Here is a 57,671-nt window from a genome sequence, read left to right as displayed (position 1 = left end):
TTTTTGTCCAACAAGAATATAGTTGATTCAATATGAATGTTTATGTCTGTTGCATCTTTGCACAGGCTGCCAGCGACCCTTCCCCAGCCCCGCGCCACATCAATATGCATCAACCGGAAACATGGCCATCTGTTGTTATTTCAAAACCCTTCCATCCAGAATATCAATAATGACAAACAGGTCACAAATAACAGGATCCTGACGTCATGAGCCGCGAACGGCCCATGATCAGGCTTCCCGGCACGCTCAGAGTGCCCTGGGGTTAAGAAATTCGCCTTCCGGCGCACCGTCCATAATAACGTTGTCCTGCATCAGAACTTTCCCTTTTGAAAGAGTCATGACCGGCCAGCCTGTCACGCTCCGTCCCTCATAGGGGGTATAGTCAATGGCATGATGCAGCATGCTGTTTGTAATCGTTACGGACCTGCGCGGATCCCACAATACGATATCCGCGTCGAAACCGGGCGCGATCGACCCCTTGCGCGGATACAGCCCATACCGGCGGGCCGGATTGGTCGCAACCAGCGCGACAAACTGGTTGAGGGTGATCTGCCCCTTGTTCACGCCTTCATCATAAATCAGGGGCAGGCGCGTTGCGAGGCCGGGTATGCCATTGGGCACGACCGAGAAAGGCGCATCACGCCCATGCCGCGACTTGCCGCGCGGTCCGTCATAACTGTACCCACAGTGATCGGATGAAATAACGTCAATCACCCCCTGGCGCACGCATTCCCACAACCCCAGTGAATCGGCGGGCGTGCGCGGGGGCGGGCTGCACATGTAGCGTGCGCCCTCAAAGCCTTCGCGGTTCATGTCCTCGCTCTTGAGAACAAAATACTGCGGGCAGGTTTCCGCCATGACCGGCACGCCACGCGCCTTGCCACGTGCGATTTCATGCGCCACCTCCGGGCACGAAACATGAAAGACCTGCAACTTCTGCTGTATCAGTTCAGCAAGGCAGGTCGCGCGATAGGTGGCCTCGCGCTCGACCACGGGCGGGCGCGACAGCGCGTGGAAATAGGGCGCGGTCTCGCCCCGTTCCAGGTACTGCCTGATAAGGAAGGCAATCGCTTCATAATTTTCGCAATGCACCGAAACCAGCGTATTCGCCCGCTTCGCCGCACTCAGGACCTTGAGAATATCGCCATCACCCAGATGAAAATCATCATAGGTCATAAATATCTTCAATCCGGCGGCGCCCAGTTCAACCACGCGGGGAATGCCGGTTTCAAGGGTTTCCTCATCAGCGCGGGTCACGATCTGATGGATGGCATAGTCAATACGCGAGCGGCGCCCCTTCGCCTGATAATATTCGAACTGCTCCACGAGCGGCCTGCCGGGCAACTGGTTGGAAAAACACACGACACTGGTGGTGCCCCCTGCCAGCGCCGAAGCGCTTGCGGTATCGAACGTGTCCTCATGCACCGTGCCGTCGGCTTCGTCCTGTTCGATATGGCAATGACCATCCACCCCGCCCGGCATGACCAGAAGGCCGGCGGCATCAATGACCTGCCTGCCCTCCAGCTTCTGGCCAATGGCGGCAACATGTCGTCCGTTGATGCCGACATCTCCCACAACCGTGTCAGTTGCCGTAACAATCGTGCCGCCCCGGATTACAATGTCGTATGTCATGTCTTGCCTGCCTTGAGTTTATGAACCGATTGATGTGCCGGTCTTGTCGTTCAGCTATCCAGTCGGGCCGCCGGACCCAACGCCTGTATCAGGACCTGCGTCTCCGCCGGGGACAAGGCTTCCGCCGCCACGCGGGTCACCGCCGAGGGCCAGTGCCCCAGCGCCACCATGCAGGCCTTGAGGCGCGCGGTAGCACGGCTGGCAGGCACGTTACCATAAATCAGGTTTGCCAGTGGCTGGATGTCGTCGTGCAGCGTACGGGCCTGCACCAGGTCGCCGCAGTCTACGGCGGCCTTCAGCGCAACGATCGCGCGCGGAATGATGGCGGCGAGGCTGACCAGACTGCCGGTGGAGCCTATGGCAAAACATGGCAGCAGATGTTCATCACCTGAGGCCATGACCTCCACCTGCGGCGCAAGGCGTGCGACAAGCCTGCGGTTGCGGTCATAGGCATTGGTCTCCCAACTGCCTTCCTTGATGCCAACCACCCCTCTTACCTGCAACAGCCGCGCCAGCAGGTCGGGCGCATAGGCGAGCCCCCCTGCCACGGGGGCCAGATACAGCATGATCGGCATATCCGTCGCGGCGGCTATGGCCGCGTGCAGGGCCACGATCACATCGGCATCCTGCGTGCCCGCCCATGAAAAGGCGGGAAAGACCAGCAGCGCATCCGCCCCCGCATCGCGGGCATCCTGCGCCTGCTCCACCGCCTCGTTTACCGTTTCCGCCACGATGCCACTGACAATCAGGCTGGTTGCGCCAATGGTTTCGGCCGCTGTCGCCACCACCTCCCGCTTCTCGACACGGCTGAGGCGAAAATTCTCGCCAGCATGCCCGTTGCACAATACGCCCACGATACCCGGCACCCCGGCGCAATCGGCAAAATGCCGGGCCAGCAACGGGCGATCAATCGCGCCCTCCGCCGTAAACGGGAGCAGGGTGGCAGCATAGACGCCACGAAAAGGATGCGAGCCAACCGGTATCATGAACAAAAGCCCTTATGTGCCGAAGGGAGGGAAAGAAGCAGCCGCGCCGGGTCGAACGCCTTGAGGTCAACGGCCTGCCCATCCATGGCCTGTGCCAGGAGGCGCCCCATGTAAGGCCCGCTGGTGAAACCGGAATGGACACAGCCGATGACAAACGCGTTCTCCCAGCCCGGAATGGGGCCTATGGCGGGCATGGCATCATCGGTTTCCGATTCAAAACCCAGCCATATGCGGGCAATACGCGCCTCCGACAGCCGGGGAATGGTAAAACTGGCCAGCCGGACATTTCCCACCAGGTTGGCGGGAATGACGCTGGTTTCCCCGGTATCGACATGACCCCGCCCCTGCCAGCCGCCGCCCATCACCACCGTGCCGTTCACGAACTGCTTGAGCGACAGCAGGCCATTGGCAATGCTGACGACACTGCCCATGACCGGCGGCAGGCGTTCGGTCACCACCAGCTGGTTGACGAGGCATTTCACCCGCATGCGCAGGCCCAGCCATGCCATCATGCGCTCGAGCCAGGCCCCGCCCGCCAGCACGATGGAACGCGCCCGTGCAATCACCTGCCCTGCCGACACGATTTCATAATGTCCACCGGCGCGCGCGATGCCATCAACCGCGCTGTTCTCCATGATCTCGACACCGGCTTCGCACAATGCAAGACAATAGCCCCGCCCCACGCCATAAGCCGGGATGAAGCCATCAAGCGGGCAGTAGGCAGCAGCCCGCACCGTCGTGTTCAGGCCGGGCTCGACCTCAAGCGCACGCGCGGCTCCCACCACGGAAATGGGGGCACCCATTTCACGCCGCGCCGCCGCACGCTCCTCCAGCAGGGCGCATTCCGCCTCGGTAAAGGCCAGCGAGAGGCCCGGCGTCGCCACCGCGCCCACGTCGCGCCCAAGCCAGCTGCGCGCCTCCAGCCACATTTCACGCCCCTTCAGGGCATGCGGCACAAGGGCGGCGCGCGTCATATTGAGGGTCAGGGTGCCAGCATTGACCCCCGAAGCCTCGCGGAAGATGGCCTTGCGGTCGATCAGCGCCACCCTGCGCCCCTGTCGGGCAAGGAACAGTGCCGCGGTGCTCCCCATGACACCAGCCCCAAGGACCGCGACATCCATTACCGCCGGGCGCGACATCACGGCGCTCATGGCGGCGCCGCCTGCGGCAGCACGATGTCCGCATAGGCGAAGTTTCCGCTCAGCGCCCTTACGGGCACGGGTCGCAGGGGCAGGCGCTGCGTGAAGGCCCCCACCTCGGTCGGTGCCCGCGCCGTGTGCCGGGCCAGAAGCTGGCGGGCCGAATCCTCACACATGCGCCCTTGGCACGGCCCCATGCCGCAGCGTGTCCAGGCCTTGAACTGGTTCATGTCGCCCGCGCCATCGCGTATCGCCTGCCCTCCGGCGGCGATACTGACGCGCTCACAACGGCACATCAGCGTATCCGGGGCATGCATCTCGGCCTCCTTCATGATGGCGGGCCTGGGATTCATGAGGCTGGTCATGGCGCGCGAGACGACCTCCAGGCGGCGCATGGCCCGCAGGAGCGGCCGGGCCAGATGCGCCAGCGTGGCGGCATCGATGCGGCCATGGTCAAAGGCCAGCCCGTGCCCCGTCAGGATACCGCGCAGGCGGGCCATCTGTGCGCCGCGCACGCCAGCGCCATCGCCCGTTACATACAGCCCCGCCACGTCCGTGCGCCCGAACGGGTCGGCATGCGGATGCCAGTAGCCTGCCGCTTCATCAAAGACATGCCGCGCCTTGAGCATGCGCGTAAGGCCCAGGGAAGGCTTGAGCCCGTAACCGCATGCAATGGCATCACACCTGACCGAACGCACCGGAGCCCCCCCGCGGACGGAGCCGATGGTAACATCCAGATCATCCTCCCCCCGCCGGGCCTGCCGGATGACCGCGCCGCCAAGAACGGGAATGCCCGCCCGCGCCAGCCGTGCCATCCACGCCACGCCCGTTTTCAGCCGGGCAGGATCAAGGGCGAGGGTGGCCGCACGCGCCGCCCACTGCGTGCGCGTGGCGGTATCGACAATGGCCACGACTTCGCCACCTGCATCAAGCACCTGATGCGCAACGGAAAACAGAAGCGGCCCCGCGCCCGCCACAAGGGTGCGCCGGCCCGGCAGCACGCCACCGGCACGCATCAGCAGGCTGGCACCGGCCAGGCCCATCACCGCCGGATCCGTCCACCCCGCGAAAGGGAAGAACCGCTCAACCGCACCAGTCGCGGCCACGAGAGATCCCGCCTCGAGCACCTGCACGGCAAAATCATTGCTCAGGTCAAGCCGGTATCCCGGTTGCACCGACCAGATGCCCCAGCCCGAAAGGACCCTCACACCCGAGCGCCGCAGCAGTTCACGCAGCCTGTCACCCTCGCGCCGCTCATGATCGGGCGGCGTAACGGTGCGGGCAAAGGCCGAAGGCTCACGGAAGACCTGCCCACCGGGCGTGGCATTGTCATCCACCAGCGTTACCGCCAGCCCATGCCGTCGCGCCGTAATGGCGGCCATGACGCCCGCCACGCCGCCACCCGCCACGACCACATCGGGCCTGCGGGTCATGAGCCACCCCCAAGCGGCGCAATGGACGTGACACACAGCCCGTCATCCACCACCGCACGGCAGGCATTGCGCGGCACGCCCCCCACCAGCACGAGACATTCCTGGCACGACCCCATGAGGCAGAAAGCCCCGCGCGGGGTGCCATCAACAGCCGAGACACCCAGCGCGACAATACCGCCACGTCTCAGCGCGGCGGCCAGGATCTCGCCCCGATACCCCGTGAAGGGCCTGCTGTTGAACGTAAAGATTACTGTCTGCGTCAAGATTTTCCCATTCTCCGCCTCAAAGCCCCGACCGGCATGGGAAGGTTGTATTCCCATGAGTGAACGGTTGTATACCTTCTGTATATCGTTTTACGATCCCAACATTAACCGTGACAACAAAAAATTGGCGCGCAGGGCAGATGAGGGGGAGAATCCATATCGTGAGAGGCAGATTCATCACGCAGGGCGCAGGCCTCATGGTTATGGCAGCGTGGCTGGCAGCGGCCTGCGCCACCAGCACGCAGGCTGGCGCGCGCGACCTCGGGCGCATCATCGCTTCGGGCACCCTCAACGTCGGGATCAATCCCGGCCTGCCCCCGCTCGGCCAGTACGGGCGCACCAACGCGCTCGAAGGCTTTGACATCGACATTGCCACCCAACTGGCCGGCGCGCTGGGCGTGCGGGCCAATCTGGTGCCGGTCACGTCCGCCGGGCGCATCCCCTACCTCATGGCCAACAAGGTCGACATCATTCTGGGCGGCATGACGCGCAGCCCCGAGCGCGCACGCGTCATTGCCTTCTCCGCCCCGCTCTATACCGAGGCCTTCAGCATCCTCACCCCCGGCACGGGCCACCCTGACAGCCTCGCGGCCCTTGACCGGCCTGACATGCGACTGGTGGAAGCGCGCGGCTCATCGGCCGTGCCCTTCGTCGCAACCCATGCCCCACAGGCGCTGCTGCTTGATGGCTACCCCGATGTCATCCGCGCGCTCGCGCAGGGGCGGGCGGATGCGATGATCGATGTCAGTGAATATGTCACGCATTACCTCGCGGCCTACCCCGCCACCCACTGGCACGTGACCCATCTGGCGGGCGTGCCGGTGGATTATGACTGCGTGGGACTGGCGCAGGATAACGCGCCGCTGCTCGCGCGCCTGAACCAGGCCATCGCAACGATGCACCGCACCCACGCCATGGAAAATACTTACGAGAAGTGGTTCGGCACACCCATGGCGCCCCTGCCTGCCGGGAGCGCACCATGACGGGGCTTCACTACCAGCCTGTATGGCGGCAGTTGCCCTACCTGCTCGGCGGCGCCGCCGAGACGGTCATGCTCACGGTCATGGCGTTTGCAGGCGGCCTGGCGCTGGCAATCGCCATTGCCATCGCCCGGCGCGAGGCCGCCAACCCGCTGCGGAAAGCTGCTGCAGGTTATGTGATATTTTTTACCAATACGCCGCAGCTTTCGCAGATCTTCGCCATCTTCTACTGCCTGCCCCTGCTGGGCCTCACCTTCTCGCCTTTCCTATCGGTGCTTCTGGGCATGACACTCAACGCCGGGGCCTACATGGCTGACATCGTGGGGACAGAGATCGCCTCAACCCCCGTCCTGTACCATGAAGCCGCCGCGACGCTGGGGCTGGGGTGGCGACATACCTACCGCCACATCATCCTGCCGCGCGCACTCACGCGCGCCACGCGGGGGCTGGAAAACCATTTTCTGCTCATGCTGCTGGGCAGTTCCATGGCGTCGATCTTCGGCGTGGAGGAACTGACCGGACGGGCCTACAACATCATTGCCCTCACTTTCCGCTCCATCGAGGTCATTTCGGTCGTGGCGGTCCTGTATGTCGTGCTCTCGCTCGTGGCGGCTGTCGTATTTGCGCGCCTGTGGCGACTGGCCTGAAGGGAGAATGGGAATGTCCTTCAGCCATTACGACGCTACACTCATCCTGCGGGCACTGGCCATGACGATAACCCTGTCTGTCGCAGGGGCGGTAACGGGCACTGCGATCGGCACCGCGCTGGCCCTGCTGCGCTTTTCCACGCATGCCCTGCTGCGCCCCCTGCGGCTGCTGGTCATGCTTTATGTGGGGCTGGTGCGGCGCATTCCCTTCCTTATCGTGCTTTATGGCGTATTTTTTGCAACAGGCATGGCGGGAATCGACATCTCGCCCCCGCTTGTCGCCCTGGCTGCGATCAGCCTGATCGGCGGGGCCTACATTTCGCAGATCGTCTATAATGGGCTGTGCAACGTGGATACCACGCAGATCGAGGCCGCCGAGACCACAAACCTGCGCCGCGGCACCATATTGAGGCATGTGATCCTGCCTGCCGCCCTGCCCGGCATCGTGCCACCGGTGCTGGGGTATCTGGTCCTGTTCGTCAAGGATACGGCGCTGGCATCGCAGATCGGCGTCATCGAACTCAATCAGGCCGGCATCATCCTAACCAATCGGGGCCTGCCCACCTATCGCATCTTCGTGCTGGTACTATGCCTGTATTTCCTCGTCTCCTTTCCCCTCACCACGCTGAGCCGCAAAATGGAGAAGAAACTTGCCGCATCTGCAACTTGAACATGTTGTCGCAAGCCATGGCGGGACAGACATCCTGCGCGGCACAAGCCTGTCGATCGAGCGTGGCGAGATCGTCAGCCTGATCGGCCCCTCCGGCTCGGGCAAAAGCACCACGCTGCGGGCGGCGATCGGGCTGATGCCGGTCTCCTCCGGCCGCATCACCGTAGAAGGCCACGCACTCGACGCGAACGACCCCGAAAGCCTGCGGCGCATACGCGCGGGCATGGCCATGGTCTTTCAGCATTTCGGCCTGTTTGACCACATGAGCGTGCTGGCCAACCTCATGCTTGCACCCGTAAAAGCGCAGGGCCGCAACCGCATGGAAGCCCGCGACGAGGCCCTCTCGCTGCTCAGGACGCTCGACCTTGAGGGAATCGGAGACAGGCGCCCCACCCGCCTTTCAGGCGGACAGAAGCAGCGCGTCGCCATTGCCCGCGCCCTCATGCTCCGCCCACGCACCCTGCTGCTTGATGAACCGACCTCCGCGCTCGACCCGGGCCGACTTGGCATCGTGCTGGACCTGTACCGCCATCTGGCTGCACGGGGCACGACCATCATTCAGGTCTCCCACAACATGGAGGCGGTGGCCGCCGTATCGGACCGAATCGTGCTGATGGAAGCCGGACGCGTTGCGGCCATGGCCTGTGGCCCGCACGCGGCCGATGCCAACGAGGCCGTGACACGCTTCATGCGGCATGACGTCAAGGCGTGATATTGTTTCGACCCTGCAGCGAATAGGGCTTTTCAAAATCCACATGGCAGTGGTATACCAATGGAATATTAATATATTCAGGACACACGACACTATGTCTTTCCGTGGAACCTACACCGTCATGATCACGCCGTTTGATCAGGACCAGCAGATAGACCTCCCCACCCTGCGGCGCTTTGTGGACTGGCAGATCGAAAACGGCATTCGCGGCCTTGTTCCGCTGGGTTCCACCGGCGAGTTCCTGTCCCTGACCGACGAGGAACGCCATCTCGTCGCCCGTACCGTGGTGGAGCAGGCTGCCGGGCGCGTGCCGGTGCTGATCGGCACGGGTGCGGAAAATACGCTCGACGTCATCCGCTACAGCCGCGAGGCGGAAGCCATGGGGGCAGATGGCGTGATGATTATCCCCCCCTTCTATTCCACCCCGACCGATGATGAACTGTTCATGCATTATCGCCGCGTGGCGGAATCGATCAACATCCCGATCATGCTTTACAATAACCCTGCCACCGCGAACGTGGACATGCTGCCTCCCCTCGTGGCGCGCCTGTCGGAAATCGACAACTGCACCATGATCAAGGAATCCACGATGGATGTAACGCGCGTGCGCGACATCATCCGCCTGTGTGGCGACCGGCTGGACGTGTTCGGCGGGATCATGGGGTTTGAAAGCTTCCTCGAAGGGGCCGTGGGCTGGGTGGCCGTGGCCTCCAATGTCGTGCCGCGTGAAATGAGCCAGATCTATGATCTGTGCGAGAACTTCCGCGATGTTGGCAAGGCGCGTGAGATCTATAACCAGTTCGTGCCGATCATCCGCTTTGTTGGTGGAGGCGGCTATGTGGCCGGCAGCAAGGCGCTGCTGCGGCACATGGGCCTTGACGTTGGCGGCCCCCGCCCCCCGCGCCTGCCGCTGCCCCCCGCAGATGAGCGCCTTGCCGCTCGACTGGTGGCCGAACTGTCGCTGTCCTACAGCCCGGCATGACCAGACACGCTGGCAGCCGTTTCCTGCTCTGCGCCTGCGTGGCGGTGATGGGCATGGCCTGGGGTGCGCGTGCGCCCCGGGCCGCTACCCCCTGCGTGCCCATCGCCAACCTGTCCACGCCGGGCACCCTTACAATGGCGACCAATCCGTCCCTGCCTCCGCTGCAATATGTCAGCGTGGATGGCAAACTGCATGGCATGCGCATTGAACTCGGGCATGAGATTGCCAGCAGGCTATGCCTGAAGGCGCATATCATTCCATCATCCTTCGCGGCCCTGATCCTGGGGTTGATGGAACAGCGCTGGGACATGATCGATACGGGCATGTTCTACACCCATGAGCGCAGCCAGATGATGGAACTCATCCCGTACGAGCAGCAGGCCATCAGCATTACCCTGCGCGCCAACATGGACAAACCCGTGCATGCGATCGAGGACCTCGCGGGCATGTCGGTGGGCGTGGAAATGGGCGGCTTTGAAGAGCAGCGCGCGCGCCAGATAGACCGCACGCTGCACGCCAGGGGGCTGGCCGGGCTGCAGATCCATGCCTTTGACAATTTCGCCATTGCCTTTGTGGCACTCCGCGCGGGACAGGTCGATGCCGTGGTTTCGATTGACGTCGTGGCCCATCGCTTTGCTGATGACGCCACGCTGCGCATCGGCCTCATGCATCTTTTCCCCACGCCGGTTGCCCTGGCGGTACGCGACCGGCAACTGGCCCTGCGCATTGCGCAGGTCATGAACGACATGCGCGAAGATGGCAGCCTGAACCGCCTTTTCCAGGCCCACGACGTTATCGCGCTACCGGGGCCCATAACCGTTTATGGTCCAGAAACGGGCGACGCCAATCCCTGACCGCACGGAAAACAGAACATGCAGATTTGGAACTGGCACGGTTTTTTCATCTACCTGACCAACCGGTACATCTTCGAAGGTGCGGTCACCACCCTCTGGCTCACGGCTTTTTCCATATGCGCGGGCTTCGTCCTTGGTGGCGCGCTTGCGCTGATGAAGCGTTCGCGACATCAAATCGTGTCCCTTCCGGCACGGTTCTATGTCTGGTTCTTTCGGGGCACGCCGCTTCTGGTGCAACTGATCGTCATCTATACCGGCCTGCCCAAATTCGGCATCCGGCTCGATGTCGTCACCTGTTCGCTGATCGGGCTGAGCCTGAACGAGGCCGCCTATCTTGCTGAAATCATTCGCGCGGGGCTGAACGCCGTGCCGCCGGGGCAGATTGCCGCCGCACGCGCGCTGGGTTTCGAGGAACGCCAGATCGCCTGGCGCATCACATTCCCGCAGGCCATGCGCATCATCGTGCCGCCACTGGGCAACTCGGTCAACGGACTGCTCAAGACAACATCCGTCACCTCCGTCATCTCGATGGAAGAACTGCTGCGCCGGACCCAGCTTCTGGTGCAGGAGCACTTCATGGTACTGGAACTATTTTCTGTCTCCGCCCTGTATTACCTGGCCATGACCTCGGCATGGGATATGGTGCAGCGCCGTCTTGAGCACTATGTCAACAAACCCTATGCCCGCCCGACCAGCAGCCGCGCCAACGCACCCGCAAATGCGCAGGCCCTGCCCGATATCGGGCAGGATGCGCGGTAACACGCCATGATCCACTTTACCTTTGAAGGCCGCGCCATTACGGCCCGCCCCGGCCAGAGCGTGACTGCGGCCCTGATTGCCGCGGGGCAGATCATCCACAATACGGCGCGCGATGGCTCCCCGCGTGGCCCGCTATGCGGCATTGGCGCCTGCCATGACTGCCTGCTGCACATTGATGGCCGCACCGCCCAGCGCGGCTGCATGACTGCGGCGACGGAGGGAATGGCCATCAGCCGTCAGCCCCTTCTGGCCAATCCGCAGGCATGCAGCCCCCTCGCCACCCCGCCCGATACGATTGAAGAAATCCGCTGCGCCGTGCTGATCGTGGGCGCGGGCCCGGCCGGGCTTGTTGCCGCACGCGACCTTGCCCTTGCGGGGGCCTCCGTTATCGTAACCGACGAGCGGCACCTGCCGGGGGGGCAGTTTTTCAAGCAGCCCGCCACCAGCGGAGTTACAGCCGACCAGCAGGCCCGTCGCGGTGCGCGGGCGATTGCTGCGGCGCGGGAAGCGGGCGCGCGCCTGTTGCACGACACGCTGGTCTGGGGAGCCTTTCGCGAAAGTGAAAACAGCCTTGTGGTCGGGCTGGTGCACAATGGCACGGCTCTTTACGTCAGGCCGCGCGTGCTCCTCGTGGCCACGGGTGCGCAGGAATCACCCCTGCCCGTGCCCGGCTGGAACCTGCCCGGCGTCATGACGACAGGCGCATGCCAGACCCTGCTGCGGGCCTATGGCAGCATGCCGGGCAAGCGGGTGGTGGTAACGGGCAACGGCCCGCTTAACCTGCAGGTCGCGCGTGAACTGCTGCGCGGAGGCAGCCCCCCGGCTGCGCTGGTGGAAGGGGCAGCCCCGCCGTGGCGGAGCCTTGCGGCATCGGGCAGGCTGGGCATGGCTGAACCTGGCCTTGCCCTGAGTGGCCTGCGCCAGATTGCCACGCTGCGCCGCCACCGCGTGCCCATGCTGTGGAACAGCCGCCTGGTGCGGGTGGAAGGCGACCAGCGGGTAAAAGCCGCCGTCGTAGCCGACTCCAGCGGCCGGGAACGCCGTATCGAGGCCGATACCATCTGCATTGGCGATGGTTTTGTGCCTGCCAATGAACTGGCGCGCCTGCTTGGCTGCGCCCACCGTTATGTCGCAACCCCCGTGCCCCATCTGGAAGTGGAACGGGACGATGTGGGCCGCACCAGCCTTGCGGATGTGTTCGTGGTGGGGGAAGCGGGCGGCTTTGGCGGGGCAATGGTGGCGCAGGCGCAGGGCGCGCTGGCCGCCCAGGCCATTCTTGGCCTGCTGGGCTACCCCACGCGCCCCGCGCGCGCGGCCCGGCGCCAGCTACAGGACGCGCGCGCATTCCAGTCGGCCCTGTGGACGCTCTATGCCCTCCATGCCGACCGGCTGCCTGATGCCAGCGTGAGCGATGAGACGATCATCTGCCGCTGCGAGGCACTCAGCCTGGGCATGCTGCGCAAACGTGCGCGTGAGGACGGGATCACCGACATCCCCACCCTGAAGCGTGTGACCCGGGCCGGCATGGGCAGATGCCAGGGCCGGTTCTGTGGCGCAGCCGTCGGGCACCTGCTCGGGCATCTGGCCAGCGAAGCCGACTTCCCCGCCCCGCAGATGCCGCTACGCCCCATACCGCTGGCCGCCCTGGCGCGGGAAAAACATGAATGGCACGGCCACAAACGCTCCGTCCTGCCGCCTGCCGCACCGCCTGCCCGCCAATGCGGCAACACCCGGAGCGCGGATGTGGTGGTGATCGGTGGCGGGGTTGTCGGCGCGGCGACGGCGCTGTTCCTTGCCCGCGCTGGCCGCAAGGTCACGGTGCTTGAACGCGGGCAGCCCGGTGCAGGGGCCTCGGGCGGCAATGCAGGCAGCCTGCATGCCCAGCTCCTGTCATTTGATTACCGCTCAAACGAACAGGGCCTCTCGCCTGCTGCGCGAACCCTGCCGCTACAACGCGCATCCATCGACCTGTGGGGCCGCCTGCAGGAGGAACTTGACCGGGACATCGAGATGAAGGTGACCGGTGGCATCATGCTAGCGGAAACCGAGCACGAACTCGAGCGCCTGCGCGGCAAGGTTGCCATCGAGCGCGCGCAGGGCATTACCTGCGAGATCCTGGATGAAGCCGCCATCCGCGCGCATGAACCGGCCATCGCGCCCGGTTTCCTTGGGGGGGCATGGTGCCCGCAGGAAGGCAAGATCAACCCCCTTGCGGCCACGCAGGCCCTGCTTGTCGCCGCCCGCAGGGCTGGCGCGCAGATCGTGCCCCATGCGGCCGTCAGCGCCATCACGCGCCAGGCCGGTGGCGGCTTTACGCTCAGCAGCCAGGCAGGAACCTGGTCGGCGCCCGTGGTTGTCAACGCCGCCGGTGCCTTTGCCACCCGCGTGGCGGCCATGGTGGGGCTGGACCTGCCGGTGCATGGCGCACCACTACAGATGATCGTGACCGAGCCGGTGGCGCCGCTGGTGCGCTGTCTTGTCGCCCATGCCGGACGGCACCTTACACTCAAACAGGCCGCCAACGGCTCCGTGCTGATTGGCGGCGGCTGGAGCGCCGGGCTTGACCCGGTCCATCACCGCCCACGCCCCCTGCGCGAAAGCCTGGAAGGCAATACATGGATTGCCCAGCATGTCATTCCCGCGCTGCGCGGGGTACATATCGTGCGCAGTTGGGCCGCAATGAATATCGATATAGATGGCGCGCCCATTCTGGGAGCTGATGCCGCCTGTCCCGGTTTTTTCAACGCGGTTACCTCCAACGGCTTCACATTGGGGCCCATCATGGGGCAGATCACCGCCGATCTGATCCTTGGCGCCCCCGTTCACCATGAAATCGACACGTTCTCGGTCGCCCGTTTCCGGAAGAGCCCGCCATGATCGTTTTTGACTCAGTATGCAAGCATTATGGAACATTTCAGGTTCTCAACAACTGCTCCGCCACAATCAACAAAGGCGAGATCGTGGTGATCTGCGGCCCGTCGGGTTCGGGCAAGTCAACGCTGATCAAATGCGTAAACGGCCTGGAAACCTTTGATTCCGGCCAGATCACCGTTGACGGCACCCGGCTGCACGACCCCGCCACCCACCTGCCTGACCTACGCCGCCGCATTGGCATGGTGTTTCAGGGCTTTGAACTGTTCCAGCACCTGACGGTGCTCCAGAACGTGATGATCGCGCAGCGCGTGGTTCTGCACCGCAACAAGGCAGAAGCACACGAACGCGCCATGCTGCTGCTGCAACGCGTAGGGCTGGCCGATCATGCCGCGAAATACCCGGTCGCCCTGTCAGGCGGGCAACAGCAGCGCGTGGCCATTGCCCGCGCGCTTGCGATCGACCCGGTGGCGATCCTGTTCGATGAACCGACCTCCGCCCTCGACCCGGAGATGGTGGCCGAGGTGCTGGCCGTCATGACCGAACTCGCACAGGCAGGCATGACCATGATGTGCGTGACCCATGAAATGGGTTTTGCGCGCCAGGTTGCCAACCGCGTGATCTTCATGGACAGGGGCGAATTCGTTGATGATCTCCCCGCAGCCGACTTTTTTGATGGACGCTGCAGCGATCGCGCAGGCACTTTTCTCAAGCGCATCCTGTCACATTGATGACGTTCGAATAACGGCCTCGGGCGTGCCCGATGACCCTGATGTATTTTCCCGTGTTGCCCGTCATCGCACAGGCGGCACCGGCAGGAGCAGACCATGTCAACTGATATGACACCCCGCGCAGAAGGTGGCGGCACGCCCGCCGCCGCCCTGGCCGCCACGGTGGAAAAGCTGGTGGCACGCGACCATGTGCCGTTGCAGATCCCTTTCCTGCAGGAACTGGTGCGCGTGCCCTCCGACAATCCGCCCGGTGACTGTGCGCCGCATGCAACCGTTGCCGCCCGCCTGCTTGAAGACCTGGGCTTTACGGTTGAGCGCCACCCCGTACCGGCTGAACTGGTCCGCGACCACGGCATGCTCAGCGTTACCAACCTGATCATACGCCACCGTTTTGGCGATGGCACCGGCCCCACCATAGCCCTGAACGCCCATGGCGACGTCGTGCCGCCCGGTGCGGGATGGAAACACCCGCCATACGGCGCTGATATTGTCGATGGCGCGCTGTACGGACGGGGGGCGGCAGTATCAAAGGCGGACTTCGCCACCTATGCCTTTGCACTGCGCGCCCTGATCGAAAGTGGCGCGGCGCTGAACGGACAGGTGGAACTGCACTTCACCTATGATGAGGAAAGCGGTGGCCATCTCGGGCCGGGATGGCTGCTTGAAACCGGCCTGACAAAGCCGGAATACGTCATCAGTGCCGGTTTTACCTACACGGTCATGATTGCCCATAATGGCAGCCTGCAACTGGACGTAACCCTGACCGGCAAGGCCGCCCATTCCGCCTGGCCCCATACCGGCCACGATGCCCTGCATGCCGCAAGCCTGGTCATGAACGCGCTGTATGACTGGCGCGACAGCCTGGCCACGCAGCCTTGCGCCATTGAAGGCATTGATGCGCCAACGCTTGTCATCGGCACGATCAGCGGCGGTGTTGCCGCCAATGTGGTGCCGGAAGATGTCACTTTCCGCCTTGAGCGCCGCATCCTGCCTGATGAAGACCCGGTGGCGGTTGAAACGCGCCTGCGCGAGATCATTGCGCAGGCTGCGGCCCGCTCGCCTCATGTCACCTGCCGTGTCGAGCGCTGCCTGCTGGCCGAACCGCTCAGGCCCGGCCCTGGCCAGGCCCCGCTTGTCGCCGCGATACAGGATGCCACGGCCGAGGTGCTTGGCGAGCGCGTACCCGCCCTGGGCATGCCCCTGTTTACCGATGCACGGCTGTACAGCGCCGCGGGTTGCGCGACCGTACTGTACGGCGCGGGGCCCCGCATATTGCAGGACGCAAACGGCCACCGCGCGAATGAACATGTTCAACTCGAAGACCTGCGCAAGGCGACCTGCGTCGTTGCGCTCGCCCTTTCCAACCTACTGGTGCATGCATGATCCAAGCAACGTCAAATCCTTCTTCTCCCTCCCTTGCACCGGAGGCCAATGAACGGCTGGCTTTCCTGCAGGCGCTGATCCGCCTGGGCAAGGAAGGCGAACAGGCTGTGCAGCAACATGTGGCACAGGAACTCGAGCGCCTTGGCTGTATCGTGCAGCATGTCACCTACCAGCCGCGCGACCTCACGCTGCGCGATGAATTCGCAGCATACCCCAACCTGCACGATGAGGAGCGCACCGCCATCATTGCCCGCCTGCCCGGGACCGGCGGCGGCCGCAGCCTGATGATGTTCGCCCACCCCGACAGCGAACCCAGCACCGATACAACCGGCTGGCGGCACGATCCCTTTGCCGGCAGCGTGGAGGCCGGGCGCGTTTATGGCTGGGGGGTAGCCGATGACCTGGCTGGCGTAGCAACCATGGTTGAAAGCGTGCGCAGCATTGTCAAAAGCGGGGTTACGCTCCACGGTGACGTGATCGTGGCCAGTACGCCCAGCAAGCGCCATGCGCGTGGCATGATCGCGGTCATGCAGAACGGCGGCCTGAGCGATGCCGCCCTTTACCTGCACCCTGCTGAATCCGGTGCGGGCATGCGCGAGATCAAGAGTTTCGCGGGGGGGCAACTGCTCTTCACCATCACGGTGGATGGCGAACAGCCCCCCACAACGGAACCGGGCCATACCGCCTTCGCGCATCTGGCGGTCAACCCGATCGAAAAGGCCATGTCTGTGTGCACGGCGTTGCAGGCGCTTGATGCGGAGCGGGCTGAGAGGGTCCATCACGCGGCCCTCGACACGGCCATCGGCCGGGCCAGCAACCTGCTTGTTTCCACCATTGCCACCAGCCACCAGCAGCGTTTCAATCGGGTGGCCCAGAGCTGCGAGATTGGCTGCGCGCTGTCCTTCCCGCCCGGCGAAACGCTGGAAAGCGTACAGGCTGAAGTGGAAGCCTGCATCAGCCAGGCCGCTGCTGCCGATGCGTTCCTCGCGGCCCATCCCCCCCGGATTGCCTGGATATCAGGCGTAAGCCCGGCGGAAGTGCGCACCGATGACCCGCTGTTTGAAATTGCCAATACCGTCATCCATAACGTGACGGGAGAGCGTGCCTTTGCCAACGTGCTGCACACATCGAGCGATATACGGGTGCCCAATGTCCAGCATGGCATTCCAACCATTGGCCTTGGCCCGCTATGCGGCGACCTGTCGCAGAACGGGAAAACGGATGAATGGGTGGACCTGGCGGACTACCTGCGTTGCATTGATGTAGTGGCCGGCATAATAAGCGGATGGTGCGCGTAAAAAAGTCTTGGTATTCCTGTCAAAGAGCGCAACACGCAAGGTAAAATGGGGGCCAGTCATGAGCACAGCAGTAAAGAAGGGCGAGGAGGAAAAAGCCCCCTCTTCCACCGAGAAATCGGTGACGGCGTGGGGCGAGCCCCGAAACCTGACCGAAGAAACCTACGAGCACATGCTGGATCTGATCCTGAGCCGCAAACTGCCCGGCGGCACGATCATACAGGAACGCAGGATGGCGGAGGATCTGGGCGTATCGCGCACCCCCATGCGCGAAGCCATCGGCCGACTGGAGGGCGAAGGCCTGGTCGTGCGGCATAATGCCCGCCTTCTGGCCGTGCGGCATGTCTCACTTGATGAATACCTCCAGAGCCTTGAGGTCCGCCTGCTGGTCGAACCTTACGCCGCCAACATCGCGGCGGAGCACATCCCCACCGAGAGGCTGGCCGAACTGCGGCGCTCACTGCGGAGCATTGATCCGTCGCACACCTTCTCGCCCGCGCAGCACTGGGTCTTTGATGACAACCTGCATGGCGCGATTGGGGAATATTGCGAGAACGGCCTGATTGCCAAAACCATTCAGGGCATGCGCCGCTTTACCAAGATGTTTGAGCGCCAGAGCCTGGCTGAACGCAATGCGCCGGGCTGGGCCGAACATGAAAGCATTCTTTCAGCGCTCGAGACACGTGACGGGGCGCTGGCCTCAAAAGCCATGACACGGCACCTGCGGACCGCACGCAAAACGGTGCTGGACAGTTTCGTGACCCGCACCCACATGCAGTAAGCACGACGCTGCCCCTGACACCAGAAGCGCTTTGGGGGGCACCACCCCGGTCTCCCTTCATCCACGGCTGCGGAAATAGCGCATGATGCCGGAACCGATGATGATGCTGAACAGGCTGTTCATGATCAGGGGCAGTGCGGATTCCTCGCGGTGCAGCAGGGCCACGGCAATGAATATCGCGGTGCCCTCCTGACGGATCAGATGCTCAAAGACGATGGGCACCGTATCGCGATGCGAGACCCTTCCAAGACGGCAGACCAGCCACCCCCAGAGGGGGTTGACGCAGTTCATGCCCAGCACCGCCCACGCGATCTGCCGGATACCTGCCTGAAGGGCCGCACGCTGGTGATACAGAAGCACGGCATAAAGCACCAGTAATGTTGCGGTGCAGGCCAGTTTGACTGGATTGAGCAGGCGCTTGCACGAGGCAGGCAGATACCCGCCGACCAGCATGCCGCAGGAAACCGGCAGGACGGTAATCAGCACGATATCACCCAGCAACCCGAGCGAAGAAACTGAAACGGGCATGGCCTGGCTGAAAATAATCGTCTGCGCCAGTGTTACGATAAAGGGCACGATGACCACATAAAGCGCGCTCACCCCGATACTCAGGGAAACAGAAAGCGCGACATTGCCCTTGGCAAGATCGGTCAATACATTGGACAGCACGCCCCCTGGCGTCGTGGCCAGAAGAACCAGCCCGAACAGAATGGCCGGCGGAGGATGGTAGAGGCACGCAATGCCGATATCCAGCAACGGCACGATCACGATCAGGCTGACCATACCGATAAGCAGCGAACGATGCCCGTGTATGACACTCAGGAAATCAGCAGGACGAAGACTGCTGCCTATGCAGAACATGATGCACCACAGGGACCAGAACAGGATCGTATCAAGCATGGGCAAAGACTTTACTTCTGGCCGGAAAGTCGCGTGCAATCAGGAAACGGCACGGTAAAACGGACACGATTCAGGCCGCCATGCCGTGCCCGGCCCTCATGGAATGACCGCCGTGGCCTCGATTTCCACCAACGCGGCCGGTTCGACCAGCCTGACCACCTGCACAAGGCTCATTGCAGGGTAATGCCGCCCCATGACCGTTCGATAGACCTGCCCAAGCGGGCGGAGCTGAGCCGTGTAGGTCGCGATGTCGGTCACGTACCATGTCATGCGCACGACATGCTCGGGCAGCGCATCGGCCGCTTTGAGCAAGGCCTCGATATTGCGCAGCGCCTGCTGGCACTGCGTGACAAACCCTTCCTGCATCTCGCCTGCCGGGGTCATGCCAATCTGCCCCCCGATGCTCAGCAGGCGGCCCGTGGCCACAATGGCATTTGCATAACCCCGGGGCGCGGGCCAGCCTTCTGGCTGCACGACCTGATGGAAAACAGAACCTGACATACGGGAATCCATCCTAATATTCAGTCAATGACACTATTTGTACAATAAAGGCAGGGGCCTCGTCCTGCGCATCAAGGGCCTATCCCACCTCGCCACCCGCAACCGGCAGCGCTACGCCATTGACCGCACTCGCGCCGATACTACACAGGAAAGCCACCGCAATTGCCACTTCCTCCGTGGTATTGAGGCATCCGCGCGGGTTGAAGCGGGCGAATTCTGCACGGATATCCTCAGCAGGGCGCCCGCTTTTACCTGCGGCACGGGCAATGCTGGCGCTGACGAGGTCACTATCGGTAAAGCCCGGGCATACCGCGTTGACCGTTATGCCCGAGCGGGCATATTCCAGCGCGAGCGAGCGCGTCAATCCAAGCAGCGCATGCTTGGCCGTGACATAAGGCGCCACATATTCATAGCCCCGCAGGGCAGCGGTGGAGGCGACGTTGACAATACGCCCTTTCCCACGCTCAACCATGCCCGGCAGCACAGACTGGCACAACCGGACCGCCCCGAGCACATTCAGTTGAAACGCATCGACAAAATCACGAACCGCCATTGTGCCAAAACGCCCGCTTGAGGAACCGCCCGCATTATTGACAAGCACATCAACAGGACCTGCCTGGCTGACTGCCTTTTTACAGGCTGTTACGACCGCGTGATCATCCGTGACATCGCACACCACGTAATGATGGGCGTCACCCGCCTGTACGACTTCCTGCAGTGTTGCGGCATCACGTCCCGTAACGGTCACGGTCTCGCCGGTCCGTATCATGTGCCGGGCAACGGCGCGGCCTATGCCACGCGATCCACCGCTAACCAGAACATGCCGTGTACGCATCAAAAGCTTATCCTTATTGTTTCTTATGAAGCACGCCAGCATATATCTTATGCATAAGATATAATGGCGCACAGGCTTGTTGCAACCGCTTTTCCCGCCTGGGGCGTGTCATTCACTCCATGGCATGCCTGCGGGGGCGGGCCTTGACACGCAGGGCCTGCTCATCGGCAAACCGGCGGTTTTCGGTGCGGGTCATTGCATTCAGTCCCGGCCGGGCACCAGGCGGCAACGCCGGCATGGGAGCGCCGTAGCGCGCTGCTGCCCGCAGGATCAGCGCGGGATCAACCAGCATGGGGCGCCCGAAAGCCACCAGATCGGCACGGCCTGCGGCCAGAATGGTATTGGCCTGGTCCACGCTTGAAATATTGCCCACACACATGACCGCAAGCCCGGTCTCGGCGCGGATCTGCTCGGCAAACGGTACCTGGAACATCCGGCCGAATACAGGTCTGGCAGATGGTGTTGTCTGCCCGGTTGAAACATCGATCAGATCGCACCCCGCCTGGCCAAAGGCGCGGGCGATATACACGACCTCCTCCATCGTGATGCCACCTTCCTGCCAGTCGGTCGCGGAAAGACGCACCGCCATGGGACGATCAGCAGGCCAGACGGCCCGCATGGCCCGGAAGACTTCAAGCGGGTAGCGCAGGCGGTTTTCAACATTGCCGCCATAGTCATCCATGCGTGTGTTGGTCAGTGGCGAAAGAAAACTGGCCAGCAGGTAGCCGTGGGCGCAATGCAGTTCGATCATGTCGAACCCGCACCCGACCGCCCGCCGGGTCGCCGCCACGAAATCCGCTTTCACCCGGTCCATATCATCACGCGTCATGGCGCGGGGCACCGTGCTGTGAGGGTGATAGGGCAGCGCCGAGGCCGCGAGGAGTTCCCACCCCCCTTCCGCAAGGGGTTCGTCCATGCCTTCCCACATCACGCGCGTGGCGCCCTTGCGCCCTGCGTGACCAAGTTGCAGGCACACGCGGCTTTCCCCTTCCGCATGCACGAAATCAACGATGCGGCGCCAGGCATGCACCTGCTCATCCGTATACAGGCCCGCACAGCCGGGCGTAATGCGGCCATCGTCACTGACATCGGTCATCTCGGTATAGATCAGGCCAGCCCCCCCTCGGGCCATGGCGCCATAATGCACCAGATGCCACTCGGACGGCACACCCTCCCGTGCTCGGTAGGTGGACATGGGCGAGACGACCACCCGGTTTGCCAGTGTCATGTCACGCAACCGGAAAGGCTGGAAGGCAGGCACTACTCCGGGCCGCACCGCATCGCCCCTGCGGGCGCAGTCGCGCTCGAAATCCTGCTGCACCTGCGCGATGAAAGCGGGCGCGCGCAGGGTCAGGTCATCCCATGTGATGGCTTTCGAGCGTGTCATGAGCGAGAACGCAAAGCGGGTTTCACTCATCGGCCAGTAGCGGTGGAGGTGCTCGAACCATGTCAGCGAAACTTCCGCCGCGTGCTGCAGGCGCTCCACTTCGCCGCGCCGTTGCGTTTCGTACAGCGCGAGAGCCGCGGATATGCTGTCGGTGGACATAATGGCACCATGCAGGGCAATCGCATCCTCCATGGCCAGCTTGGTGCCTGACCCGATGGAAAAATGCGCGGTCGACTTGGCATCACCAAGCAGGACCACATTGTCCTTATGCCACTTCGCGCAGCGGATGGCAGGGAACCTGCGCCATATCGAGCGATTGGCAATAAGCGGATGCCCGGCCAGTTCCTCGCTGAAGACACGCTCCAGATAAGCCACGTAATCCGCCTCTGCCATGGCCTCGAAACCACAGCGGGCAAATGTCTCTTCGTCGATTTCAATGACCCAGGTACTGCGTTCGGTCTCATACTGGTAGCAATGCGCAATAAACAGCCCCTCTTCGCATTCGCGGAAAAAGAAGGTGAACGCATCGAGCGCACGCGTGCTGCCAAGCCAGACAAAACGGTTTGAACGCAGGTCGATCGCAGGGGCAAAATGCGCGGCATCGTGCTGCCGCACGCGGCTGTTGATGCCATCGGCAGCAAGGATCAGGTCGGCATCGGGAAACTGCGCAGGCATGACCGCCGCCCCGAAATGGAGTTCAACCCCCAGCGCTTCCGCCCGGTGATAGAGGACCTGCAACAGCGTGCGGCGTGAACAGCCACAAAAACCATTGCCCGGCACGCGAAAGACATGATTGCGCACCGCGATATCCAGATCATCCCAATAGGAAAACGCAGCGCGAATCATATCGTACGAGATCTGGTCGGCTCCCGCGAACACATCCAGCGTCTGGTCACTGAACACAACGCCAAAGCCGAATGTGTCGGCTGGTGCGTTCTGCTCGAACACGCGCACGCGCGCATCGGGCAAGTCACGCTTGAGCAGAATGGCCGCGTACAGTCCCGCTGGCCCACCGCCTATTGAAACAATGTCCACCCGGACACTCCTTTATTTGATGTTGTGCCCCCCGGCGGGCCTGCGCAGGTCGGGGCTGGTATGATGGATGCCCGCGCGCCCAGGGCAATTCCACTGAACTCTGGCTCAGTATAATTTTTCTAACTCATTGTTTATCGAGCATCTTCACCCGTTCGAATGTGTCCATTCAAACGGGATCTGCTCTAGCGCGGCACGAGGGCGAGCACGCGCAGCGGACTGCCCGAACCGTCCATGAGCTTGAGCGGAGCGGCGATCACCAGCGCACCGGTCGCAGGCAACTGATTGAGGCCCGTCAGGCATTGCAGGCCATACCGGCCCGCGCCATGCAGCAGCGTATGGGCAGGATAGGCCGGCTCGAGCAGATGGGCCTGGCCGCAATCCGTGCCGATGGTTTCGGTACCAAAGCCAAAAATATCCCGCTCCTCGATCAGGAAACGCACGGCCTCGGCCGAAGGACCGGGCGTATGGGCCCCATCCGCGCGCCGGTTCGTGTAATCATCGCGGCTGCGCAGCCCCCAGTCGGTACGCATGAAGACCCAACTGCGCGGCGGAATGCAGCCATGCGCGCTTTCCCACTGTTCGATATGGTGCGGCGTGAGAAGAAAATCGGGATCAGCCGCGGCAGGAGCAACGCAGTCAATAACGCAGACTGGCGCAATAAAATCGCGCGGGGGCATGGTATCAACCGTGTTGTCAGGCACGTCCCTGCCGCTGATCCAGTGGGCTGGCGCATCAAAATGCGTGCCGGTATGTTCGCCTACGGTAAAGTTGCGCCAGTACCAGGCCACGCCTTTTTCATCATAGCGCGAGATGACTTCGCTCGAAAACGCCGCCGTCTGACCAAAAGGCTCGGGCAGCACCAGGGTGGGAAAATCCTCACTCAGCGTATGGGTCAGATCCACGACCGCAACCTCGCCGTCCAGCAGGCCCCGTACCAGTTCCGTTAACAGTGACATCTCAGTTCCCTTCCACCATGGCACCGCGTTCAAAGCGGGCCAGGGCCTGTTCCAATGCCTTGCCCTGCGCATCCTCCAGCGCCGCATCCCTGAGGAAACGGGTCCATGTCGCTGCTTTTGCACCACTGACCCCGTGCCCGAGCAGTTTGCGCACGGCTTTCATCACCTGATCGAATTTCGACAGGCCGCGGGCATGCGTATCGCTATAGCCCTTTACCAGCCGTCGGCAGCGTAATACCTCGACGGCAAAATTCGCATCCAGCCGCCATGCCGCGCGCACGAGGGCAAGCCATTCATCCCGATGGCGCATCTCGCGCCTGTGGCGCAGCGAACCAGGGCGAAGACGGTAGAGTTCAGCCGTGAGGAACAGGAGCATGAACCAGCGCAGGCGGTCCGTGCGCACCCGCCAGCCGGTTTTGACAAAAGGTGCCAGCAGGCGCCTGCCCAGCCCGGTTTTTTCCAAAAACAGGCCGAGGCCATAAGGCAGGATGGCCTGCACTTCCTCCGCACGCGGGTGCATGAATTCGGTAATGGCAAGCGGCTGGCCGCCCCGCGCCCCCATCTCGCCCGCGATACGTGCGAAACGGGTGCGCCGTATCTTGAGGTCCGCCACCTTGATGATGTCATCATAAGCCATGGCGTTGGCGATATGGCGCGCCGCCTCGATGCTCAGCGCCTCGTGCCCCGTAGCGGCAAATTCCTCCACCAGCGCGAGATAGACCTCCGCATACGCCAGGTCCTGAAAATCCGCGACCCGACGCAGCCCCGCATCCACCATGCCGTGCGCCGCGCCAGGCAGGGCCGCCGCACGGCTCAGGAGCGCATCAAAACCCGTATGACCCGTAAGCTGTTGCAGGCCCGGCACAGGAGAGGGCGAAGCAGGGACCGGCTGTTGCGCCACGGGTTGCGTGGCGCGGGCGGCACCCAGATCAAACGCCCTGATGCTGGCCTTTACGCCGATGCCGCCGCGCCGGATGGCATCATGAAAGGCGGAAAGGGGAAATGGCAGGGCAGCACTTGCGGCCAACGCCCCAAACATGACGGCTGAAATGACACTCTTGGCCTGCTGCGCCACGGCCTCCATGTCAAAGGCAATGACAGAGCGGGCGGCGATGGCCGCCGCCTCATGCACGGCGGCCGGATCAATCCGCCCGTCACCGGGGCTGATCCGCTCCTCCACCGCATAGCTGCGGTGGGTTGAAACAATCAGCGTGGTGCGCTCGGGCGTAACCAGCCCACGCAGCATGGCGCGGCCACCTTCCATCAGTTCCGCGCCGATGACGATATCAACCTCGCCCGGCGTGGGCATGAGTGCCAGGATAGGGGTGCGACCGGCAGGATCGGGCGGCACCATCTCGATGTAATAGATGGTGGCGCCGGTTCTTTGCGCCACGCCGGGCACCGAGGTGGACTGCACGACCCAGCCACACTGTTCCGCCAGGGTCACGATCCAACTGACCAGCACCCCGCCACCCTGCCCCCCCATGGCGCAGACGGCTATTGAAATTGGTTTCTTTTCAGGTTTCATCAGTTTCTTCTGGCCCGGAAAGACATGAAAAATATAGCGAAAGGACTGCCTTCAGACCTTCAGCCCAGGACCGGCCGCCGACTTTCGCGCCAGCGTTGCAGCACGCCCACGGCGCGGGTGCGCAGGCGTTGACGCCACCGCTCCCGCCAGCCCGCATTGACCACCGTATCGGCGCGGTAGAAGGAAGGGCACAGCACGGCTGCATCCGCCACCTCGCCGCAATTGCCGCAGGCCACGCAACTCTGGTCGATGCTGGCCACCGGGTCTTCCTTCAGCGGATCGGCTGATGGCCTGACCGAAAGCGACGGGCAGCCGGAAAGGCGGATGCATTCATGATCTCCCGTGCAGATCTCCTCATCCACCCCGAAGCGCTGGTTGACCACACGCTGGCCCGCGCCGAGCGCCTTGCGCCGCAGGGGTTTCTCGCGCCGCTGCCGGTTGAGCATGCATTCCGATGAGGCGACAATCACCTTCGGCCCCGCCTTGCGGGTGGTCAGCGCCTCACGCAGCACGTCGCGCATGCGCGTGACATCATAGGTATGGTCCACCTCACGCACCCATTCCACGCCAACCCCTTCAATGGCGCGGGAGATGGGATGATGGGTCGAGCGCGTGGGGGGAGAGGAACGTGATGAGGGAATATCCTGCCCACCCGTGGCGGCAGAGTAATAATTGTCTACGATAACGATGACATCATCACTTTTGTTGAACACGGCATTGCCGATGCCGCTTGTCAGCCCGTTATGCCAGAACCCGCCATCGCCCATGACCGCAATCGTTCGCTTGCGGGGCTTGCCGCTGCCCAAGCCGTTGAAGGCCGAGGCCGAAGCAGGTGCCAGCCCATAGCCCATCGTGGTCGCGCCAAGATTGAACGGGGGCAGGATGGAAAAGAGGTGGCAGCCGATATCCGATGCGATGTGATGCGGCCCGAGTTCCCCCTCCACGAGTTTCATGGCAGCAAAAATGGGCCGCTCCGGGCAGCCGGTGCAAAACCCGGCGGGGCGCGCTGGCACGGTTCTGGCCAGGGCCGCTATCTTCGGCTCGTCCGTAATCGCCATCTCGTTGGGGGCCCGCGCGGCATTGTCGATCAGGTCGGGCGCCGCGCATGCGATCAGGCCACGCAACCCTTCGGTCAGGGTCTCGACCGTGTATTCCCCGCCTTTGGGCAGCATGTCCTTGCCATGCAGCATGCATCCGGGCACGTGCCTGTGCAGCAGCCTGCCAATCGCCTGTTCAATATAATCCGGCTGACCTTCCTCGATCACCAGCACGCTTTTCTTGTCACGGCAGAACTCCAGCACCTCATCATCGATTACCGGATAGGCGACATTCATGACATACAGGGGCAGGACGCTCTCCCCATAAAGGTCGGCCAGACCAAGGCGCATCAAGGCCCGCAGGGTATTATTGTACAGCCCCCCCAGCACGATCAGCCCGACATCGCCCTCCGTCGCCCCGAGGAATTCATTGAGTCCGGCGGCCTTGACATAGGCCACGGCGGCAGGCCAGCGCTGCTCAAGCTTTTCGTGCTCCTGCCGGTAGGCGGCGGGTGGCAGGACAATACGCGCGGGATCGCGCCGGGGCGCAAGGCTCGCCTCGTTCAGTGTCATGGCGGGACGGCGGTTTTCCCGGGCCACGAAACTGCCATGCATGTGGCAGCTCCTGATCCGGACCTGCAACATCACGGGCGTGTTCGATGCCTCGGAAAGCTGGAAGCCCTTTTCAACCATGTCCACGATACAGGGCAGTGAGGGGCGCGGATCAAGAAGCCACATCTGCGACTTCATGGCAAAGGCATGCGAACGCTCCTGCATGATGGAGGAACCTTCGCCATAATCCTCACCGATGATGATGAGCGCGCCGCCCTTGACACCACCAGATGACAGATTGGCAAGCGCATCGGAGGCGACATTGGTGCCCGCGGTTGATTTCCATGTCACCGCGCCGCGGATGGGGTACATGACCGAAGCCGCAAGCGTGGCCGCCGCGCTCGCCTCGCTTGCACTTGATTCGAAATGCACGTCGAGTTCGGCAAGCAGGTCCTGGGCATCGGCCAGTACATCCATCAGGTGCGAAATGGGCGCGCCCTGATACCCTGCCACATACCCCACGCCCGACTGCAACAGCGCCTTGGTAATGGCAAGGATACCCTCCCCGCGGAAGACTTCCCCCGCACCAATGCGCAGTTGCTTCACCTCATGCGCAAATGATCGCTCCGCCATGCATCGTGCTCCCGTTTTTCATCCGCCACATGACGGCTGTCAGCCTGTCGCGCGCCACCATGGGCGCATCTGCCGCGCAAATCGTTTCTTGTTCTTAATGATACATGAACCGGGCATGGCCAAGGCGACTGCCCTGCCCGCTTCCCCGTCTACTTCGCATGCAATTAACGACATGTTATCCGCCCGTCCGCAAGAGTAAAAACGGAAGAATATTTTTTCCGCTCCGCATCATGCGCCTAATTATTTATAAAAAAGGAAAAAATGATCCAACGTGGGCTACCTTGCGGCCATTCCATCATGAAATGATTCATATGGGATCGACATCACGTGATTATGGTTATAATTTATCCAGGCCAGATTGAAGGGATGAATATCTGCATGACCCGTTTCATCATGATCCGTGAAGAACAGTCCGGGCTGGCCGCGCGCTTTGCGCTGCTTGACCATGAGGCCCCGCGCCACGCGGACATGCTGTGGCAGATCGCCCGACAGGGAGACAGGCATAACGCCATTCATGCCATGTGGACCGGGCCGGAAATTTCCTGCCTTGTTGTAGGAGATGCCCTGCCCGGTGCAACGGCACGCGACCTGCCCCTGGAAAATGCCACCAGCTTCCCCGCAATGGGAGAGATCGCCACCGTCTTCGCCCCGAAAGGCACATGGAAAGGCATGCCCCCGGCCGATTTCTTTGATATCGGCATTTTTTATGGCGCGGGCAGCCGCATGCTCATGCCGATGGGCTGGATACAGGGATCGGTCTGCGCCCATGTCGTGCCCGAAGATCTGGCCGCCCTTCAGGCCGGATGCGCCACGATTCGCAAAAATGGCAGTTGCAGCCTTACATTTGAAGCAATGAGCCAGCCCTGATGCAGCCTTCAGCGCAAAGGCCCCTGTGGCAGGGCAGGCCCCTGCCCGACCTGCCCCCGGCAGCCGGCATGCATGAGGCCGAGACCGTGGTGGTCGGCGGCGGTATCGCCGGGCTTTCCACCGCGCTCCATCTGGCCCGCAGCGGGCAGGATGTCATCGTGCTCAATGCCGGGACAGCCATGGGGCTGGCCACCCGCGCAAGCGCCGGCATCATTGCAGGCCAGCCGGTGCGCAACACGCCCGACAGCCTGATCAAACGCCTTGGCCGCGAAGAAGGCCAGCGCCTGATCGGCGCCATTGCCGCCTCCGCCCGCGAAACGCGCGCGCTGATCCAGGATGAGGAACTGCGCTGTGACCTCATGCCCAATGGCTTCCTTGCGCCCTTTTTTGGCACCGGGCAGCGTGAACGCGCCGTGGTGGAAAGCTGGCGCCCGTGGCGGCAGGATGTTTCGCTGCTCGATAAAGCGCAAACCGCATTTCTTTCAGGGTGCAGCGGCTATGCGGGGGCCGTTCTCGATGCCAGCGGCGGCGCGCTTGACCCCGCCGCCTATGCCGATGAACTGGCGCGACGCATCATCAAGCATGGCGGCCGCATCCATAACGGCACACAGGTCACCGCCGTCACGCGCCAGGAGGGGCAAGGCGCGCTCCGGTGGCAGGTAAGTTTTGCCAGCGGCATGGCCCGGGCCCGGGCCCGCAATGTCATCCTGGCCGCGAATGGCGGCAACCCGATGCTGCACCGCGCCCTGCGCCATTCCGTGCTGCCGCTGCCCGTGCTGGAGGTCGCAACCGCCCCCCTCGCGGCACACCTGCAGCAGCACATCCTGCCACAGCGCCATGCCCTGACCGACCTTGCCACGGATGTTTTTTCCATAAGGTTTGATACGCATGGCCACCTGATTACCGCAGCCCCCGCCCCCGATCACCTTGACTGGTCACAGATCGAGCGCACGATCAATACGCGCCTGGAAAAGGCCATTCCGGGCTGGGAATACACGCCGCTGGCCTCTGCCTGGACCGGCACGGCCTGGCTGCGCAGCGACTGTATTGCGCGCATGCCCATCCTTGATGAAGGCCTGCTGGCCATCCAGGCCTGTAACGGACGGGGGCTCGCCATCAACACGCTTGCCGGGCATGACGCGGCGGCGTGGATCCTGAGCGGGGGGCGCGACCGGCCCCGCCTGCCCACCGGGCGGCCGCCCGCCATTCCCGGCTTTGCACTGGCGCGGCACATTCCCCGCCTCATAATGGGGGCCGCCCGGCTGACGGCCCGGCTGAAACAGATGACCGGGGCAAAAAGCGCCTGAGCGCGCCACTGTCCCTGCCTTCCCCTCCCCCGACCTGATGGAACCGATCATGAGCCGACTGGCCAGACGCATCACCGAATCCTCTCCCAAAAACTATGGCATGTTTGCCAAAGCCCTTGCATGCGGGGGCGATCGTGACCTGATCCATCTGGAACTGGGCCAGCCGGTGCATGACACCCCCACCCACATCAAGGAAGCCGTGGTGGCGGCACTACGGGCGGGGCATGTCCATTACAGTGACCTGCGCGGCAATGCCGAACTGCGCACGGCACTGGCCGACAAACTGCGCACGCAAAACAACATCCCGACCACGCCCGAGCAGATCCTGATCACGAACGGCCTCACGCAGGCTTCCTTCGCGGCGCTGTTCGCAACCATCAATCCGGGCGACGAAGTCATCCTGCTCGAGCCTTTCTACCCCCAGCATATCGGCAAGATCGAACTCGCGGGCGGCGTGGTGGTGCGCGCGCCGCTTGATCGCGCTGCGGGCTATGCCCTCAACCCAACGCTGATCGAACCCCACATTACGCCGCGCACCAGGGCGATCATTGTGGTCAATCCCTGCAACCCGACCGGGCGGGTCTACAGCCATGCGGAACTCTCCGCCCTTTCCATGCTGGCGATCCGCCATGACCTGCTGGTCATTTCCGATGAAGTCTACGAGCACATCATCTTTGATGATGCGCAGCATATCAGCATTGCCTCCCTTCCCGGCATGGCCGGGCGCACGATCACCCTGTCCGCCTTCACCAAGGCGTATGCAATGGATGGATGGCGCCTCGGTTATGCCTGCGCACCAGCGGACCTCATCGCGGGCATGATGACCGTCACGGCCAATGAAGTGACCCATGTGAACACTTTCATCCAGTATGGTGGCCTTGCGGCGGTAACGGGCGATGAGGGGCCACTGCGCTCCATGCTCGCGGAAGACAGGCGCCGCCGCGACAGGGTTGTCGCGGTGCTCAACCAGTGCCCCGGCGTAACATGCGCCCTGCCCCAGGGGGCCATATACGCGTTCCCCGACATTTCAGGCACCGGGCAGACCGCCCAGGCCCTTGCCGATGCCCTGCTTGAACGCGAAGGCGTGGTGGTTGAGGCAGGCAGCTTTTATGGCGCGGCCGGAGAAGGGCACCTGCGCATCTGCTTTGGGGCGGAAAGCGCGGAACGCCTTGAAGTCGCGCTCACGCGCATGCAGCATTTTTTCAACACCCTCCAGCCCTGATGCAATGCGTGGCGTCAGCGTGACGCCATGCCGTTTAACCGATATGCTCGACCGGGCTTCATGAACCGAACACAGGGCAAACCGTGAGCAAACATGTCATACTCGATCCCGCCGCGCATGATTTCAATCTGTTCAACTCGCCTTTTTACCTGATTGCGCATGCGGACTTTCAATATCACGAAGATGTCGAGGCTGTTCTTGTCAAGAACGGGGTCAGTAAAAACATCTATCGCCTGCTGACAGTACTGCGCGAGCGCGAAGAGGCCAGCATTTCATGGCTGGCGCAGCAGGCGTTGATAAAACGCAATACGGTCAGCCGCCTGGTTGAACGCATGGCCCAGATGCACCTTGTAACCACAACGCTTTTACACGAAGACAATCGCGTGACCGTTGTGGCCCTGACTCCCGCAGGCCGCGCCCTGCTGGACCGGCTTACTCCCGTGGTTTCGCGCCAGACCGCACGCGCCATGGCCGGGCTGGGCCAGGAACAGCTTCAGCAATTCGTCCTTACATTGCGGCAGATCATCGATAACCTGAACAAACTCGGCCTTGAATGACATGCCAGCCGCCCTCAGGCCGTTATGGCCAGAGGGCGCGGCCTGCCCTCCGCATCAAGCGCCACCATGACAAAGGTGGCATGGGCAGCCAGAACCTGCGGCGTCGCACCCAGATCACCAGCCCAGACCTCGAGGCGGAAATGCATCGAGGTGCGTCCTGTTTTCAGCAGGTCGGCGTAAATCCTGACATCCTGATGCGCATGGAGTGGATGGAGGAACAGCAGCTCCTTGACGGCAACCGTCGCGACATTGCCACCGGAACGCGTTGCGGCGGCAAGCCCCGCGGCCTGGTCAAGGCAGCCCATGAGCCAGCCGCCAAAGATCGTGCCCGCGCCATTGAGGTCTGCCGGCATGCTAAGGGTGCGCAATGCCAGCGTGCCCTGTGGTATGGCATCTGCGGGGGCGTCGTGCCTGGTCATCGGCGGCTCTTCGCCCGGGTTTTGGCGAGTTGCGCCTCACGGGTGGAGATCGCGACCTTTGCCTTGCTCAGCAGGCCATACAATTGCCGTAGCTCCTCTTCCGTCAGGTCCTGCAAAAAGGTCTGTATCCATTCCTGATGCGCAGGCAATGCCGCGGCACAGAGCTGCTCGCCCCGCGCGGTTATCTGGACAAGCGTGATACGACGGTCAGAAGGATGAGGCAGACGCTCGACAAGCTCTTCCTGCTCCATAAGGTCGATCAGCCCGGTCACATTTCCGGTCGTGACCATCAACCGCTTGGACAGGTCCCCCATGGACAGCATGCCGTTGCTGGCATCAAGCTGGGCCAGGACATCAAAGCGGGGCAGGGTCGTATCGAATTTCCGACGTAACAGCTTGCGGACACATCGTTCGATCAGATGGGTGCATGAAAGCATTCGGAGCCAGACACGCAGTTGCATCCTGCCCACCGGCCTTGTCGTGCCATCGGCATACTCAGCCCACGGGTCAGCAAGTGTTGATTGCTCCGACATTATTCATTCCATGCTTTGCATATGGTCTGCCACGGGGAAATACCTTAGGCCAAAACCATTACAGGATTGAACAACCTTATGGCAATACGAGCTGCGTAACGATATTTAATCAATAAATGAATATATCATCGGTTTATTTATATGAAACCGATGCTCAATCCTTCAGGGGCTGGAGGATCTGGCTCAGTATGGTCGTGGTGGCTGGCTCGCGGTGGAAATCGAGGCAGCTTTCAATCCCTTCCAGATGCCGCGCCATAAGGGCGGAGGCTTCGGCATAATCATGTGCCCCAAGCAACTCCAGCAGATCGTGATGATCGGAAGACAGGCAGCATGTCGTGTTCTGTCGCTCATACATGGTGATGATGAGCGACATGCGCAGGATCAGTTCGCCGGTAATGCTTTTCAGCACTTTGTTACCAAGTTCCTCGATCAGGGTCAGGTGAAACTGGCCGGAAAGATAGATCATGGCAATCGCGTCATGCGCCGCATGTGCCTGGGCTTCCTGCATCATGATCCGGCGCAGTCGCTCCGCCCCCTGCGCGGAAAGCTGGCGGTAGGGACGTGCGAGCAGGCTGACCTCGATCAGCCGGCGGCTGGCCAGCACGTCACGCGCTTCCTGCGGGGAGGGGCGGCTGACAAAGGCCCCGCGCCCCGGTTCCAGCGTGACGATGTGCGAGCGCGACAGCAGCAGCAGCACCCGGCGGATCTTGGCGCGGTTGGAGCGAAATATCTGGGCAAGCTCTTCCTCGGGCAGCTTGCTACCCGGTGCCAGCTTGCGTTCGAGGACCGCCTTGCACAAGGCATCAGCGATGCGCGCTTCTTCCTTGGCAGATGATCCCATGGCCGTGCTTCCCCTCCCCTTTTGCTGAAACGCATTTCTGTTGGGGCAGTCTGGCGTTTCCGTCAAGGGGCTTGATATTGTAAACAATAATGGTTGACGAAATACGTTCCCAAATCATACTGACTGACAGAGGCCACTGCCATGGCCCCCTTGAATCATGATTGGATGCCTGCCCGTGTCGCGCCTGCTGCTTATCAATCCCAATACCGATACCGACATGACGCAACGCATGGTGACCTATGCCGAAGCCCAGTTTGCCGGTGCTGTCGCGATTGAGGCGGTCACGGCCCGGTTCGGGGCGCGCTACCTGACCAACCGCGTTTCCGTAACCATTGCAGGCCATGCGGCGCTCGATGCGCTGGCCTGCGCGCGCGGCCCGTTTGACGCAGTACTCGTGGCCTGTTTTGGCGACCCGGGGCGCGAGGCGCTGGCCAGCCTTTGCCCGGTGCCGGTCACCGGCATGGCGCAGGCTTCCCTCATACGGGCGGCACGGCTGCCGGGGCGCTTCTCCATCGTGACCGGCGGCCCGGAATGGAAGCCCATGCTCGTCAATCTGGTGCAGGCCATGGGGCTGAGCGCGCGGCTGGCATCCATCCGCATCCTGCCCGCGGCGGGCAATGTGCTGGCGCAGGGCGGGGCTGCCGCCTGCCGCGAAATTACGCGTGCGTGCAATGACGCGGTGCAGGAGGATGGTGCTGCCCGCGTGGTGCTCGGCGGTGCGGGGCTGGCAGGCTTTGCCGCGCGGATTGCGCCAGACGTAACCGCCCCGGTCCTGTGTTCCCTGCACGAAAGCCTGCACGAAGTCCTTAACCTGCTGCGGCAGCCCGTGCTGCCGCAACACCCGTGGCAGAGCATGGAAACGGTGGGCCTGTCCGCCGAACTGCGCCGTTATCTGGCCTCTGGCGCGGCCGTACGTGCCTGCCAGGATTGAAATCCATTTTTGTAAACAATATGCGTTGACACATATTTTAAACCGATATTATCCTATAACCGTAATGAGAGATGTTTCTCTCAAGTATCATTCCATGTCGTGATCCTGGCCTGCCGGGCGGGATAAAGAATAAGGACACCGGCAATGTACCTTGACGGAAAAAGCCCGACCGGATCGTATCCCCCCAGGCAAGCCGTGCCGCTGCTCCGTTTTTCTGTTCAGGCACCGGGTCACCGGTTTTTTCTGGTGCTGACAACCGCGCTGGTGCTCGGTGCGCCGCGCGGGGCGGCCCTGGCCCGCACGGTCCCGGCCCACGACGCGCATGCGCACGACGCCCATCGCGCCACCGTGCAGCCACAGGGTGTAAAGGCCACGGGCGGGGCCGAGCAGATCCGGGTGGGGGCCAGTGTTGTCCATTCAGCCGATGGCGTGACCGGGCGCGCCCCCGGTGGCGGCCTGATCCAGAAACAGACCGCGCCCAAGGCCCGCAGCACCGTCACCCCCGACTACATCATGAAGCAGTCACCCGCGCAGAACGCCTATAACGCCGTCAAGCTGCTGCCGGGCATCGTGGTTGCCAATACCGACCCTGCCGGCCACGAAAAATCCGCCCTGAGCATGCGTGGCCTGACGCAGGACCAGATTGCCAATGTATGGGAAGGCATGCCGCTGAGCAGTATCGGTGGCTACAACCTTGACGTGGCATGGGTGACCGATAGCGAGAATATCGGCAGCGTTTCCGTGCAGCCCGGCTCATCCAACCTCGATACGCCCGCCATCAACGGCTCGGGCGGCATGTTCGAGTTCAAGACCCGCGATCCCTCAAAGAAATTCGGCGGGCTGGGCGATGTGGGCGTGGGCAACCGCGACTATACCCGCCAGTTCCTGCGCGTGGATACGGGCGAATGGGGCAAGACGGGCATCCGCTCCTACATCTCGTTCTCCAACCAGCATGACACGTTCTATCACGGCCCCGGCCAGGAAGACTTCAAGCATATCGACTTCAAGATCCTCAAGGAATGGGGCGATGGCAACCGCGTGTCGCTGGTCGGTGGCTTTACACGCGGCATTATCGGCAACGAGCCCTACTGGGACATGACCATGGCCAGCTGGAAGCAGAAGGGGCTGAAGAACGAACTCGCCGGTTCCTACAACCTCAATGATGCCGCTGGCGGCACCGATTACTGGAAGCTGAACTGGCTTCATTCCAAGACCTTCAACATCGCCGCCCCATCGCACTTCAACTTCGGGCGGCTCGGGCTGGATGTTACGCCTTATGTCGCGGCCAACCAGAAGGTTTATGGCTCCGGCTTTGAACTCAACGACCAGGTGTACAATGGCTATGGCGGCAGCCCGCAATCCATTGTCATTCCCGGCCAGCAGGCGGGCCAATCCTCTGCCGTAGCCGAGCAGTACAGCAGCCTCAATGAAATGCGTGGCGGCGTGAACGCCAAGCTGAGCTACAAGGTCGGCAATCACCATATCTATCTGGGCTACTGGTTCGATTATGACAATTCGACCAATCTCGTCGGCTATACCGGAGTAAGCAGCGGGGGCGACCCGGCAACATCATGGGGGCGGGCGCGCAACTCGCTGCGACTGGGCAACGGGCAGGTTTTCTATTCCCAGAACTACAGCGACATTTCCACCGTCAATGGCATCTATGCAGGCGATACGGTCACGTTGCTCAACGGGCGGCTGGTGCTTGATGGCGGCATGCGCGTGACCATGATCCACCGTGACGGCACCGACAACATTCCCGGCCTGCAGCGCAAGGTCAGCGCCAACGAGTTCATGCCGCTACCCACGCTTGGCGGGCATTTTCAGCTCAACAAATACGTGCAGATATTCGGCGGGGTCTCGACCGGCGCCAAGGCACCGCCTGACAGCGCCATGATCACCACCATCAACCCCAATACCGGGCAGATCGCCAATCAGGGCCAGACCCACATCCATGATGAATATAATATTACCGAAGAAGTCGGTATGCGCTACACCGGCAAATACATCATCGGCTCCTTTACCTACTTCCATTACAACCTGTCGCATCATCAGGTTTCCACCTCCATGTTCCTCGGCAACGAGGCCATCGGGCAGGTGATTGACGCGGGCAACCAGACGACCAACGGGTTTGACGCGGAAATCGGCACGCGCCCCATCCATCATTTCCGCCCCTACGCATCCATGCAATACCTGCACTCAACCATCGACAACAATATCCAGGGGCTGGCCACCAAGGGCAAGATGGCCGTTGATACGCCCACATGGGCGGCTTCGCTTGGCCTGGACTGGGATAACGGCATCTTCTTCTGGAATTATGGTCTGAACTACTTCTCCAAACAGTATTCAACCTTCATGAACCAGGAAGCACTGCCGTCGCTGTACACCATGAATGCAACAGTGGGCGCGCGCCTGCCGCGCAACAGTCTGGTGGGTCGCGGGCTGAGCTTTCTCAAAAGCCCGGAAGTCATGCTGTGGGTCAACAACATGATCGATACCCATGCCTATTCCGCCATCAACAGCGTCAGCCTGACCAATACCACCATCGGCAAGATCCAGGGCACGGCGCCCACCTACAATACACTGGGGCGTTTCTCCGCCGTGGTCACCTTCCGGGCCGGTTTCTGAGCGGGCATCATGCAATGGAATACGTAAGCGGGCTTGACCTTCACACGCCCCCGACACCCGGGCATAGTGGCCTGCGGGAGAGCGGTGTATGAACATGCAGGCACGACCGGAAGCGGTTCCATCTTCTCCAGCCACGCAGCCCGGCACGCAGGATGACAGGTTGCGCAATAGCGACCTGCTCCCTGCGGCAAAGCAGGACTGGAACTGGTACGACTACCTGTCTTTCTGGATGTCGGATGTGCATAGCGTTGGCGGCTATGTCACGGCTGGCAACCTCTTTACACTCGGCCTGCCTTCGGGGCTGGTTTTTGCCGCCCTGCTGGCGGGCGTACTGATTGTAAATGCCCTGTGCAACCTTGTAGCGGTGCCCAGCCAGCGCACGGGCACGCCGTTTCCGGTTATATGCCGCATGTCCTTTGGCGTGCTCGGCGCCAATATTCCCGCGCTGATCCGCGGCGTGATCGCCGTATGCTGGTACGGCATACAGACATGGCTGGCATCAAACGCGCTGGTGGTGCTGACCCTGCGCCTTGCTCCCGGCCTGGCACCCTGGGCCGAGGTCAGGCTGCACGGCATGCTGGGGCTTTCCGTTGTGGGGTGGGGCGCATTTGCCCTGTTATGGCTGGTGCAGGCCGCCATTTTCTGGCGGGGTATCGAAACAATCCGCCGGTTTATCGAACTTGCAGGCCCTGCCGTATACGCCATCATGATCGCGCTGGACCTGTATCTGCTCCACCATGTGGGGTGGCATCATTTTTCCTTGCGGATTACCGGGGCTGGCGCCCCGTTGCATGGGCGCGCACTGGTATGGGCCAGCGTGAATGCCGTAGCACTTGTCGTGTCCTATTTTTCCGGCCCCATGCTCAATTTTGGTGATTTTGCCCGCTACGGGCGCAGTGCGGCGGATATCCGGCGCGGCAATTTCTGGGGGCTGCCGTTCAATTTCATCGGGTTTTCGGCCCTGACAATCTGCACCATTGCCCTGACCGCACCCGCTTTTGGCCATGTCATGATCGATCCGGTGGAAACGGTCGCGCATATCGACAGCCTGACAGCGGTCATATTCGGTATGCTGACATTCATCATTGCGACGGCGGGCATCAATATCGTGGCCAATTTCGTCTCGGCCTCGTTTGATTTTTCCAACCTTTCGCCCCGGCATATCAGCCTGCGCGGGGGCGGCATGATTGCGGCGGCTGGCTCCATCGTCATCATGCCATGGAAACTGTATGGCAACCCACAGGTCATGCATCTGACACTGGATGTGCTGGCAACGTTCATCGGCCCGTTATTTGGCATTCTTGTCTGTGACTACTATATCGTGCGCCGCAGCAAGGTTGATGTCGCGGCACTCTATACCACCAGCGTGCAGGGCCGTTACTGGTACCGCAACGGGGTCAACCCGGCGGCTGTACTCGCCCTGCTCGTTGCGGTGGCGGCGGGGAGCGCGAGCGTGTTCGTGCCTGCGTTCTCGGCCCTGTCTGAATTTGCGTGGTTTATCGGGTGCCTGACGGGAGGGGCGTGTTACCTTGCCCTGATGAAATCAGGGCGTGCCAGCACCGCGCCGCCCTGACAGGAGCGCAGCCTGCACATATCTCGCCCCTGACCTGGAGACTGTTTTAAAAAGTTAGCTCAGGAAACATCCAGCAATCATAAGAAAGTTTTTGGTGAAGCTTTTTTAAAGCTTCAAAGAACGCCGCTTTTTTGAAAAAAGGCGGCGCCAAAAAACTTTTATTGTTTTTTATCAATGAGTTGTTTTCAAGCAGTCCCTCAGGCAGCGTCAAAATGTTCATCTGCCGCCATGATCGCACGCATCAGCACGTTTGCTCCCGCCACGATATCATCAGGCGCGGCATATTCCGCCTCGTTGTGGCTCAGCCCGTCACGGCAGGGAATGAAGATCATTGCCGTCGGGCATATCCGGGCCATATAGGCTGCATCATGCCCCGCGCCGGAAATGATGTCGCGATGGCTCAGTCCCGCCTTCCGGGCTGCATCGCGCACCATGCTCACACAGGCGGGGTCAAACGGCACGGAAGGCGAGCCCCAGCTCTCCTCGATTGAGAGTTCAATGGCCGCCTTGCCCGCAATGGCGGCCGCCTGCGCGCGGAAATCGGATTCCATTGCGTCAATCACGGCATCATCGGGGTGGCGCAGGTCCAGCGTCATGCGCACTTCGCCCGGCACCACGTTGCGACTGCCCGGACTTGCATCAATGATGCCGATGGTTGTCTTGGCATCCGGCCCGTGCGCTGCCGCCACCTCCGCCGCCATTACCATCAGGCGGGCCGCCGCGAGCAGGGCGTCGCGGCGCAGTTCCATGGGGGTGGTGCCTGCATGGGCTTCCTGGCCGATCAGGGTCACGTCAAACCACCGCATGCCCTGCACGCCTGTCACGACGCCAATGGTTTTGCCCTCGTTTTCCAGCACCGGTCCCTGTTCGATATGCAACTCGAAATAGGCGGCAAGCGGGTGCGCGCCACAGGGTTCATCGCCTTTATAGCCAATCGCGAGCAGGGCATCACCCAGACGGACCCCGTCACGGTCGGCAAGGCCATAAGCCTTCTCAAGCGTAAAAACGCCGCTAAAAACGCCCGATGCGGTCATGGCCGGGGCGAAACGTGCCCCCTCCTCATTGGTCCAGTTGGCCAGTTCGATTGAATGGCGCGGCACGTATCCCGCCGCCCGGAGGGCACGCAATACGGCCAGCCCCCCCAGCACGCCATAAATGCCATCATAACGGCCACCCGTGGGCTGGGTGTCGAGGTGGCTACCCATCATCAGTGGCGGCAGGGTCGGATCACTCCCCTCCAGGCGCAGGAACTGATTGCCCATTGTGTCGACCGTAAGGGAACAGCCAAGGGCCGCACCCTGGGCCGCCAGCCAGTCACGGACAAGACGGTCCTCGGCCGAAAGGGCCAGCCGGCGAATCCCGCCGCGTGGCGTTGCGCCAAAACGGGACGTGAAGGCAATGTCCTCGTTCAGGCGGGGGCCATCAATCGTGATATTGGCGTTCTTGTGCATCTGGCTCATCTTTTTTCATGCTCCTGTGCCGCTGGCGGCTGCGAAAGTCAGTATCCTGTCGCGCACGGTGTCGCGCCGGGCCAGCCCCGCCCACGCGATTGACTGGTTGCGCGTGATGTATGGGCCGTCGGCTGGATTGCGGCTGGCCCGCCATGACCTGATGCTCAGCGACAAGACCAGCCGCGCGCCCATCATGGCAGGCAGGCACGCCCGTTCCACCCGCGTGAGCGCCATAGTCTGGCAGTAACCGGAAAGGATGGCCATGAACTGCTCCACCTGGCATCGGGACAGGGGGCATGGCCGCCGCTTTCTGGATGCCTATAACAATGTAGTCCCCGCCGGGCACTGCCATCCACGTATTATGGCCGCCATCGTGGCCCAGACGGAACGGCTGAACACGCATACACGCTACCTGCATGATACCATTGTAGATTATGCGGATGCCCTGCTGGTGGTGGATACGATCTTCTCCTCCGATGGAATATTTTCTGATCCCGCCGGTTTCCTGGCCCCTGCGGTTGACGCGATCCACGAGGCAGGCGGATATCCTCAACGACACGGTGGCGCAGCACTGGAAGTTGCGCTGGCGGATGCAGGATAACGAAGGCCAGAACGGGGCTGGCAGGCAGAAGCATTGCCCCGCCCCGCTTCTTCCTGCCATCTGAGCGCTAATTCATACTTTCAAGGTAACTGGAGAACTCACGTATAAGAACATTTTTTTCACTATTTCCCTTGTAAATGATATGATAATTTTCCGTTATATTTTTCTTGCATTTTATTTCAGACAGGCTTCCATTCTCAAGTTCATCCAGAACAAGAACCTTGGGCAGCAGGGCAATCCCGATCCCGCTCATGGCCGCGCCAATAATGGTCATATACTGGTCAAACAGGGTGCCGTTGACTGCTTCGGGGTAAAAGCCCTGGTTTTCAAACCAGCGTTCCCACATATCCGGTCGGGACGTGAAGTGGAGCAGCGGCGCCTCCCCCATATCCTCCACCTGTTTTACCCGGAACCGGGCCAGCAGGGTTGATGCGCATACGGGTATGATGGGCACGGACAGGATTTCACGCACCACCATTTCGTGGTCGTCATCCGTTGGCAGGCGGATGGAGACGTCAATATTATCCTGTCGCATGTCAGAAATGAGGTTGATGTCCACATCGGGGTGCAGGACATGAAAATCCTTCAGGGCTGGCAGCAGCCAGCGTGCGCCGAGTGTTGCATCAATCCCGACATTGATGGAGCGCCCGCTCGGGCAGGCCCGGAACCCCAGCGTTGCCTGCGATATGAGGGCAAGGGCGCTGCGGATCTCGACAGCATATAATTCGCCCGCGCGTGTCAGCCTCACGGTCTGGCGGTCGCGCACGAAAAGGGGGGAGCCCAGCCGTTCCTCGAGCATGCGGATGTGGCGGCTGATGGCGCTCTGGGTCAGGTTCAGTTCACGCGCGGCGGCGGTAAAGCTCAGATGCCGCGCCGATGCCTCGAACGAGCACAGGAAAGTAATGGAAGGCAGGAAACGGCGTATGAAGGTCATGACCCGATCCTTTGTTCATCACGTAGCCACACATTTGCACGGCGGCATGAAGGCTGTTTGCGGATGGCGTAGATGGCCAGGAAAAACAGGACCGTGAGGAAACAGAACACCACGGTCGCGCGCTGGTCCGCCCGGCTGCACACGGCAAGGAACGTGACGGCACTGAACGCAATGACCAGCACCACGCACTGCATGATCATGACCGTATGCGGCACCCCGATGCGCGCCAGCGTGGTCAGGAAGGGGGAATGCCCCGGCATGACATCCTTCCACGGCGTGACAAGCAGGATCAGCAGGAGCGAACACAGGTAAAAGGAACAGATGCGCAGGCCGACACTATAGGTGACGCGGGCAATCGGCTGTTGGGGGCTGGCGGAATCCCCCGCCGCGACCGTGCCGAGTTCCGCGCCCAGCATGGTCATGACCGCCATCACAAACAGCCCGGTCGCAGCAAAGGCCAGAAGCGCGCCCGGACCTGCCTCCGCCATGGCGGAACTGCTCCCCACAAACAGGCCGCCGCCTATGGCGCCGCCCAAAGCGATCATCGAGATATGCCGCAGCTTGAGTTTGGATGATACTGCCACCGGCCCCTGCAATTCAGCATTTCCCTTTACAGGATCATGACCAATGGCAACCAGGCGGAAAACCTAGCGTGTCCTGGGCACCATCATGTTGTCAAACTGCAACATTGCATACCCTGCTCCCCCTGCAAACAACGTTTCATAATGAAGTCATAACATTTCGGAATGACCACGGGCGCAGCAGGGGTGATAGGGGTGGCGCGCAGGAAGCAGGTCTGGTGCAGGCGGGCCAGTCAGTGCACAAGCATTGCCGCAAAATGCACGGCAAGCCCTTCAAGGGATTTTTCCTGTATGGTTTCATACAGTTCGAATGGATCAATCACCTTGCGGCCCAGCGCTGCCTCCAGTTCGGCGCGCGATCCCTGGCTGTCGTAGCCCTGGCTGCTCGCGCTGCCAAGATTGGAGCGAAAGATGCCCGCGGCACTGATGGGCAGAAAGTCCTCATACGTAATCGGAATGGCCTGCACCCATCCTGCCGCCAGCCAGTCGGGCAGTGTCGTGCCGGCGGCCAAGGGCCGGGCGGCTTTCCCTTTCTGGGTCAGGGCATAGCGGAAATAGGCAAGCCGCTGTTGCCGGAGCGCTTGCAGATCATCGGGAAAATCCCGGAACGCATCCCGCAGGCGCGCGTCATGGTCGTGGCCTGCGGGGTGCTCACCCGCGCGTGCCTTGTGCAGGCAGGCATCATACAGGGTGCGGCCTTCAGGCGTCAGCGCCATGCCACGCTGTTCGATCTCGCCAAAGCGCGCCGTATGGGTGCCGCGCTGCATCGCGGCGCCATCAGGAAAGGAAATGACCTCCTCCAGCGCCTTGAAACTGGTCTGCCGGAGCAGGATGGCCTCCATGCGGCGGGGCGGGCCTTCTATGTAGTCTTTCGCATCAATGCCCCGGCGCAGCATTTCGGCCTGTGCTGCATCAATATCGAGCACGCGCGGGGTCAGGTGGTTGATATGCGGCCCCTGAAAGGCCGCGACATCTGCCACAAGCCGGTGGGCCGCATGCATCCTGCGGTAGGTCTCGATATCGACAATGGCCTCACTGTGCCAGCGGAAGATGGCCAGCACCTCGGCTATGAATTCCGGCGCGTCACTTTCAGCCACGCCGCCATTACGCTCGGCATTTTCCAGCAGGGCCAGTCCACGCGCCGATATGATCCGGCGCCCCTCAAGAACCTTTTGCGCCTGTGCGCGCAGGGCAGGGTCTTCAATCAGTTCAAGCCTGAGCAGGGACGTAAAGATACGAAACGGGCACGCGCGCAGTGCCGCCTCATCCACCGGGCGGAATGCGGTCGAATGCACCGGCACGCCAGCGGCGGCAAGGTCGTAATAACCAACCGGATACATGCCCAGCACCGCGAAGATGCGGGCAAGCAGGGCAAGCTCGGCCGCCGTGCCCACGCGCACCGCGCCATGCCGCTCAAGGTCAAGGCGCGCGCGTTCACCCGCATCGGCAAGGGACTGGTCCAGCGCCGGATCGTTGCGCAGGACCGTGGCATTGACATGCGCCACGATATCCAGAAGCGTGCCGTAAAGGGGCACCTCCTGACGGTACATGTCCGACATGCCAGCGGCAAACAGGCCGCGTAGTGAATCTGTCGTTACAAACCGGTTCATTCCCTGCTCCCGTCGCAATATGGGGTCCAGACACCCATGCCCCGCCCTTCACGCTGAAGGGCGGGGCATGGGTCGTGTCAGACGTCGAATTTGACGCCCTGCGCCAGCGGCAGGGTCCTGCCGTAATTGACGGTGTTCGTCTGCCGGCGCATGTAGCCTTTCCATGCATCCGAGCCGGATTCACGCCCGCCGCCGGTTTCCTTCTCGCCGCCAAAGGCCCCGCCGATTTCCGCACCGGAGGGTCCGATATTGACATTGGCGATGCCACAGTCGGAGCCTGCGGCCGACAGGTAGCGTTCCACCTCGCGCACGTCATTGCTGAAAATGGAGGAAGACAGGCCCTGCACCACGCCATTCTGCAGCGCAATCGCCTCTTCCAGCGTGTCGTATTTCAGCACGTACAGGATCGGCGCGAAAGTTTCCTCCAGCACCGGGCCAGCCTGCTGCGGCATTTCAACCAGGGCGGGACGGGCATAGAAGGAAGCCGCGCCATTTACATCGACCCGGCCACCGCCATGCACCGTGCCGCCAGCCTTGCGGGCGGCCTCGAGGCTGCGCTCCATGGCGCTGAAGGCATTGCCATCAATCAGCGGGCCGACCAGTGCGTCGGAGGTCAGCGGGCAGCCAACGCTGATATTCGTGTAAACCTGCTTCAGCCTGGGCACCAGCGTGTCATAGACATCCTTGTGCACGATCAGGCGGCGCAGCGTGGTGCAGCGCTGGCCCGCCGTGCCCATGGCGCCAAAGGCCACCGCGCGCAGCGTCATGTCCAGATCGGCCGAAGGCGTGACGATGGAGGCATTGTTGCCGCCAAGCTCCAGGATGGAGCGACCAAAGCGCTTTGCCACCGCCTCGCCCACGGCACGGCCCATGCGGGTGGAGCCGGTGGCCGAGATAACCGGCACGCGGGCATCATCAACCATCTGGCGGCCCGTCGCGGCATCACCGATCAGCAGGCTGGCCAGCCCTTCGGGCACGCCGCCATACGCCTTGACCGCACGCAGGAACAGCGCATGGGTGGCAAGGGCGGTCAGAGGCGTCTTTTCAGAGGGCTTCCAGATGATGGAATCACCGCAGACCAGCGCAAGGGCCGCATTCCATGCCCAGACCGCCACCGGGAAGTTGAAGGCGGAAATGATGCCAACCGGCCCCATGGGGTGCCACTGTTCCATCAGGCGGTGGTCGGGGCGCTCGGACTGGATGGTCAGGCCATAAAGCTGGCGGGACAGGCCGACCGCGAAATCGCAGATATCGATCATCTCCTGCACTTCGCCCAGCCCTTCGGACAAGACCTTGCCCACCTCGATCGAGACCAGGCGGCCAAGCGGCTCCTTGTATTCACGTAGGATATTGCCAAGGAGGCGCACCAGTTCGCCGCGCTGCGGGGCGGGCACGGTGCGCCATTGGGCAAAGGCGCTGCTGGAAGCTGCGATGACGGCGTCCGTCTGTTCGGGGCTGACCGTGACCACGCTGGCAATGGTCTCGCCCGTAACGGGGCTGCGCACTTTCAGGCTACCGCCAGTCCAGGCGCTTTCAGGCACGCCGACCTGCCCGAGGAGTGTCCGTATCTCGGCGGTGATTGTGGTCATATTGCTTCTTTTCCTTCCCGGAATGAAAACAGGATGCTGTTCTTACAGGCGATCAAAAACGGCATGAACCGCCGTTGAGCCGAAACGATAGATGTTTTCGCGCGCGATGCGCAGGGGGGGCTGCCTGATATTCGTAAGGGGCAGCGGCATGTCGGCATCCGTCAGTTCACCGCAGATGCGCCGCGCCAGTATCTGCCCGAACATGGTGCCGGGTGAAATGCCACGCCCGTTGAAGCCGCTGATGGAGAGCACCTGCTCATCCAGCCGGTGGTAGCGCGGCACGGAATCCACGGTCATGCCGATGCGGCCATACCATTCCGATTCAAACGTGATGTCGCGCAGCATGGGATAGATGCGGGTAAGGGCCCGGTGCGCCCACTGCCGGTGGATGTTGCGCTCGATCATGCCAAGCGACCCGACGCTGCCCACAACCAGCCTGCCCGCCTGGTCCAGCCGGAAAGATGTCAGGACCTCGCGCGTGTCCCACACGCCCTGCTTTTTGGGCAGGATGAGGTTGAGGCATGCGGGCGGCAGCGGGCGGGTTGCGATATTGAAATAAGGCAGATGGATCTGCTCTTCACGAATTTCGGGCCATAGGCTGTCGGTATAGGTATTGGTCGCAACAATGACCCATTGCGCCTTCACGCTGCCCCGGGGCGTGCGCACGAGCCAGCCCCCATCCTCGCGGTACACGCTTGATACGGGGCTTGCGGTATGGATTTCAGCGCCTTCCGCCATGGCGGCGGCGGCCAGTCCGCGCGCATAGGAAAGGGGCTGGATCGTGCCCGCGCGGGCATCAAGCAGGGCGGCCCTGTAAGCGTTGCTTCCCGTCAGCCTGCGGGTCTCGCCTTCACCAAGCAGGGTTACGGGCGCGCCAAGCTGCTGCCATTCCTTCTCGCGCTGCTGCAGGTTGCGCACGCCGGCGTGGTCCGGCGCGCAGTGCAACGTGCCGGTGGGCTCCGCCTCGCACATGATGCCGTATTTCCTGACCAGCGAGAAAACGACTTCCGGCCCCTGCCCGAGCAGGGAAAGCACGCGTTCGCCATAGGTCTGGCCCAGCGTACGCATCACATCGGATGGCATGAGCCACAGCCCGGCATTGACCAGCCCGACATTGCGCCCCGAACCACCATAACCGATTTCCTGGCCTTCCAGCACAACGACTTTCCTGCCCGCACCCGCAAGGTGCAGCGCTGCGGAAAGCCCGGTATATCCGGCGCCGATAATGGCGACATCGGCAGTGGTGTCCTGTGTCAGGCATCCTGTAACCGGCGCATCACAAGCGCTTTGTGCCCAGAGGCCATGGCTACGGGGGTCGTTTGTTACACCCATCTATTGCGTCCTGATTGCCTGTGATCATTCCATCACGAATCATCAATACACAAGGAGCAAGCCTTGTCTGGGCAATTGTTTCCTGATTTCCGCAAAAGGCAAAACGTTATTGCATCATACACTCATGATGAAATGGAATGACCCAATACCCTGTCCGTCCAGAAACTTGCCCGCACGCTCGCGTGCCGGCGTGTCCCTTTATTATTCCGTTATGTCATGCAGCCCGGAAACGACCCGGGAGCGACCACGGCAGAAGAAATCCGCGTCCGCTGCTGCCTGCACAGACCATTCCGGCTTTCTGTGCCGTGTTCCTGTCGGTGCCTGAGTAGCCCGTTGCCAATATCGCGCTGCCCCGCCTCCGGGTGGACTGGTCATTGCGGCATTGCTGTCGGGCTGGGTGGTCAATGCCTGCCTGCTTTCCAACGCCAAGCTGGTGCAGCCCATCGGGCAGAGCAGTTCCGTTTCCGCCTATTTTGACTGGAGCGACCTGCATGAACTGGAATATGCAGGACATGTCGCCTGATATCATCAACCATCTTGGCCTCAACTCCGATGACTTTTACAACGGGCGCTCAAGCGGTTACCTGGCGACATACGATGCAGCCCTGGCCACCCGGAAGAAGGGCGGCGGCTACCCTGCTGGCTACAGCAGGCTGAGCAACCCGACCGATGCCTCCTGTTATGAAGGCGCCACCAATGAAAATGACATCATCGGTTACCTCAAGGCCGATCTGGCACTGACCAACCGCGTGCGCGGGACCACGACGGCATATGGTCATGGTGAATCACAGCAGACAACTTTCACCACACCCTATATCGGCTCCCCCAATGCCTCGCCGCTGAGCGAACTGGTCAAGCAGCCCTCCATCCGTCGGTTTGGCGTGGTCTCGCAGGTCACAAATGATGTTGCGCACAACCATATTGGCGGCGGCGTATGGTATGAGAACAACGATTACCAGTCTCCCATGTATCAGTATGCCGAACCCAATGTCATAAACGGCGTGATACAGGCAGCCCGCTCAACCCGCTGGGGCATTTCAAGTATCCGTCTGCCAAGATCTTCAACCAGAACTGCAACACCAACACCTTTACGGCCTTCGTGCAGGATACCTATCGCCCGATCCGTAACCTGGCCCTGTATTTCGGGTTCAAATCGGTGCTCAATACGACACGGGTTGGCGATGGTTATCTTAACCAGAGTTACTATGGCAATATTGGCAACATCACCGGCGGCGAAAGCCAGACAATCGCCAGGCCCTTCCTGCCGCATATCGGCGTGGACTGGACGTTCCTTCAAAATCATGAACTGTTCATCGATATTTCAGAGAACGTCCATACCTATGCTAAATCGGGCTTCAAGCTTTCAAACTCGCCTTTTGCCGTGACAGAGGATGCCTACAATAATTCGCGCAACAGCATCCGGCCCGAGACGGCATGGACCTACGCCATTGGCTATCGTTACCATGACAAACTGCTGAACGCATCGGTTTACGCCTACCGGACCAACTTCAATAACCGCCTGCAGCAGATTTCATCCGGGCCGGGCGTCAACCCGGTTTCCACCGTGGCCAATGTGGATGGGGTGACCATGAACGGCGTCTATGCGGCCCTGACCGTCACGCCGCTGCGCAACCTCGCAATCACCAACAGTATCAGCTACAACCATGCTGTCTATGACAATAACATGACGGATTCAGACGGCCCGCGCCTTGGTCGGTTCCTGCGTAGGCTGACCCTGTCGTTCAACCTGACCAATACCCGTTATATCGCCACCATGGGCGAGAACGGCAACCCGATGACGGCCCCTTCGGCCTATATTGACCAATCCATGCTGATCGGCACGCCCCGCATGGCGTTCGGCGCCATCAAGGCGGATTTCTGACAGTTCTCTTCCATGCGGCATCATGCCGCCCGTCATGGCCCGGCCTGCCCTTCAGGGACATTGACCGGGTCATGGCGTTTTTCAATTTACAATGAAGCGAGGAATAATAATCCCTCGCTTCGATAATTTTTTCAGGCATGATGCCATTGATGACTTCCTGTCATGCAACATGTTGTCCGGTCGTCAGTCTCCGTTCCGGCATTGCACCATTTTTTATTTATAAATAACCCTTATGTATTCGCAAAATGGATAATGGGTCTTCGTGCAGCTTGTTCTGGCCCTCATCCGCCGTGACCCTGCCCAAAGAGACCGACCTGAACATATATTATATTGCAAATCGTATATGATCGTGAGATGGATATATCATTCTGAAGCCAGCCCCTTCTCCGCTGCGCGCCACAGAGGCACCCTTTCACATACCGGAACAGAAATTCATGTCAGTTCATGACACGTTCGCCCCTGCGTTTTCGTCCCGTTCCCCCTTGCGCCAGGCCATTGTGAAGGCAATCCGCCAACCCGAAGCCTTATGTGTCGAGGCATTGACCCCCGCGGCAACCCTGACTGCCGCGGAAAGCACGCAGACGGAAGCCCTGGCAACACGCCTGACCGAAGGCCTGCGGGCAGAGCGCCATCCCGGCCTTGTGGAGACACTGGTGCAGGAATTCGCCCTTTCCTCAGCCGAAGGCGTGGCGTTGATGTGTCTGGCCGAAGCCTTGCTGCGCATTCCCGACATGGCCACGCGGGATGCGCTGATTGCCGACAAGATCGGTGATGGCAACTGGCTGGCCCATGTGTCGCGTGACCGGCCGCTTTTTGCCAATGCCGCTGCCTGGGGGCTGGCGCTTACGGGTGAAGTCGTGGCCCGGCATGACGAAAAAACCCTCAGAACCGCCCTGCTTGGCCTTGTTGCCCGTGGCACCAGGCCGGTCATCCGCAAGGCGGTTGATGCCGCCATGCGGCTCATGGGCGCGCAGTTCGTGCTTGGCGAGACCATCGGGCAGGCCCGCGAGAACAGTGCCAGGCTGGAAGATGCAGGCTTTTCCTATTCCTATGACATGCTGGGCGAAGCCGCCTTTACCGCACAGGATGCAGACCGCTACCGGCAGGATTATCTTAACGCCATCCATGCCATTGGCCGCAGCGCCCAGGGTGCCAGCGTGTATGAGCGCCCCGGCATTTCCATAAAGCTTTCAGCCCTGCACCCCCGTTATGTCCGTGCCCAGCGCGAGCGGGTCATGACCGAACTGCTGGCCGTGGTGCAGGAACTGACCCTGCTGGCACGCGGTTATGATATCGGGATCAATATCGATGCCGAGGAAAGCGAACGCCTTGACCTGTCGCTCGACCTGCTCGAAGCGCTGTGCCACACGCCCGGCCTCGAAGGCTGGAACGGGATCGGCTTTGTTGTTCAGGCCTACGGCAAACGGTGCCCGTATGTGCTGGACTACATCATCGACCTCGCCCGCCGCAGCAACCGCCGCCTGATGGTCCGGCTTGTAAAAGGGGCTTATTGGGATAGCGAGATCAAGAAAGCACAGATCGACGGGCTACCCGATTTCCCCGTCTATACGCGCAAATGCCATACCGACATCAGCTACGTTGCCTGCGCGCGCAGGCTGCTGGCGGCGCGTGATGTCATCTTCCCGCAATTTGCCACGCATAATGCCCGCACGCTGGCGAGCATCCACACGCTGGCGGGTGAACCCTTTGAAGTAGGTTCCTATGAATTCCAGTGCCTGCATGGCATGGGCGAGCCGCTTTACAAGCAGGTTGTTGGCCCGACCAGACTAAACCGCCCGACCCGTATCTATGCCCCGGTTGGCACGCATGAAACCCTGCTGGCCTATCTGGTGCGCCGCCTGCTGGAAAATGGGGCGAATTCCTCCTTCGTGAACCAGATCGGCGATGAAACGATTCCGGTCTCGAAACTGGTGCAGGACCCGCTGGCCGTGGCCCATGGCTTTACACCCTATGGTGCGCCCCACCCTGAAATACGCAGGCCCTGCGACCTGTTTGGCACGGAACGCCGCAATTCCGCCGGTCTGGATCTGGCCGATGACCGGGTCCTGTCAGACCTTGCGGCCGGATTGCAGGCCGCCCCGAACAACTGGAAAGCCGCCCCCCTTGTTGTTGGCGTGCAGGCTGACGGCACGGCTCTGCCCGTTACCAACCCGGCCGACCGCCGGGATCAGGTGGGAACAGTCATCCCGGCCACACCGGAGATTGTAAAACAGGCCATAACGGCAGCTCAGGCCGCCTGCACCGACTGGGCAGGCACACCGCCCGCAGCCCGTGCCGCAATGCTGGAAAAAGCATCCGACCTGCTTGAGGCCCGGCAGGACGAACTGCTGGCCCTGCTCTCGCGCGAGGCCGGTAAATCCCTGCCAAACGGCATTGCCGAAGTGCGCGAGGCCGTGGACTTCCTGCGCTATTATGCCGCCACCATCCGCCGGGATTTTGATAACGCCACCCATGTGCCCCTTGGCACGGTGGCGTGCATCAGCCCATGGAATTTTCCGCTGGCCATCTTTATGGGCCAGATCGCCGCAGCCCTTGCCGCAGGCAATGTCGTTGTTGCCAAACCGGCGGAAGAAACCCCGCTGGTTGCAGCTCTTGCCGTAGGAATCCTGCATGAAGCAGGCGTGCCGGCAGGCGCCGTGCAACTGCTGACCGGTGAAGGCGATATCGGCGCGGCGCTGGTGGGTGATGACCGGGTCATGGGCGTGATGTTCACGGGCTCCACTGCCGTGGCGCAGGCCATCAATCGCCAGCTTGCAACACGGCGCACGCATACTGGCCAGCCTGTACCGCTGATTGCGGAAACGGGCGGCCAGAACGCCATGATTGTTGATTCCTCCGCCCTGGCGGAACAGGTGGTGGCGGATGTCGTGGCATCGGCCTTTGACAGCGCGGGGCAGCGCTGCTCCGCCCTGCGGCTGCTATGCGTGCAGGAAGACTGCGCCGATCATGTGCTGACCATGCTGCGTGGCGCCATGCGGGAGCTGAACATGGGCAACCCCGCCCTGCTTTCCACCGATGTCGGTCCGGTCATTACGGCACAGGCGGCGGATGGCATTACCCGGCATATCGAGGATTTCCGCCACAAAAAGGCACCGGTCTTTGCCCTGCCCATGCCGCAGGGCTGTGCTGATGGCAGCTTTGTTCCCCCCACCCTGATCGATATCCTGAACGTGCAGGAAATGGGCAGCGAAGTGTTTGGCCCGGTCCTGCATGTGTTGCGATATTCGCGCCGCAATCTCGATCAGCTACTGGCTGATATCAATGCAACCGGATATGGCCTGACCTTCGGGCTGCATACCCGCATTGAATCCACTGTGCAGCATGTCCTGTCACGGGTGGAGGCAGGCAACCTGTATGTCAACCGCAATACGATCGGGGCGGTCGTGGGCGTGCAGCCCTTTGGCGGGCGGGGCCTGTCTGGCACGGGGCCCAAGGCGGGCGGCCCGCTTATCCTGCGCAGGCTGCTGGCACAGACCCCTGCGCTGCCGCCACTCGTGCAGGGGCAGGCACAGCAGGCCATGACCCTATGGACGGACTGGCTGCGCGGACAGGGGGAAGTGGCCGCGGTTGCCACGGCGACAGCCCTGCGCGACAGGCCGCTGAGCGGTGGCGCTCTGGCCCTGCCCGGCCCGGTGGGGGAGGAAAACCTCTATAAGCTGAGCGCCCGTGGCAATGTGCTCTGTATCGCCACCGGCAAGGCCGCGCTGTATGACCAGATCTCGCTTGTGCTGGCCGGGGGCAATACGGCCCTCGTGCCGGGCGATGCCGTGCCGCATGCATGGTACGCCACATTGCCCGATGTCGTGCAGGCCAAAGTCAGGCCGGTGGACAACGCCACGAGCGAACCCTGTGCCGTTATCCTGAGCGAGAAGGATGACGTGGCCCTTGCCATGGCCCGGCAGGCACTATCCGTTGGCGACCAGCCGATCATCTCCGCATGGCTGACTGGCGGCGGCCTGCCCGGTGCCGAATGCGTACTTGAGGAGCAGTCCGTCAGCATCAACACCACGGCTGCAGGTGGCAATGCCAGCCTGATGACGCTGAACTGACATCATTGCCGGTCCGTCTGTGTCATGACGGGCCGGCACAGCCGACGAAAGGCAGACCATGCCCTGCCGGGTGAATAGGCCATCCAACCCGCATCCGGCGCAGCACGGCTGGATCGGGAACGCGCGACTGCAGGCAGATCAATGCAACGGCGTCCTTCCAGTCATGGCATTGTACCCTGACATGAACAGCACGGCATATGTTTCATATGCTAACTGTCTATGCCTGCCCATAGACTCCCGATAAAGTCGCACCGCCTGCGCCCGAACAGGCAGGATTTGATGCCTCACCCCTGAAAAGGACCGAAACGCCATGTTGCCATCTTCCATTTTCGATGCGGGCAACGGGCAGAAACGCGGCATCGCCTCGGTCATGATCAGCACGGCGCTACGCACCGCCATCGTGTCAGGCGTGTTACCCGCAGACCAGCCCCTGCCCCAGTCGGAACTCGCGGCGGGGTTCGGTACCAGCATCATCCCCGTGCGGGAGGCGCTCAAGCAGCTCGAAGCCGAAGGGCTGGTCGCGTTCATGCCCAACCGGGGGGCCATGGTTACGGGCATGACGGAAGACGATATTATCGAATATTCAGAAATCCGGGCCTCGCTGGAAGAAATGGCAGCCCGGCACGCCGTCAGCCGGATGTCGCGCGTTGACCTTGCGCGGATAGAGGATGCCTATGATGCCTTCGTGCAGGGGGCGGCGCAGGCAACAGGTCGGCACCGTTCGGGGGAGCTGAACCGGGCCTTTCACAACGCAATCTATGCCGCCGCCCAACGCCCGCGCCTGCTGGAAATGATTGATGACCTGCATATACGCCTCAACCGCTATATCCGCAGCCATCTGGAAATTGCAGGCCGCAAGGAGGCCACGGATATCGAACACGCGGCCATCATGCAGGCCTGCCGCCGCCACGATGCGGAAGAAGTGGCGCGTCTGACAAAGCAGCATATTCTTGAAGCCGCCGATATTTCCGTAAAGGTCATTCGCGCGCGCATGGCTACGCCCTGATACAACCGGACGGGACCATTAGAACCTATTTGAAAACAAACCGTTGATAAAAAATGATAAACGTTTTTGGGTGCCACCTTTTTTTCAAAAAGGCGGCGTTCTTCGAGGCTTTTTGAAAAAAGCTTCACCAACAACGTCCTCATGATTTGTGGATGTTGTCCGGGCTGGCTTTCCAGTCCCCAAACGGTATTCTTGATCCGGTCGGTTCATGGTGGCATCGGGTATTTATGGATATGCGCCACCACATCCCGCCGCTTGCGGCCCTCAATGCCTTTGTGGCCTATGCGCGCACGGGGGGCATCCGTCGTGCCGCCGTGGCCCTGGGGGTGGACCACGCCGTAGTCAGCCGCCACCTGCGTGACCTTGAAAATGCCCTTGGCGTTGCATTGCGCGACCGCAGCATTGGTGGCCTGACACCTGAAGGCCATGAATACCATGCCCGCATTGCCCCCCTGCTTGACGGACTGGCCCGCGCCACGGCGGATATGCGCGGCCAGAGGCCGCACCTGACCCTGACCTGTTCGCATGGCATCGCCTATCACTGGCTGCTGCCGCGGCTGGCCAGTTTCCGGCAGCTTTACCCCGGGGTGGACCTCATGCTGCGCCCGGTTGATTCCGACTGCCGGTTCAATCCTGACCCGATCGACACCGTACTCCATGCCGACATCCGCTACATTCATGACGAGGCCGATACCCCCCTGCCCCCGCGCATATGCGCCCGCCCCGTGGCGCGGCCGCCTGTTTTTCCGGTGGCCAGCCCGGCCTGCCTGCACCGCCTTGCCCATCCGCTCCGGCAGGCTGCCGACCTGCTGCATGCCCCGCTGCTGATTGAAGACAATGATACGGAATGGCGGCTGTGGTTCAGGGCGCAGTCAGTCAACGTGACGCATGTGACCGGCTGCAACCGGTTGTGGCAGGCGCACCTGGCGCTCGCGGCCGCGCGGGCGGGCGAAGGGATCGCGCTGGCCAATGCCTACCTGCTGGAAGATGACCTGCTGGCCGGCCGGCTTGTGCGGGTCAGCGCCACGGATGTCGCGTTGCGTGAGGTCTCGCTGGGGGCCTATGTCCTGCGCGCGACAAAACAGGCATGGCAGGCGCGCCCGATGGTCATGCTGCGCACCTGGCTGGAAACGCAATTCGACACCGATTCTGCGGAGGCGGTGACATCCAGTCACCACTGATCACCCAGAAAGCGCCTCCCCATCCCGATACGAACCCGTTACGGAGGCATGACCGGCGCGGTTGTCGTCACACTCCCGCCACGCACGCCACAGGGATGAAAAACAGGCCATGACACCGACCAACAGCGATCTCCTTGCCCGCCGCACCCACGCCGTGCCTCGCGGGGTCGCGACCTCCACCCCCATTTTTGCCGACCGGGCCGAAAATGCCGAACTATGGGACGTGGAAGGCCGCCGCTATGTTGATTTTGCCGGTGGTATCGCCGTGCTGAACGTGGGGCACCGCCACCCGAAGGTGCTGGAAGCCGTGCGCGCGCAGCTTGACCGCTTTACGCATACCGCGTTCCAGGTCTCGGCCTACGAGCCCTATATCGCCCTGGCGGAAAAACTGAACGCGCTGGCCCCGTTTGAGGGTCCGGCCAAGACCATTTTCTTCTCGACCGGTGGCGAGGCAACCGAAAACGCGGTCAAGATCGCGCGCGCGGCTACGGGGCGCAACGGCATCATCGCCTTTACCGGCGGGTTTCATGGCCGCACGCTTCTGGCCTCGGCCATGACCGGCAAGGTCAAACCCTATAAGGCGCCTTTCGGCACGCTGCCCGGCGAGGTCTATCACCTGCCTTTCCCTGATGGCGAAGACGTCAGCGTAGCCGATACGCTGCGCATGCTGGACTTCCTGTTTGCAGCCGACCTGCCGCCTTCAGGCATTGCTGCCATCATCATCGAGCCGGTGCAGGGCGAAGGAGGCTTCCGTATCGCCCCCACCGAACTGCTGCAGGCCCTGCGTCGCATCTGTGACGAACACGGCATCAAGCTCGTTGCCGACGAGGTGCAGTGCGGCTTCGCCCGCACGGGCCGCATGTTTGGCATCGAACATTCCGGCGTGCAGCCCGACCTTGTCTCGGTTGCGAAATCCATGGGCGGCGGCCTGCCGCTTTCAGGCGTCATCGGGCGGGCAGACCTGATGGACGCGGTTGACCCCGGTGGCCTTGGCGGCACCTATGGCGGTGCCCCGCTGGCCTGTGCGGCGGGGCTGGCCGTGCTGGACATTATCCACGAAGAAAAACTGGTGGAGCGCGCCAATGCCATCGGTGAGAAGCTGCGCCACCATATTGACCGCCTACATGCCAATACCAGCCTCCTGCCTGTCAGCCGCGCGCGCGGCCTGGGCGCGATGATCGCCTTTGATATCCTGCAAGAACACGGCAGGCCGGGCCTGCGCGCCAATGCGGCCGCCGCCATCTGCAAGCGAGCCTGTGAAAAGGGCCTGATCCTGCTCTCATGCGGCACGCAGGGCGCAACCATTCGCATCCTTGTGCCATTGACGGCATCAGATGCCATCATTGACGAAGGCATGCGCATCATCGAGCAGGTTCTGGCATAATCTCGTCCCGACCGGCACAGAACCGTCTCAGGTCCAATCGCGTCGCAGGTAGAGGCCGGTAAACCCGGGCGGCCTGCCAGCCGACAAACGGTGACTCAGGCTGTGCTCGAAAAGAGCGACGATTGGGGCGAATATTACGTCGTCAGGCAACCCACCGATATCCGAAGCGGGGAGAAGGTACTCGTCCATGTTGTGACGAACCACCCGGCCCCTTCAACCTGGCCCTCATTCCTGCGCTTCCGATCGAACGCGCACGCCTACTCGAATGACACCGGCGCTAGCCTGACCCGTCAATGGTGCCTTGAGCAGGGATTCGTGCAAGGTAGCGGCTATCGAAAGATCTCGGTCTAGCGTGAGGACGCTTTGATCGAGGGCGGCGTCGTCGCCGCCGGTCTCATATAACATCACCGAGCAGATCGCCCATGGCGTTGTTCGAGGTCGGTGTCCAAGCCGTAAGCCGTTCGGCGATTGCACAGAAGCAGCGCGTGAAGCCGGCCTGGCCGCGATGAATGTCAATCGCGTAATCGGGCTCACCAGTATGCACGATGGCACTGCGGGCATAGTAGATCGCTAGGACGCTAGCCTGATAGCTCGCCACCCCTGGCACCCTTTTCATGCAGATCCCAACCCGGCGCCGCAGGCGCTCTGCAATCGCGGGAGCATATTGCTCCGTGAGCAGCGTCTCGAACGCCACCGTTAGCGCGACGATCGCCTCCGCCTCGTTCGGTAATCATCCGGCGAGAGACGCGGGCGTATTCAGGCGGCGATGGTATTGTGGACCTGCTGGTGGGCTTTCCAGTGCCAGGGCAGGAGTTCATGGAGGCGTGGATTGGGAATGTCATTGATCCGTGCCAGGACATCAGCGAGCCATGCCTGGGGATCGACATCGTTCAGGCGCGCGGTGACGATCAGGGAATACATGGCGGCGACGCGCTCTCCGCCACGATCGGACCCGGCGAACAACCAGGCTTTCCTGCCCAGGGCGATGCCGCGCAGGGCGCGTTCTGCTGCATTGTTCGTCAGACAGATACGGCCATCTGTGAGGAATCGTGTGAATGTATCGGCACGTCTGAGAAAATAGTTCATGGCGTGGGTAACGGGATTTTTGGTCGACATGCGCCGGCAACACTCCCGCATCCAGTCGAACAGATCGTCGACCAGAGGGGCTATGTCTGTTTGACGGACTGCCAGCCGATGTTCTGGGGGCGTACCGTTGATGGTGCGCTCGGCTTGGAATATGGCGTCGATCCTGCCTACTGCCTCTATGGCGAGGGGCGCCTTGTCCCTCTCGGCGATTTTGAACAACCCTCTGCGTCCGTGGGCCCAGCATCCGGCGGAGACAACCGGCGCGGGTTGGCGTCCCGGTTTCGCCAGAGTGTTATAACCCGCATAGGCGTCTGACTGCAAAATGCCGGTCCAGCCGGTGAGATGGTCCGTGGGATGTTCGCCCTTGCGGTCCCGGGAATACCGGAACCAGACGGCTAGCGGTGCTGGCCCACCAAATGGACCATCATCACGCACGTAATTCCACAATCGTCCGGTGACTGTCCGGCCTTTCGCCAGAACCGGCACGGTGGTGTCATCCGCGTGCAGGCGTTGTGCCGCCAGCACATGCGCCCGGATCAGCGTAGTCAGGGGGGCCAGCGTCGCGGTGCAGGCTCCCACCCAGTCGGCCAGTGTCGACGTGTCG

49 protein-coding genes are annotated in these 57,671 nt (G+C 62.0%); 26 read left to right on the top strand and 23 right to left on the bottom strand.

Annotated elements, in window-relative coordinates; genetic code table 11:
• Positions 1-246: 246 nt before the first annotated feature.
• The 5 genes from hydA to GXY01S_RS09120 are packed head-to-tail and all read right to left on the bottom strand — an operon-like array spanning position 247 to position 5,453.
• Positions 247-1,632, bottom strand: a complete 1,386-nt coding sequence (gene hydA, locus GXY01S_RS09140; RefSeq protein WP_061274343.1) for a dihydropyrimidinase — start codon at positions 1,630-1,632, stop codon at positions 247-249.
• Between the two features lie 50 nt (positions 1,633-1,682).
• Positions 1,683-2,618: a dihydrodipicolinate synthase family protein gene (locus tag GXY01S_RS09135; RefSeq protein WP_061274341.1), complete on the bottom strand. Its 936-nt coding sequence runs from the start codon at positions 2,616-2,618 to the stop codon at positions 1,683-1,685.
• The gene (locus GXY01S_RS09130; protein WP_174520938.1) at positions 2,615-3,769 is read right to left on the bottom strand and encodes an NAD(P)/FAD-dependent oxidoreductase; all 1,155 of its coding nucleotides are present in this window, start codon (positions 3,767-3,769) and stop codon (positions 2,615-2,617) included. The genes GXY01S_RS09135 and GXY01S_RS09130 overlap by 4 nt, the downstream gene beginning before the upstream one ends.
• Complete coding sequence (locus tag GXY01S_RS09125; RefSeq protein ID WP_082770799.1) at positions 3,766-5,190, bottom strand: NAD(P)/FAD-dependent oxidoreductase; 1,425 nt, start codon at positions 5,188-5,190, stop codon at positions 3,766-3,768. Before GXY01S_RS09125 ends, GXY01S_RS09130 begins: the two co-directional genes overlap by 4 nt.
• A complete protein-coding gene (locus GXY01S_RS09120) occupies positions 5,187-5,453 on the bottom strand; it encodes a (2Fe-2S)-binding protein (RefSeq protein ID WP_255210401.1) in 267 nt (88 codons plus the stop codon). Before GXY01S_RS09120 ends, GXY01S_RS09125 begins: the two co-directional genes overlap by 4 nt.
• A gap of 161 nt (positions 5,454-5,614) precedes the next feature.
• On the opposite strand from GXY01S_RS09120, the gene GXY01S_RS09115 reads away from it, so the two are divergent.
• From GXY01S_RS09115 to GXY01S_RS09060, 12 genes are all read left to right on the top strand, one after another.
• Positions 5,615-6,436, top strand: coding sequence for a transporter substrate-binding domain-containing protein (locus tag GXY01S_RS09115; RefSeq protein ID WP_169797737.1), 822 nt, complete (start codon positions 5,615-5,617; stop codon positions 6,434-6,436).
• Positions 6,433-7,080 carry an amino acid ABC transporter permease gene (locus GXY01S_RS09110; RefSeq protein WP_061274337.1) on the top strand — a complete coding sequence of 216 codons (648 nt, stop codon included), beginning with the start codon at positions 6,433-6,435 and terminating at the stop codon, positions 7,078-7,080. The genes GXY01S_RS09115 and GXY01S_RS09110 overlap by 4 nt, the downstream gene beginning before the upstream one ends.
• Before the next feature lie 13 nt (positions 7,081-7,093).
• The gene (locus GXY01S_RS09105; RefSeq protein WP_061274335.1) at positions 7,094-7,750 is read left to right on the top strand and encodes an amino acid ABC transporter permease; all 657 of its coding nucleotides are present in this window, start codon (positions 7,094-7,096) and stop codon (positions 7,748-7,750) included.
• The gene (locus GXY01S_RS09100; RefSeq protein ID WP_061274333.1) at positions 7,731-8,462 is read left to right on the top strand and encodes an amino acid ABC transporter ATP-binding protein; all 732 of its coding nucleotides are present in this window, start codon (positions 7,731-7,733) and stop codon (positions 8,460-8,462) included. The genes GXY01S_RS09105 and GXY01S_RS09100 overlap by 20 nt, the downstream gene beginning before the upstream one ends.
• 94 nt (positions 8,463-8,556) lie before the next feature.
• A complete protein-coding gene (gene dapA, locus GXY01S_RS09095; RefSeq protein ID WP_061274331.1) occupies positions 8,557-9,444 on the top strand; it encodes a 4-hydroxy-tetrahydrodipicolinate synthase in 888 nt (295 codons plus the stop codon).
• Positions 9,441-10,298, top strand: a complete 858-nt coding sequence (locus tag GXY01S_RS09090) for a transporter substrate-binding domain-containing protein (protein ID WP_082770796.1) — start codon at positions 9,441-9,443, stop codon at positions 10,296-10,298. The genes dapA and GXY01S_RS09090 overlap by 4 nt, the downstream gene beginning before the upstream one ends.
• A gap of 18 nt (positions 10,299-10,316) precedes the next feature.
• Positions 10,317-11,057, top strand: a complete 741-nt coding sequence (locus tag GXY01S_RS09085) for an amino acid ABC transporter permease (RefSeq protein ID WP_061274329.1) — start codon at positions 10,317-10,319, stop codon at positions 11,055-11,057.
• A 6-nt stretch (positions 11,058-11,063) separates the two neighbouring features.
• A complete protein-coding gene (locus tag GXY01S_RS09080) occupies positions 11,064-13,934 on the top strand; it encodes an FAD-dependent oxidoreductase (protein ID WP_061274327.1) in 2,871 nt (956 codons plus the stop codon).
• On the top strand, positions 13,931-14,659 hold the full coding sequence (locus GXY01S_RS09075) for an amino acid ABC transporter ATP-binding protein (protein WP_061274324.1): 729 nt from the start codon (positions 13,931-13,933) through the stop codon (positions 14,657-14,659). The genes GXY01S_RS09080 and GXY01S_RS09075 overlap by 4 nt, the downstream gene beginning before the upstream one ends.
• Before the next feature lie 96 nt (positions 14,660-14,755).
• On the top strand, positions 14,756-16,042 hold the full coding sequence (locus tag GXY01S_RS09070; protein WP_082770795.1) for a M20/M25/M40 family metallo-hydrolase: 1,287 nt from the start codon (positions 14,756-14,758) through the stop codon (positions 16,040-16,042).
• On the top strand, positions 16,039-17,340 hold the full coding sequence (locus GXY01S_RS09065; RefSeq protein WP_061274321.1) for a M20 family metallopeptidase: 1,302 nt from the start codon (positions 16,039-16,041) through the stop codon (positions 17,338-17,340). Before GXY01S_RS09070 ends, GXY01S_RS09065 begins: the two co-directional genes overlap by 4 nt.
• A gap of 58 nt (positions 17,341-17,398) precedes the next feature.
• Positions 17,399-18,118, top strand: a complete 720-nt coding sequence (locus GXY01S_RS09060) for a GntR family transcriptional regulator (protein ID WP_061274319.1) — start codon at positions 17,399-17,401, stop codon at positions 18,116-18,118.
• Between the two features lie 57 nt (positions 18,119-18,175).
• Here the strand turns inward: GXY01S_RS09060 and GXY01S_RS09055 are convergent, their stop codons facing one another.
• From GXY01S_RS09055 to GXY01S_RS09025, 7 genes are all read right to left on the bottom strand, one after another.
• Positions 18,176-19,018 (bottom strand): bile acid:sodium symporter family protein, encoded by an 843-nt coding sequence (locus tag GXY01S_RS09055; RefSeq protein ID WP_061274317.1) that lies wholly within the window; start codon positions 19,016-19,018, stop codon positions 18,176-18,178.
• 96 nt (positions 19,019-19,114) lie between these two features.
• Positions 19,115-19,519 (bottom strand): RidA family protein, encoded by a 405-nt coding sequence (locus tag GXY01S_RS09050; protein WP_207207875.1) that lies wholly within the window; start codon positions 19,517-19,519, stop codon positions 19,115-19,117.
• Between the two features lie 79 nt (positions 19,520-19,598).
• Positions 19,599-20,354, bottom strand: a complete 756-nt coding sequence (locus GXY01S_RS09045; RefSeq protein WP_061274313.1) for an SDR family NAD(P)-dependent oxidoreductase — start codon at positions 20,352-20,354, stop codon at positions 19,599-19,601.
• A gap of 112 nt (positions 20,355-20,466) precedes the next feature.
• Positions 20,467-22,776, bottom strand: a complete 2,310-nt coding sequence (locus tag GXY01S_RS09040) for an oxidoreductase (protein ID WP_061274310.1) — start codon at positions 22,774-22,776, stop codon at positions 20,467-20,469.
• 182 nt (positions 22,777-22,958) lie between these two features.
• Positions 22,959-23,732, bottom strand: coding sequence for a cyclase family protein (locus tag GXY01S_RS09035; protein WP_061274308.1), 774 nt, complete (start codon positions 23,730-23,732; stop codon positions 22,959-22,961).
• Between the two features lies 1 nt (position 23,733).
• Positions 23,734-25,260: an indolepyruvate oxidoreductase subunit beta family protein gene (locus GXY01S_RS09030; RefSeq protein ID WP_061274305.1), complete on the bottom strand. Its 1,527-nt coding sequence runs from the start codon at positions 25,258-25,260 to the stop codon at positions 23,734-23,736.
• Positions 25,261-25,319: 59 nt separating this feature from the next.
• On the bottom strand, positions 25,320-27,482 hold the full coding sequence (locus GXY01S_RS09025) for an indolepyruvate ferredoxin oxidoreductase subunit alpha (RefSeq protein WP_061274302.1): 2,163 nt from the start codon (positions 27,480-27,482) through the stop codon (positions 25,320-25,322).
• A 378-nt stretch (positions 27,483-27,860) separates the two neighbouring features.
• Here GXY01S_RS09025 and GXY01S_RS09020 point away from each other — a divergent pair, with 378 nt between their 5' ends.
• The 4 genes from GXY01S_RS09020 to GXY01S_RS09005 all read left to right on the top strand — a co-directional run bounded on the left by GXY01S_RS09020 (position 27,861) and on the right by GXY01S_RS09005 (position 31,435).
• Entirely contained in the window at positions 27,861-28,349 is a 489-nt protein-coding gene (locus GXY01S_RS09020) for a DUF3830 family protein (RefSeq protein ID WP_169797736.1), read from the top strand.
• Complete coding sequence (locus GXY01S_RS09015) at positions 28,349-29,656, top strand: NAD(P)/FAD-dependent oxidoreductase (RefSeq protein ID WP_061274299.1); 1,308 nt, start codon at positions 28,349-28,351, stop codon at positions 29,654-29,656. Before GXY01S_RS09020 ends, GXY01S_RS09015 begins: the two co-directional genes overlap by 1 nt.
• Before the next feature lie 49 nt (positions 29,657-29,705).
• The gene (locus GXY01S_RS09010; protein ID WP_061274297.1) at positions 29,706-30,878 is read left to right on the top strand and encodes a pyridoxal phosphate-dependent aminotransferase; all 1,173 of its coding nucleotides are present in this window, start codon (positions 29,706-29,708) and stop codon (positions 30,876-30,878) included.
• A gap of 83 nt (positions 30,879-30,961) precedes the next feature.
• Entirely contained in the window at positions 30,962-31,435 is a 474-nt protein-coding gene (locus GXY01S_RS09005; RefSeq protein ID WP_061274295.1) for a MarR family winged helix-turn-helix transcriptional regulator, read from the top strand.
• Between the two features lie 14 nt (positions 31,436-31,449).
• Here the strand turns inward: GXY01S_RS09005 and GXY01S_RS09000 are convergent, their stop codons facing one another.
• The 3 genes from GXY01S_RS09000 to GXY01S_RS08990 all read right to left on the bottom strand — a co-directional run bounded on the left by GXY01S_RS09000 (position 31,450) and on the right by GXY01S_RS08990 (position 33,228).
• Positions 31,450-31,854, bottom strand: a complete 405-nt coding sequence (locus GXY01S_RS09000; RefSeq protein ID WP_061274293.1) for an acyl-CoA thioesterase — start codon at positions 31,852-31,854, stop codon at positions 31,450-31,452.
• A complete protein-coding gene (locus GXY01S_RS08995) occupies positions 31,851-32,387 on the bottom strand; it encodes a MarR family winged helix-turn-helix transcriptional regulator (protein ID WP_061274291.1) in 537 nt (178 codons plus the stop codon). Before GXY01S_RS08995 ends, GXY01S_RS09000 begins: the two co-directional genes overlap by 4 nt.
• A gap of 154 nt (positions 32,388-32,541) precedes the next feature.
• Complete coding sequence (locus GXY01S_RS08990) at positions 32,542-33,228, bottom strand: GntR family transcriptional regulator (RefSeq protein ID WP_061274289.1); 687 nt, start codon at positions 33,226-33,228, stop codon at positions 32,542-32,544.
• Positions 33,229-33,385: 157 nt separating this feature from the next.
• Here GXY01S_RS08990 and GXY01S_RS08985 point away from each other — a divergent pair, with 157 nt between their 5' ends.
• The 3 genes from GXY01S_RS08985 to GXY01S_RS08975 all read left to right on the top strand — a co-directional run bounded on the left by GXY01S_RS08985 (position 33,386) and on the right by GXY01S_RS08975 (position 38,360).
• A complete protein-coding gene (locus tag GXY01S_RS08985; RefSeq protein WP_061274287.1) occupies positions 33,386-34,159 on the top strand; it encodes an aspartate/glutamate racemase family protein in 774 nt (257 codons plus the stop codon).
• Positions 34,160-34,405: 246 nt separating this feature from the next.
• The gene (locus GXY01S_RS08980; RefSeq protein WP_255210400.1) at positions 34,406-36,787 is read left to right on the top strand and encodes a TonB-dependent receptor; all 2,382 of its coding nucleotides are present in this window, start codon (positions 34,406-34,408) and stop codon (positions 36,785-36,787) included.
• Between the two features lie 88 nt (positions 36,788-36,875).
• A complete protein-coding gene (locus GXY01S_RS08975; protein WP_061274283.1) occupies positions 36,876-38,360 on the top strand; it encodes an NCS1 family nucleobase:cation symporter-1 in 1,485 nt (494 codons plus the stop codon).
• A 197-nt stretch (positions 38,361-38,557) separates the two neighbouring features.
• Here the strand turns inward: GXY01S_RS08975 and GXY01S_RS08970 are convergent, their stop codons facing one another.
• Together GXY01S_RS08970 and GXY01S_RS17080 are read right to left on the bottom strand one after the other, a co-directional pair.
• Entirely contained in the window at positions 38,558-39,811 is a 1,254-nt protein-coding gene (locus GXY01S_RS08970; RefSeq protein ID WP_174520939.1) for a M20 family metallo-hydrolase, read from the bottom strand.
• Between the two features lie 15 nt (positions 39,812-39,826).
• A complete protein-coding gene (locus tag GXY01S_RS17080; RefSeq protein WP_242501239.1) occupies positions 39,827-40,075 on the bottom strand; it encodes an aminoglycoside phosphotransferase/kinase family protein in 249 nt (82 codons plus the stop codon).
• Here GXY01S_RS17080 and GXY01S_RS08960 point away from each other — a divergent pair.
• Positions 40,074-40,412: a hypothetical protein gene (locus tag GXY01S_RS08960; RefSeq protein ID WP_242501238.1), complete on the top strand. Its 339-nt coding sequence runs from the start codon at positions 40,074-40,076 to the stop codon at positions 40,410-40,412. The genes GXY01S_RS17080 and GXY01S_RS08960 overlap by 2 nt on opposite strands.
• 67 nt (positions 40,413-40,479) lie before the next feature.
• Here the strand turns inward: GXY01S_RS08960 and GXY01S_RS08955 are convergent, their stop codons facing one another.
• The 5 genes from GXY01S_RS08955 to GXY01S_RS08935 form a co-directional block, all read right to left on the bottom strand.
• Entirely contained in the window at positions 40,480-41,346 is an 867-nt protein-coding gene (locus GXY01S_RS08955) for a LysR substrate-binding domain-containing protein (RefSeq protein ID WP_061274275.1), read from the bottom strand.
• Positions 41,343-41,930, bottom strand: coding sequence for a hypothetical protein (locus tag GXY01S_RS08950; protein WP_242501237.1), 588 nt, complete (start codon positions 41,928-41,930; stop codon positions 41,343-41,345). Before GXY01S_RS08950 ends, GXY01S_RS08955 begins: the two co-directional genes overlap by 4 nt.
• A gap of 230 nt (positions 41,931-42,160) precedes the next feature.
• Positions 42,161-43,537, bottom strand: a complete 1,377-nt coding sequence (gene hglS / locus GXY01S_RS08945; protein WP_061274271.1) for a 2-oxoadipate dioxygenase/decarboxylase HglS — start codon at positions 43,535-43,537, stop codon at positions 42,161-42,163.
• 77 nt (positions 43,538-43,614) lie between these two features.
• The gene (amaB, locus tag GXY01S_RS08940; RefSeq protein WP_061274269.1) at positions 43,615-45,126 is read right to left on the bottom strand and encodes an L-piperidine-6-carboxylate dehydrogenase; all 1,512 of its coding nucleotides are present in this window, start codon (positions 45,124-45,126) and stop codon (positions 43,615-43,617) included.
• A gap of 42 nt (positions 45,127-45,168) precedes the next feature.
• Positions 45,169-46,458 (bottom strand): NAD(P)/FAD-dependent oxidoreductase, encoded by a 1,290-nt coding sequence (locus GXY01S_RS08935; RefSeq protein WP_061274267.1) that lies wholly within the window; start codon positions 46,456-46,458, stop codon positions 45,169-45,171.
• Between the two features lie 382 nt (positions 46,459-46,840).
• On the opposite strand from GXY01S_RS08935, the gene GXY01S_RS18935 reads away from it, so the two are divergent.
• From GXY01S_RS18935 to gabT, 6 genes are all read left to right on the top strand, one after another.
• On the top strand, positions 46,841-46,981 hold the full coding sequence (locus GXY01S_RS18935) for a hypothetical protein (protein WP_242501236.1): 141 nt from the start codon (positions 46,841-46,843) through the stop codon (positions 46,979-46,981).
• Between the two features lie 504 nt (positions 46,982-47,485).
• Positions 47,486-48,340: a TonB-dependent receptor gene (locus tag GXY01S_RS18930; protein ID WP_306307462.1), complete on the top strand. Its 855-nt coding sequence runs from the start codon at positions 47,486-47,488 to the stop codon at positions 48,338-48,340.
• 434 nt (positions 48,341-48,774) lie between these two features.
• The gene (putA, locus tag GXY01S_RS08925) at positions 48,775-52,410 is read left to right on the top strand and encodes a bifunctional proline dehydrogenase/L-glutamate gamma-semialdehyde dehydrogenase PutA (protein WP_061274264.1); all 3,636 of its coding nucleotides are present in this window, start codon (positions 48,775-48,777) and stop codon (positions 52,408-52,410) included.
• A 310-nt stretch (positions 52,411-52,720) separates the two neighbouring features.
• A complete protein-coding gene (locus tag GXY01S_RS08920) occupies positions 52,721-53,416 on the top strand; it encodes a GntR family transcriptional regulator (RefSeq protein WP_061274262.1) in 696 nt (231 codons plus the stop codon).
• A gap of 227 nt (positions 53,417-53,643) precedes the next feature.
• Positions 53,644-54,597 carry a LysR substrate-binding domain-containing protein gene (locus GXY01S_RS08915; protein ID WP_061274260.1) on the top strand — a complete coding sequence of 318 codons (954 nt, stop codon included), beginning with the start codon at positions 53,644-53,646 and terminating at the stop codon, positions 54,595-54,597.
• A 109-nt stretch (positions 54,598-54,706) separates the two neighbouring features.
• A complete protein-coding gene (gene gabT, locus GXY01S_RS08910; protein ID WP_061274258.1) occupies positions 54,707-55,981 on the top strand; it encodes a 4-aminobutyrate--2-oxoglutarate transaminase in 1,275 nt (424 codons plus the stop codon).
• Positions 55,982-56,737: 756 nt separating this feature from the next.
• On the opposite strand, the gene tnpC is transcribed toward gabT, so the two are convergent.
• Positions 56,738-57,671: IS66 family transposase (gene tnpC / locus GXY01S_RS08900; RefSeq protein WP_156470302.1), on the bottom strand; the 934-nt coding region annotated here is incomplete at its 5' end.

It is taken from the genome of Komagataeibacter xylinus NBRC 15237, assembly GCF_001571345.1.
GTDB lineage: Bacteria > Pseudomonadota > Alphaproteobacteria > Acetobacterales > Acetobacteraceae > Komagataeibacter > Komagataeibacter xylinus.
This window is presented reverse-complemented; position numbering and strand designations above follow the sequence as displayed.

Excerpts from the sequence above, each read along its gene's own strand:
- hydA (WP_061274343.1), bottom strand. The coding sequence starts at position 1,632 with ATGACATACGACATTGTAATCCGGGGCGGCACGATTGTTACGGCAACT.
- GXY01S_RS09135 (WP_061274341.1), bottom strand. The coding sequence starts at position 2,618 with ATGATACCGGTTGGCTCGCATCCTTTTCGTGGCGTCTATGCTGCCACC.
- GXY01S_RS09130 (WP_174520938.1), bottom strand. The coding sequence starts at position 3,769 with ATGAGCGCCGTGATGTCGCGCCCGGCGGTAATGGATGTCGCGGTCCTT.
- GXY01S_RS09125 (WP_082770799.1), bottom strand. The coding sequence starts at position 5,190 with ATGACCCGCAGGCCCGATGTGGTCGTGGCGGGTGGCGGCGTGGCGGGC.
- GXY01S_RS09110 (WP_061274337.1), top strand. The coding sequence starts at position 6,433 with ATGACGGGGCTTCACTACCAGCCTGTATGGCGGCAGTTGCCCTACCTG.
- GXY01S_RS09105 (WP_061274335.1), top strand. The coding sequence starts at position 7,094 with ATGTCCTTCAGCCATTACGACGCTACACTCATCCTGCGGGCACTGGCC.
- dapA (WP_061274331.1), top strand. The coding sequence starts at position 8,557 with ATGTCTTTCCGTGGAACCTACACCGTCATGATCACGCCGTTTGATCAG.
- GXY01S_RS09090 (WP_082770796.1), top strand. The coding sequence starts at position 9,441 with ATGACCAGACACGCTGGCAGCCGTTTCCTGCTCTGCGCCTGCGTGGCG.
- GXY01S_RS09085 (WP_061274329.1), top strand. The coding sequence starts at position 10,317 with ATGCAGATTTGGAACTGGCACGGTTTTTTCATCTACCTGACCAACCGG.
- GXY01S_RS09080 (WP_061274327.1), top strand. The coding sequence starts at position 11,064 with ATGATCCACTTTACCTTTGAAGGCCGCGCCATTACGGCCCGCCCCGGC.
- GXY01S_RS09075 (WP_061274324.1), top strand. The coding sequence starts at position 13,931 with ATGATCGTTTTTGACTCAGTATGCAAGCATTATGGAACATTTCAGGTT.
- GXY01S_RS09070 (WP_082770795.1), top strand. The coding sequence starts at position 14,756 with ATGTCAACTGATATGACACCCCGCGCAGAAGGTGGCGGCACGCCCGCC.
- GXY01S_RS09065 (WP_061274321.1), top strand. The coding sequence starts at position 16,039 with ATGATCCAAGCAACGTCAAATCCTTCTTCTCCCTCCCTTGCACCGGAG.
- GXY01S_RS09060 (WP_061274319.1), top strand. The coding sequence starts at position 17,399 with ATGAGCACAGCAGTAAAGAAGGGCGAGGAGGAAAAAGCCCCCTCTTCC.
- GXY01S_RS09055 (WP_061274317.1), bottom strand. The coding sequence starts at position 19,018 with ATGCTTGATACGATCCTGTTCTGGTCCCTGTGGTGCATCATGTTCTGC.
- GXY01S_RS09050 (WP_207207875.1), bottom strand. The coding sequence starts at position 19,519 with ATGTCAGGTTCTGTTTTCCATCAGGTCGTGCAGCCAGAAGGCTGGCCC.
- GXY01S_RS09045 (WP_061274313.1), bottom strand. The coding sequence starts at position 20,354 with ATGCGTACACGGCATGTTCTGGTTAGCGGTGGATCGCGTGGCATAGGC.
- GXY01S_RS09035 (WP_061274308.1), bottom strand. The coding sequence starts at position 23,732 with ATGTCACTGTTAACGGAACTGGTACGGGGCCTGCTGGACGGCGAGGTT.
- GXY01S_RS09030 (WP_061274305.1), bottom strand. The coding sequence starts at position 25,260 with ATGAAACCTGAAAAGAAACCAATTTCAATAGCCGTCTGCGCCATGGGG.
- GXY01S_RS09025 (WP_061274302.1), bottom strand. The coding sequence starts at position 27,482 with ATGGCGGAGCGATCATTTGCGCATGAGGTGAAGCAACTGCGCATTGGT.
- GXY01S_RS09020 (WP_169797736.1), top strand. The coding sequence starts at position 27,861 with ATGACCCGTTTCATCATGATCCGTGAAGAACAGTCCGGGCTGGCCGCG.
- GXY01S_RS09015 (WP_061274299.1), top strand. The coding sequence starts at position 28,349 with ATGCAGCCTTCAGCGCAAAGGCCCCTGTGGCAGGGCAGGCCCCTGCCC.
- GXY01S_RS09010 (WP_061274297.1), top strand. The coding sequence starts at position 29,706 with ATGAGCCGACTGGCCAGACGCATCACCGAATCCTCTCCCAAAAACTAT.
- GXY01S_RS09000 (WP_061274293.1), bottom strand. The coding sequence starts at position 31,854 with ATGACCAGGCACGACGCCCCCGCAGATGCCATACCACAGGGCACGCTG.
- GXY01S_RS08995 (WP_061274291.1), bottom strand. The coding sequence starts at position 32,387 with ATGTCGGAGCAATCAACACTTGCTGACCCGTGGGCTGAGTATGCCGAT.
- GXY01S_RS08990 (WP_061274289.1), bottom strand. The coding sequence starts at position 33,228 with ATGGGATCATCTGCCAAGGAAGAAGCGCGCATCGCTGATGCCTTGTGC.
- GXY01S_RS08985 (WP_061274287.1), top strand. The coding sequence starts at position 33,386 with ATGATTGGATGCCTGCCCGTGTCGCGCCTGCTGCTTATCAATCCCAAT.
- GXY01S_RS08975 (WP_061274283.1), top strand. The coding sequence starts at position 36,876 with ATGAACATGCAGGCACGACCGGAAGCGGTTCCATCTTCTCCAGCCACG.
- GXY01S_RS08970 (WP_174520939.1), bottom strand. The coding sequence starts at position 39,811 with ATGCACAAGAACGCCAATATCACGATTGATGGCCCCCGCCTGAACGAG.
- GXY01S_RS08960 (WP_242501238.1), top strand. The coding sequence starts at position 40,074 with ATGAACTGCTCCACCTGGCATCGGGACAGGGGGCATGGCCGCCGCTTT.
- GXY01S_RS17080 (WP_242501239.1), bottom strand. The coding sequence starts at position 40,075 with ATGGCCATCCTTTCCGGTTACTGCCAGACTATGGCGCTCACGCGGGTG.
- GXY01S_RS08955 (WP_061274275.1), bottom strand. The coding sequence starts at position 41,346 with ATGACCTTCATACGCCGTTTCCTGCCTTCCATTACTTTCCTGTGCTCG.
- hglS (WP_061274271.1), bottom strand. The coding sequence starts at position 43,537 with ATGAACCGGTTTGTAACGACAGATTCACTACGCGGCCTGTTTGCCGCT.
- amaB (WP_061274269.1), bottom strand. The coding sequence starts at position 45,126 with ATGACCACAATCACCGCCGAGATACGGACACTCCTCGGGCAGGTCGGC.
- GXY01S_RS08935 (WP_061274267.1), bottom strand. The coding sequence starts at position 46,458 with ATGGGTGTAACAAACGACCCCCGTAGCCATGGCCTCTGGGCACAAAGC.
- putA (WP_061274264.1), top strand. The coding sequence starts at position 48,775 with ATGTCAGTTCATGACACGTTCGCCCCTGCGTTTTCGTCCCGTTCCCCC.
- GXY01S_RS08920 (WP_061274262.1), top strand. The coding sequence starts at position 52,721 with ATGTTGCCATCTTCCATTTTCGATGCGGGCAACGGGCAGAAACGCGGC.
- GXY01S_RS08915 (WP_061274260.1), top strand. The coding sequence starts at position 53,644 with ATGGATATGCGCCACCACATCCCGCCGCTTGCGGCCCTCAATGCCTTT.
- gabT (WP_061274258.1), top strand. The coding sequence starts at position 54,707 with ATGACACCGACCAACAGCGATCTCCTTGCCCGCCGCACCCACGCCGTG.